This is a genomic window from Colwellia sp. MB3u-55, from assembly GCF_014076785.1.
Lineage (GTDB): Bacteria > Pseudomonadota > Gammaproteobacteria > Enterobacterales > Alteromonadaceae > Colwellia_A.
In genome coordinates, this window is sequence record NZ_JACGUS010000122.1 from 288,357 (window position 1) to 346,027 (window position 57,671).

The window sequence follows — 57,671 nt, forward strand, 5'->3', positions numbered from 1 at the left end:
AAATTGGCCTAAAAGCTGGTGACAAACTTTAGAACCTTGTCGTATTTTAGCCAGTACTTTACTGAGTAGTTATGCGCCGTCAATTAACTGGCAGCGCATAAAGGAGAACAAAAATGACGGCTGTAATTAATAAAAAAACATTAGGTATTGTGCCAATGAGTAATAACAAAATAATCGGGTCCTTTATTTCAGAAAAGGCACAAGCGTTGATATTACCTATGGCCGGTATCTTCTGTTTTATGCTGCTATGGTCGTTTACGGCAAGTAGCATTGATACTTCGCTCGGAAAATTCCCTGGACCCAGTGCAGTGGCTACTCAAGTAGTTAATTTAATTGATGAGCATAATGCTGAACGCGACAAAGAAGATGCTTTTTATATTCGCCAGGACTTACGAAATAAAGTGCGTATGGCAAAAGATCCAAGCTATCAAGCTAAAATACGAGTTTATACTGGTAAAGAAACATTTTTAGACCAAATATTCACCAGTTTAGTGACGGTAATTAGTGGCTTTTTAGTGGCTGCTGTTGTTGCTATTCCCTTAGGTATTGCCATTGGTTTAAGTAAAAATTTAAATACGGCAATAAACCCTATTATACAAATTTTTAAACCCGTATCTCCTTTGGCTTGGCTACCGATAGTAACCATGGTAGTCAGTGCACTTTATGTATCCCCTGATCCTATGTTTGCTAAATCATTTATCACCTCTTTAGTCACAGTCACTTTATGTAGTCTTTGGCCTATGGTCATCAACACTTCTTTCGGTGTGGCCTCAATAAATCAAGACTGGGTAAATGTCAGTAAAGTATTAAGCCTGCCTAAACACGTGCATATTCAAAAAATTGTTTTACCTGCTTCCATTCCTGCCATTTTTACTGGCATGAGAATGTCATTAGGTATTGCTTGGATGGTACTTATTGCAGCTGAAATGCTGGCACAAAATCCAGGGTTAGGAAAATTCGTTTGGGATGAATTCCAAAACGGCAGCTCGCAATCTCTTAGTCGCATTATGACCGCAGTATTAACCATAGGTCTTATTGGCTATATGCTTGACAGAACCATGCTGCAACTGCAAAGAATGTTGTCTTGGGACAAATCAAGCTCACAACTTTAGCCAATATAGGATTAAGGAAATCACATGAGTATTATTTTAGACATCAGCAAAGTAGATATGGTATTTCCAACCCCTAAAGGCGACTTTACCGCGTTAAAGGGTGTTGATTTACAAATCAAAAAAGGTGAATTCATTTCACTTATAGGTCATTCAGGTTGTGGTAAATCAACCGTATTGAATATTGTTGCCTGTTTGCACAGAGCAACATTAGGTGGCGTATTATTAAATAACAAAGAAGTAACAGAACCCGGCCCTGAACGTGCTGTTGTTTTTCAAAACCATTCATTATTGCCTTGGTTAACCGCCTATCAAAATATTGAGTTAGCGGTAAAACAAGTTTTCAAAAATAAAATGTCTTCAAGCGAAATGAAAGAATGGATCGAACATAACTTACGTTTAGTTCATATGGATCATGCAAAAGACAAGCGTCCTGACGAAATTTCGGGCGGTATGAAGCAACGTATTGGTATTGCCAGAGCCTTAGCAATGAAACCAGAAGTACTTTTGATGGATGAACCTTTTGGTGCGCTCGACGCTTTAACGCGAGCTCATATGCAAGACTCATTAATGGAAATTCAGCAAAAGCTTAACAACACCGTCATCATGATCACCCATGACGTAGATGAAGCTGTTTTATTATCAGATCGCATTGTCATGATGACCAACGGGCCAGCCGCGACAATAGGCGAAATATTAGACGTCAACTTACCTCATCCAAGAAACCGTTTAGCGCTAGCAGAAGATGTTGAATATAACCGGTTGCGCTCAGCTGTTTTAACTTTTTTGTATGAAAAACAAAGAAAAGTTGAAGTTATTCCTACAGCTAAAACAACTGAAAAAGCTGAAGTAAAACAAAAGACGTCCAGTGTTGCTTAATACATTTCGCTAAATTGAAAAATTATAAAAATAATTTAAAAAACTTTAAGGGATAAACCATGAAAAACGTTGATAAATTCTCAAAAATTACGGCAGTGATTTTGTTAGCAAGTGCCAGTGCTTCAGCAACAGCAAATAGCGAGACTAAAGCTAAGGCCAGTATAGATTTAAACTTGCGATATGAAACAGTTGATCAAGACAATACCAAAAAAGATGCCTCAGCGTTAACGCTAAGAACTCGTCTAAATTACACCAGTGCTAGCTACAATAATTTAACCGCAGTTGTTGAATTTGAAGACTCACGCCAATTGGCGGGTATTAACAAGTATAACGATGCCGTGGGTAATAATACTGAATATTCTGTTATTGCCGATCCAGAAACGACTGAATTAGACCAAGCTTATGTGCAATACAAAAAAGATGGGATCACCGCTAAAGTCGGTCGCCAAGTACTGACCTTAGATAATCATCGTTATGTTGGGCATGTAGGATGGCGTCAAGATAGACAGACATTTGATGCCGCGACCATAACTTATGACGCATTAGACAATGTAAAAATGAGCTATAGCTACATTAATAAACGTAATCGTATTTTTTCCAATGAAAAAGATTTTAATGCAAAAGACCATTTACTTAACCTCGCCTACAAAACCAGTTATGGCAAACTAACTGTTTACAGCTATCTCTTAGAAGTTGATGAAGGAACCGCTAATAGCTTAGATACTTTCGGGGTGAGTTTTAACGGTAAAAAAGACAAGTTTTCATATTCAGCCGAATTTGCTACTCAAGATTCAGAAAGCGGCGCAACTGACTACTCTGCAAGCTATATGGCCATAGAAGGTGGCTATAGCTTTGATGCGCTAACCCTTAAATTAGGTGCAGAAGTTCTGGGCAGTGATGATTCAATGGTTGGGTTTTCAACACCACTGGCGACACTGCATAAATTTAATGGTTGGGCAGATCAGTTTTTAGGCACACCAAAAGAAGGCTTGGTTGATCTTTATGCCTCTGTGTCAGGTAAAGCATTCGGCGGCGGTTGGACAGTGACAATTCATGATTATTCTGCTGATGAATCAACCGATACGGTTGATGATTTAGGCAGCGAAATTAATGCCGTTTACGCGAAAAAATTCGCTAATAATTATAAGGCAGGCTTAAAGTATGCGGCTTATTCAGCAGGCGATTCTACTGCTGGTAAAGTTGATACCGATAAAATCTGGCTTTGGGTAAGTGCAAATTTTTAGCTATCCAAAAACACTTATAATGATAACGCTCTACAGGTTTGTTAAGCGTTATCACAAATTGTAACCCCATGTCACTATTGCAGCAGGTAAATAAAATTAGCTCAAGTAACCAACAAATCATAGAGAAACAAAAAGTTGTCGTGGTCGGTAACGGCATGGTCGGTCACCACTTTGTTGAGCAATTGGCTCAATTGAACACAGCTGTTCAAGCCATTGAGATAACCGTTTTGTCAGCAGAGCCTCGCCTTGCTTATGACCGTGTTCACCTTTCAACATACTTTAGCGGTAAAACAGCGGCAGATCTGGCCATGGCTGACGAAAAAACTTACCAAGATTGGACGGTAAATTTTCAAACTAATGCCAAAGTTGTTGATATCGACCGCAGCAATAAGCATGTTGTCACGCAAAACGGCCAAGTTATCGCTTATGACAAACTCATCTTAGCCACTGGCTCTTATCCTTTTGTACCGCCTATTCCAGGAAAAGACCGCGAGCATTGTTTGGTTTATCGCACCATAGACGACTTAGATAAGATTCAGGCCAGCGCAAAGGTCAGTAAAGTAGGGGTAGTTATCGGCGGTGGTTTACTCGGCCTTGAAGCTGCAAATGCGCTAAGTCACTTAAGCTTAAAAACCCATGTCGTAGAATTTGCGCCACAATTAATGGGGGTGCAAATTGATGCGGGTGGCGGTCGCTTATTAAAAGAAAAAATTGAAGCTTTGGGTGTTGAGGTCCATACATCAAAAGCCACCAGCGTAATTGAAGACGGCGAAAACTGTCGTTACAAGCTTTGTTTTAGTGATAATACCGAGCTAGAAGCTGACCTTATTTTATTCTCCGCAGGTATTCGCCCTTATGACAACCTAGCCAAGTCATTCGCACTTGAAATGGGAGAACGAGGCGGTATTGTGATTAATAACCACTGCCAAACTTCAGATAAAAATATCTATGCTATTGGAGAATGTGCCCTCTGGAACAACTTTATTTTTGGTTTAGTGGCGCCGGGTTATCAGATGGCTAAAGTGGCGGCAAAACATATTATGGGTGAACAAGCCTTGTTTACCGGTGCCGATATGAGTACTAAATTAAAACTCATGGGGGTTGAAGTAGGATCAATAGGTGATGCACATGCAAAAACAACCGGGGCAATAACTTATACCTATCAAAATCAACCGGCGGGCGTTTACAAGAAAATTGTTATCTCTAATGATAAAAGCAAAATGCTTGGTGCGGTATTAATTGGTGATACCCGTGAATACGATACGTTATTGCAATATATGCTTAATGCCATAGATTTACCGGCATCACCCGAAGCGCTGATATTGCCTTGGTCAGGTGAAAAGCCAACATTAGACGTTGGTGCACTACCTGATAGCGCCATTATTTGTTCATGTCATCAGGTTACAAAAAGCCATATTATTAGCTCAATCGATCAAGGAGCTTGTACCCTAGATGATATTAAAATTTGTACTAAAGCCAGTAGCGGATGTGGCGGTTGTAGCGCTTTATTGAAAAATCTGGCTGAGGCAGAATTTGCAAGCCGTGCTGTGAAAGTTAAACAAGATATTTGTCTAAATGTCATCGAATAAAATTCGAACATAAATAAATAAACAAAACATCCCATATAAAGCGGGCTGTATATCATTCTCTGTTTTAAAGGTAAATTTTATGAGTTGTTCTCAATCCTCACATATTGTTCAATCAACTTGTGCATACTGTGGTGTAGGTTGTGGTATTGATATTACCGTTAACAATGGCAAGGCCAGTGCATTAGTCGGCACTATAGAGCACCCAGCCAACTTTGGACAACTGTGCGTTAAAGGTACCAATTTATTAGCCACCACAGATTTAACCAACCGCTTGCTTGAGCCACAAATAAATAATAAAACGGTTGATTGGTCAACGGCGACAAATCATGTTGCGGATAAATTAACACAAATTATTAAAGAGCATGGCCCTGATGCCGTGGCTTTTTATGTCTCAGGACAGCTACTGACTGAAGATTATTATCTGGCGAATAAATTAATGAAAGGCTATATAGGTTCAGCTAATATTGATACCAATTCACGCCTTTGCATGTCTTCAGCGGTTGCCGCTTATAAGCGCAGTTTCGGTGAAGACGTTGTACCATGTAGCTATGACGATTTAGACAGCACAGAGCTGTTATTAATTACCGGCTCAAATGCCGCTTGGACTCACCCGGTATTATTTCAACGTATTGAACGTGCTAAAAAACGTAATCCAGCGATGAAAATTGTGGTTATTGACCCGCGTAAAACCGCAACCTGTCAAATAGCTGATTATTTTTTACCAATAAAGCCTGGCACTGACGCAGCCTTTTTTAACGGTCTATTAAATTATTTAAGCACTAACAATGGCTTAAATAATGACTATATCGAGCAACATACCCAAGGTTTCGAACAAGCTTTATTAGCAGCAAAAAAATGGTCACTCGCTGAAGTATCAGACTATTGCGATCTTGACCAACAAACCCTTGCCAGTGTCTATCAACTATTTGCCAACACTGAAAAAGTACTCAGCTTTTATTCCATGGGCATCAACCAGTCAAACTCAGGCACGGATAAGTGTCAAAGCATTATTAATTGTCATTTAGCCACCGGAAAAATAGCCAAAGACGGTTGTGGACCTTTTTCTATCACAGGTCAACCCAACGCTATGGGCGGTAGGGAAGTGGGAGGTTTATCTAATCAATTAGCCGCTCATATGGATATTGAAAACCCTGAACACCGCTCAACAGTGCAACGTTTTTGGCAATCCCCCACTATCGCTGTTAAAGCAGGTTATAAGGCGGTTGATCTGTTTGACGCTATCGATGAAGGTAAAATAAAAGCGGTCTGGATAATGGCAACTAACCCGATGGTAAGCTTGCCCGACGTTAAAAAAATAGCCCAAGCATTAAATAAATGTGAATATGTTGTGGTCTCAGACTGTGCTGAAAACAATGATACGTTAGACTTTGCTGATGTAAAACTACCGGCAACGCCATGGCTAGAAAAAAACGGTACCGTTACCAACTCAGAGCGCCGAATTTCGCGCCAAACTAATGCTATAGCTCCGAGCGGACAAGCAAAGCACGACTGGCAAATTATTGCGGACGTTGCCACGGCCATGGGTTTTTCAGGCTTTAACTATTCACACGTTAGTGAGGTATTTAGAGAATTCGCTCAATTGTCAGGTTTTGAAAACAATGGCAAACGTGTCTTTGATATTTCTGCATTTTCAGCCATTACTCCACGACAGTATAACCGTTTAAAGCCTCTGCAGTGGCCCGTTAATGATACCTATCCTGAAGGTAAAAAACGTATTTATGAAGAGGGGAAGTTTTCTACCCCTTCAGGTAAAGCTGTCTTTTTTCCTATTACGCCACGCCAGCCAACTCAAAAATTATCCGCTAAATTTCCCTTTAGGTTAAACAGTGGTCGATTAAGAGATCAATGGCATACGATGTCTCGAACCGGTAAATCTCCTCAGCTCACCGCTCATACCGATAAATGTTACCTTTATATTAATCCTGATGACGCGGCGCGATTAAGCATAATAGATGATGAAATAGTCAATATTTCATCAGAAACAGGGCAAGCAAAAGTGCATGCAAAGTTAGATAAAAACCAACGTTCTAATGAATGTTTTATGCCTATTCATTGGAATAAGCAATTTGCGTCTAGCGCAAATGTTAACAACTTGTATGCGAGCATTACCGACCCATTTTCTGGTCAACCTGAAATAAAGCATGGGGCGATAGCATTAAGCAAAACAGACTTTACCCAGTTTGGTCAACTTCATCTTAGCGAAGAATTTATCGTGCAATGCAAAATGAGTAATGACTTTTGGAATAAAGCACGCACCCATTATGGCCTCAGTTATCAATTTGCTAATATTGAATTTGAAAATGACCTTTTAAATTGGTGTCAAACAAGCAGCCATATATCTGGTGAGTGGCACCAATTTAGCCAAGCAGGCACCTCTTACATTATTTGCTTACAAGCCAATAAATTAGTTTTCTTGTGTTATGTGTCAACAACACAGCCCCGTATTGAAAGCGCATGGCTTAATTATGCTTTTGGTCAGTCATCTTTAAGCGAAGCCAATATTAAATCTTTACTCGCAGGGACTTCAAGTGAAGCGTTCGCCAAAGGTAAACAAATTTGCAGCTGCTTTAATATTGGTGAAAAAGACATTGTAGGCGCCATTAAAGGCGGCTGTAGTTCTGTTGAACAATTAGGAGAGGGGTTAAAATGTGGCACAAACTGTGGTTCATGTAAATCAGAATTAGCTGCATTACTTAGTGAACATCACATCGATAAAGCCACATTAATTAACAGCTCCTGGGAAGAATAATGGATAGTGCTTGCCAGTAAATGTAAAGCTTGCGAGCACTAGTAGATTATAATATGACATTTTAGCTATTATTAGATAAAATGTCGGCAGACTTAAATAAACTGGCGATGGTCAGTTGTGCCTAAATATGAAATATAATGCCAATTCAAACACCTGCTAAACGCCCAAATACCTTTTTAGAACTCCTTTATAATATTGCTATTCCATCGATTATTTTAATGAAACTTTCGACAGATGAGTATTTAGGCACTGTACCAGCCTTAATTGTCGCTTTATTGTTTCCACTCGGTTATGGCTTGTATGATTTCATTAAAAACAAGTCGATGAATTTTATTTCCTTATTAGGATTTTTCAGTACTTTGTTAACGGGTGGCATAGGCTTATTTGAACTGGACGTTGAATGGCTCGCTATTAAAGAAGCTGCCATCCCATCTGTTATCGGCATAGTTGTCTTGATATCTGGTTTTTGGGGAAAACCCTTAATTGCTAAAATATTGTTAAATCCACTGTTATTTAATTTAGATTTAATCTATCAAACGCTAGCAAGCAAAAACAAAACGGATCAGTTTAAAGCAAGAATTCAGTGGGCAAATCATCTTTTAGCTTCAACCTTTGTTTTTTCTGCCACGATGAATTACCTATTAGCTAAATGGATTGTTATTAGCCCCGCTGGCACAGTAGAGTTTAATGAGCAACTTGGCGAAATGACATTGTTAAGTTACCCCGTGATTGCGATACCTTCAATGGTGATGCTAATTGCAATTATGTTCTATGTGGTAAAAAGTACGATGAAATTAACAGATTTAACGTTAGAAAAAATATTAAACGGTGAGAAATAACCCCCTAATTACCGATTAATTATAGACGGATGTAAATGGCTAACGCTCGACCTACCCCGTCTATTTTTAATAAAGTCAATTTTTGTGTTGCTCAGTTAATAACCCTATACTATTTTTCTTTAGTCATTAACCATTCAGACAATAACCTCACCCCAAAGCCTGTACCGCCGGTGGGTACTTCATCTTTTGCTTTACTGCTAAGGGCATTACCAGCAATATCAAGATGAGCCCATCGTACATCACCAACAAAGTACTGGAGAAAACTGGCTGCTGTGGTTGCACCTGGTCCACCTGAACCAGTATTCTTTAAATCAGCAATGTCCGTTACAAGCATATCTTTATACCCTAGCGGTAATCGCCATAAATTTTCATTCACTTGTTTACCTGCAAAGGTTAATTCGGTAACTAACGCTTCGTCATCTGAGAATAAACCAGCATAACGATCACCTAATGCTCGAACTTTTGAGCCCGTTAAAGTAGCTAAATCTATCATGATTTCTGGCTTATAGTATTGACGCGCATACCAAAGTGCATCAGATAAAACCAAGCGCCCTTCTGCATCTGTATTAACCACCTCAACCGTTAGCCCTTCTGCTGTTTTAACGACATCACCAGGTGCTATAGAAAATTGAGAGACCATATTAGCCGCCATCCCCATGACAGCAACAACATTCACTTTAGCTTTATTTAAAGCAAGTCCCTTAATAGTCCCTAAGGCTGCCGCTGCACCAGCCATATCCGACTTCATTCGGGCAATAGATGCGCCTGTTTTAATACTATAGCCACCAGAGTCAAAGGTAATACCTTTTCCCACTAAAGCGATCGGTGTCTCATTGTTGCCTTGATAATGAGCAACAACTAAACGTGCCCCTTCTTTACTACCACGACCAACAGCCTCAAGTGCTCCCATACCTAATTTTTTAATCTGTTTAGGTGTTAACACTTTTATTTCAACACCGAGTTTTTTTAACTCTTTTGCCGCATTAGCGAAATCAACAGGTGTCATCTCTGTGGGTACTTCACTGGTTAAATCACGCGCTAAAAATACACCTTGCTCGATATTAGCTAATGGAGCATACGCGGCTTGAGCTTGCTCACCATTTTCAACATCAAACATAAACGTTTTTTCACTACGCTTTTCATTGTGATATTGCTCAAAACGATGAGCGCGTAAACTTACACCATGTGCCAATAAAGATGCTGCAGTATTGCTAGACACTAAATCATCAGTTGATACTTTAATAACCTTAGTTAATTTAGTGTCTAATTTAGCCAATAAATTACCACCCAAAGCGGTCAACTTATCTTTACTCAGTTGTGCTTGTGGCCCTGTTCCAACAATTAAAATACGGTCATAATGTAAACCATAAGGTGCAACGACTTGTAAAAAACTACCGTATTCACTGCTAAAATCTTCTGCTTTCACTGCTTTACTTAAGTGACCTTTACTTTCTTTATCGAATGCAGAGAAGTCACTATTTTTTCCCTCTTTTGTATGAAAGATAACTAAGGTATCTGCAACTGTTGTAACAGAATCTGCAAAAGTTATTGTTTCTGCCAGTACCGTTGTACTAGCAAGCATAGCGCCTAAAACAACTGAACTGGTGGTACGTTTTAACAACATAAAAACCTCTATTTGATGGGTAATAAGAATAATATCAATATATACGACAATAGAAGTCGTATTAGTTCAATGACTATTTCAAAGGAAATATCTTTATAATATATGATCTTATAGTGATCAATTAATTATTATTAAAGATTAATATCATTGATTTTTTATCTGGTATTTAATAAAAAACATTATCAATGTATGTCTTTTTAAAAATGGTGTTAATTACCTATATTTAGGGTGGTATAAACGTTTATACTTTCTTGCTATTAATATAGCACTTGGATTTAACATGATTGATTTTCGCTCTGACACCGTAACAAGACCCTCCTTTAAAATGCGTAATGCAATGTCACAGGCAGAGGTCGGTGATGATGTTTATGGTGACGACCCAACCGTAAACGAATTAGAGCAATGGTCTGCCAAACGTCATGGCTTTGATGCTGCACTCTTTTGTAGCTCAGGGACACAAGCAAATCTACTCGCCTTAATGGCACACTGCCAGCGAGGTGACGAGTATTTGTGTGGCCAACAAGCCCACAACTACAAATTTGAAGGTGGTGGTGCTGCAGTACTAGGGTCAATTCAACCACAACCGATAGAAAATGAGAAAGATGGCACCCTTTGCTTAACTAAGCTTGCCCAAGCAATTAAACCTGATGATTCGCATTTTGCTCACACAAAACTGGTTAGCATTGAAAATACCATTAACGGTAAAGTACTGCCGTTACACTATTTAGCAGAACTGCGCGAGTTTGTTAATAAGCATCAATTAAGCTTACATTTAGATGGTGCACGCGTATACAACGCTGCGACCGCATTAGACGTAGATATTACTGAGATAGCCCAATATTTTGATAGCATGTCAATTTGTTTATCTAAAGGCTTAGGCGCACCAATTGGCTCATTATTGCTAGGTTCAACGCAAATCATAAAGCAGGCAAGAAGATGGCGAAAAGTGCTTGGTGGTGGAATGCGTCAAGCGGGTATTCTCTGCGCAGCCGCTAAAATAGCATTAACCGAAAATGTTGAAAAACTTAAAATTGACCACGAAAATGCTTATTACTTGGCAGAGCAACTTAATAGCATTAGCGGATTTACCGTTAATGTAGAGCAAGTCACCACTAACATGGTCTTTGTAAAGGTTAACAGATCTATCGATATTAATGCCATGGCTAATGCGCTAAAAACAAAGAACATTATAATATCACCCAGTGAAAACATGCGCTTGGTAACCCACTTAGATATTAGTAAAACAGATATCGATAGCTTTATTGCAGCCGTAAAAAATCAATTAACAAGCGTAGGTTAAATTTTTTAACTAAAAAATAAATATAATGCTATTCGCATTCGATTATTTTTTAGTTATTTCTACTCGATATATTAAATAATTGATATACGAAAAATCAAATTGATAAGTTTCTCAGAAGCCTGATTAAGAAAAATGATGATTCATATTAGTTGCAGTAATATCATACTTTTTACCATAGGAACTGAGAAAGTCTGAATTACCCGATTCTTTGCCACCACCAACCTTTTCAAAAACACCATAACTGTCTAATGCGCCATCGGTATCGGTATTAAAACCAAAACACCATCAGCTGTAAGGTGTCATTTAAACCAATAATACTATTATCACTGGTATTCATCCAGAGGTATTACTCTAAAATCGATTAAGCCCGCAAAACTACGCAATGAACAAGCAAGTGCTTACACTACAAAAACATATTGACCCTTTTTAATGAATGGGATGGTTTCATAATACAACACATTGATTTCTGTTTTTTTGATTAAATAAATCTTATTACTAATAGATGTTTCGAAAAAAACTAAGATAGATTTAAACAATAAATAAATTTCATCTCATTTAAAACATCAAACTAAAACAGCAAACTAAAACAGCAAACTAAAACATTAAATTGTCAAAAGTAATTATTCTATGATTTTTATACCACTTATTTCTCTGTAAATTTACATTACATTATAAAATTCATTTGCAAACGGCAAAGAAAATAAGTCTATTTAAGGCAACATCTTAAATTTATTTTGTGCATAATAACGCTTCTGCACTTTTAACATCGAGCCATTATATGAAAAACAATATAGTTGACTTACAAGGTAAGCTAAACGCATTACTGCTTTCTTATCGTGATAGCTTTGTCGAGGGCGCAGTAGCCGATTATATTCCTGCTCTTGCTAGCGTAAAAGCCGACTCTGCCGGCATCGCAGTCGCTACCATTAACGGAAAAACAATTGGCGCCGGTGATTATCAGCACGCTTTTTCTATTCAAAGTATTTCAAAAGTATTTGGTTTAGTGATGGCCATGAATCGCCTAGGTGATTCTTTGTGGCAACGTGTGAGAATGGAGCCTTCAGGTCAACCTTTCAATTCTATTATTCAGTTGGAGTGGGAAAAAGGTATTCCTAGAAATCCGGTAATAAATGCGGGTGCTTTATTAGTGGCTGACGTATTAACCAGTCATTACTCAGCAAGTAAGTTGGCTTTTTTAGGCTTTGTTAGGAAGCTAGCAAACAATGAAGACATTCGTGTTGACCTTGAAGTTTATCAATCTGAATTCACCCATGGTAATCGTAATGCCGCCCTAGCCTACTTAATGAAAAGCTTTGGTAATATTGAAGCCGAAATTCCTGATGTACTCAGCCATTATTTTACTCAGTGTTCAATTAGCATGAGTTGCGAGCAGCTCGCGCAAAGTTTACTATTTTTAGCCAACAAAGGTGTCGACCCATTAACAAAACAGGTTATTTGTAGTCCAAAAGATGCACATCGCGTTAATGCAATATTATCAACCAGTGGTATGTATGATCAATCTGGTGAGTTCGCTTTTTCTGTCGGTTTACCCGCTAAAAGTGGTGTGGGTGGTGGTTTAATTGCTATCGTGCCAAATTATGGCGTGATCTGTACATGGAGCCCACCGTTAAACAGTTTTGGTAATTCTGTTGTTGGTATGAAGTTAGTAGAAGGTATTGCAGAAGAATTAGGCTTATCTATTTACCATTAATCGCTGGCATCAGCTATTTGTGTCTTAAATACCTAGGTTAACTAAAAGCAGCACGTTTCTAGTTAAAAACGGCTGCTCAAAGTCACTTATTGTGCAAGTATATAATTATTGTTGAAAACGATAAACTGCACCTAAAGATAAGATTTGTGAAAGTTCATCTAATGCCGTGCGCGACTCAATAATTAATTGTGGGTCTCGTAAATCATCTATGACTAATTTGTCGCGATAATGACAATTAACCCAAGTCACTAATCGGTTATATAATGCTGGTGTTAGCAAGCAGTCAGGATTAACCCCAAGTAACTCTTGCTCGGTGAGCGCAACTCTTAGTCGTAAACATGCCGGACCACCACCATTTTTCATACTTTCATTGACATCAAAAAACTCAACATGATTTATTGGGTTATCACCGGCAATTAATGTTTGTAGGTAATGATTAACCTGACTATTTTCCCGACAATGCATCGGGGCAATAATAGCCATAGAATTATCAGCTAATGTGACAATTTGAGTATTAAATAAATAGGTATTAACCGCCGCTTCAATCGACACTTGCTCGGTTGAAACTTCAAGAAAGTGCAGCTTTTCGCCGTTATACTTTCGAGTAACTTCGGCTTTGAATTCTGCCGTATTTAAATATGCTTGCTCATGGTAAAGAAAAACATTCTGGTTACCGACGGCAATCACGTCATTATGAAAAACACCTTGATCGATAATATCGGGGTTTTGTTGAACAAAAACAGCTTTATCTTCAGAAAGGCCATGTAATCTTGCGATCGCCTGACTAGCCTCCAACGTTTGACGAGCAGGAAACTTAACGGGTGCTGGTTTATTTCGATTAAAAGCATAACGACCATAAGTAAAGATCTCTATACCGCCATCTCCATAGCCTTCACATAATCGCGTATGGTTAGCAGCCCCTTCATCACCAAAGTGTTCATTATCGTTAAGGTGCTGATGATGCTGAAAATACTTATCATCGTTGAACATAGCTTTAAGGATTTTGCTGGTCGTTTCAGGTTCGAGTGAGCGATGAAACTTATTCGCTAAATTAGCTGAGGTAAAATGGACCTTTTTATCAACCGTATCCGCTGATGGAGAAACGGTTGCCGCATTGGCTGTCCACATCGTTGATGCAGAACAACAGGCGGCGAGTAGTGTTGGCGAAGCTTCATAAGCTGCTGACAATATTTGTGCATCGCTGCCGTGAAAGCCCAACCTTTTAAGTGTATATAGGTCAGGACGTTCTTGAGGGGCAAATACACCTTGTTTTAACCCCATATCGTGCAACGCTTTCATTTTTTTCAGACCTTGCAAGGCTGCTTCTTTAGGGTTTGAGCTGTTATTGGTATTTGATAATGAGGCAACATTCCCTTCAGAAAGACCCGCATAATTATGGGTTGGGCCCACTAAACCATCAAAATTCACTTCAAAACTTTTCATTATTACCTCAACTTTTTAATTTTTTTAACAATATAATAAAATACGCACCAATCAAAATATTGATCATCAATATATAAAACTTTTATATTAACGTTTAATTTATCAATAGTAATAGCGCCATAACTGAACATAACCTGCAACGATATATAATGTAAATAAAGCGTATAAGATATAAATATCATAAGGGCTATAAGCCCGAAAACACTTATTAATTGTATAAAAATTGATAGATGAAAAAAGTTAACCTATCAGATGAATTTATCTCGTTTGCTGTGACTGACGAATCAATTTACGATGCATTTGTATTTTGAATCTTCCCCGATTCTTTAATAGTACTGCTTATATTGTTAAATTGTTTCATTTTAAGGACATCATTTGATGTCCTTTTTTTTAGCTTTTTTTTAGCTAGGCAATTAAATAAGCTAACTTTTATAAAATGGATCTTACTTACTGTGCCTAGCGAATAAATTTCTAACGAATGAGTATTATTGATCTCAATTATACTGAATACTGACACTTGCTAATAATTTTACAACGCCCTTGATTACACTATGTTGATTGGTAAAAAATACCTTTTTAATAGCATGATTTATTCCCATTTAATTTTATAGGTGAAAAATATTGATCCATCGAATGAATTTATCTCGTTTGCTGTGCCTAATAAATCAATTTACGATGCAGTTGTTTGTTGAGTCGCTCTAATAATAATTTATAGATTCTTTAAAACACCTGTTTGTATTGCTAAACTGCTACATTTAAGGACATCATTGATGTCCTTTTTTTCTGCTTATAATTCTATAAACAGATTGTTCTTATAGTGCAAATGAACCAACATGGTGCAAACCAAAAAAAACGGCCGCTTTACAAAAAAAGTATTAACAATAATATCAACTAGTTACACTTTGGTATAACTATTGCTATTACTATCTGTCTTCATCAATTTATTTTACTCACATGCCTATTCAAACACCCATCCGTGGTTTACGGTCATTCTGCGTGGCTTCAAAATGTTTAAGCTTCAAACATGCTGCCGCACAATTGTTTTTAACACCTTCAGCGGTTAGCCATCAAATAAAACAGCTAGAGGAACAATTAGGTTTTGACCTCTTTAAAAGAGGAACACGTTCAATAGAGCTAACCAGTTCAGGGAAACAGTTTTATCAATCTATTCAACCGATAATTCATCAGCTTGAATCAACAATTTCGGAGTTCACTCATAATCAACAAAATAAAACTATTGTCATTAGTTTGCCTGAGTTTTTTGCCAGTGAGTTATTTATTCCCCAGTTAAGTACATGGTCTGAAAAAAATCCAGAAATAAACTTACAATTAGAAACGATAAAATCAGGCAGCGAACCCTCACAAATTGCTGACTTATCAATAGTATTGGCGAATGGCAAGCCAAATGCGAGTATTGTTCATGAATTATTCCCTGTGCGTTATACACCAGCTTGTAATAAAAAACTTTATAAAAAACTTAAAAGCATGGGGACTTCGGCATTAAGAAATACCCCACTGATTTTACATCGCTCTCGTCCTTGGTCATGGCATCAATGGGCCGACAACGTCAATATTAATGATTTTGATCCAAAACAAATTATACAGTTTGACAGTATGTTTGGCGTTGCACGAGCGGCTCAACAAGGAATGGGCATAGCATTAGTGCCTCTTCCAATCAGTAAAACATGGTTTACTGAACAGTTATTAGTAAAACTCTTCGATGAAGAACTCAATACCAATGACAAATACTATTTGATCCAACATGAAAATATGGAAAATAAAACTGAGCTAACTTTATTTGCTGACTGGGTTAAAGAAACATTCGCCAATAACAACGGATAACGATGCCAATGATGGATGAAATTTATTCACTCAATACGTCGATTTTAATCGTTTGTCTCGCGAGATGAAAATTTCTATAGTAGACCTGCATCAACTGGATGCGCTTTTAAATAGAGAGAAAAAAAATGAAAACTACATTAGCTTTATTAACCCCATTATTGATAACTTTACTAGTAAGTAACCCTGTATCAGCTTTTGAAAGTGACATCGCATTAAAAGTTGCGGTAGTTAAAGATACCAGAGGTACTCAAGATATTGTTAAAGGTAACTTTAATAAAAGCATTAAGAAACTCACTAAACGCCATCAAGATGAAAGTTCATATAACAGTCATATGAGTTTATGTGTTGCCTATTTGCAAGCAGATAATGCAGTACAGTCAGAGTCAGCATGTACTGCCGCAATCGACAGTATTGAAGCCATGAAGTTAAATAACACCAATGCACTTTACCTTAAGTCATTAAGTTACAGTAATCGTGGTATTTCAAGGTACAAAAACAATGATCTTAACGGTGCTTTAGCTGATTTAAACCAAGCGATATTAATTGATGAAAACACGATTACGTTAGGTAACTTAAAAATCATCAAGCAAAAAGCATATCGATTGGCATCACTTTCAAAAACGTCACCACTGATTGCAGATTAATCAATAACTTAATATTAGCTTATAGGAGATATAACATGATTAAACGAATGCTAAACAGTATTTTATCTTTTACGACTTTACTCATTAACATCAAGCACTTATCTGTTAGTCAGTGGGATGTTGAAGAAACAGAAAATAGCCAAAATTTTAACGAAATTCGACAACCAAGGTAGATGAATGGCTTATTTAATAAACAGTAGCAACGAAACCAGAAGATGCTAAATATTTAAGGGTATCAATGGCGTTGCTACTTTTCCACTCAGCTTACTCATAATATAAATACCAGTAGGTTAACCCTATTCAACTTACTACTCCCCCTAAGTAATATTTATCATCAAAGTAGAGTTTAATGAATTATATAAGTGTAATAGATAGATATCATGAATATCATAATGCTATTCATGAACTTATGGCGTCAATCGTCGCAGGAGCCTTTGATGAAAACTTTTTTAAAGATGAAACCCTGCTAAAAACTTCAATGAACTGGCTAACTAAACATTACCCTTTTATTGAGTTGATGTTCACTTTAGATAGCGATGGCGTTCAAAGTAGTAAAAATATTTCTAAGAAAAATAATATAAATAAAGGTATTGCCGAAGGCCTTGGGATAGACCGCTCTTATCGCCCCTATTATACAAAGGCAGATAAAAATAATACCATCATTGTTACTGAGCCTTATTTATCAACCTCTAGCCATAATCTATGTATTTCTACATCAATGAAATATGCTAATAAAAGTGGCGATGTTATTGGTGTATTGGTGATTGATATTAACTTAGCTCAAGCCATTGAATTTTTAATGGGTGATGTAAAAAGAAAAAAATTCCATCCTTTTTTCGTCAGTGTCTATTCATGTATTGTCGTTGGACTATTCTTTATTGTTGGTATTCTTTTATATTCTGCCGGTAGCGAAATAGTTAATTTATTACTCTCACCAACCCCTGAAGATCTACAAATAAAACCTTTTGGTATTATTATTTTTCTCACCTTAGCACTGGCCATTTTTGATTTAGGCAAAACAACGATAGAAGAAGAAGTATTAATGCAAAAAGATATATTACGCCATAGTTCAACAAGACGAACAATCACTCGATTTATTGCCACTATCTTAATTGCTGTTTCAATAGAAGCTTTATTGCTAATGTTTAAGTCAGTACTTGGCTCTCCTGAATATTTAGTTAATGCTGTTGCTATGATGGCTACTTCAGTTGGCCTACTTGTTGGGTTAGGCCTATATGTTTACCTTGGCGCAAAAGCAGAAACACTACTCAAAAAATAACGCTTTTCAGTGAAGATAATAAACAAAAAGATTACCTTAGTGTCTATTTCACTTAAATGGATGAAAATATTCACTGTTACTACTGTCAGAAGTTATTTAAGGTTTTACTAAAGTCATATCTATTTATCTTTAGCAATATTTTGCGTCATTAGTTAACCAAGAGTTCAAGCCCCTTAGTTATGATTTAATGACGTTAAAAATAAAAATATCGATGATTAATTCACTACAGGCTAGTCAAAATTGACTTCAGCGGGTAGAATCTAGCCCATCAATCTATTAAGAACGACGAGATGCATTCAGATGGGCAGAGCATACCAAAATCGCAAATTATCAATGGCGAAAACAGCAGGCGCAAAAACTAAAGTTTATTCAAAATACGGTAAAGCAATTTATGTAAGTGCCAAAGAAGGCGGTGTTGACCCAGATGGTAACCTAACACTACGTGGCTTAATCGATAGAGCTAAAAAAGATCAAGTACCTACTCACGTGATTGAAAATGCGATAAAGAAAGCATCGGGTGCTGGAGGCGAAGATTTTGTTGCCGCAAGGTATGAAGGTTTTGGTCCAGGTAACTGTATGGTTATTATTGATTGTTTAACGGATAACGGTAATAGAACGATTAAAGATGTTCGCCAATGTTTTACCAAGACCTATTCTAAAATTGGTTCATCGGGCACCGTTTCTCACATGTTTAATCATCAAGCTGTCTTTGCTTTTCAAGGTGAAGATGATGAAACTGTTTTAGAAACCTTAATGATGGCTGACATTGATATAACAGATGTTGAACTTGAAGACGGTATCATTACTGTTTATGCACCACATACTGAGTTTTTCAAAATAAAAACTGAATTTGCTAATTCAATGCCAGAGTTTGATTTAGAAGTTGAAGAAATCACTTGGGTACCGCAAACCTACACTGAAATTACCGGTGAAGATGACACAGCAAATTTCGAGAAATTCATCGCTATGTTAGATGATTGTGATGATGTACAAAACGTTTATCATAATGCCGATATTGCAGAGTCGTAATCTGTAAGAGTATTAAGTTCAGGATGTCTTTTCTCAGGCATCCTGTTTTTACCATATCAGTACGTATCAACCTTACAGGATAATCGATGTTAAAGGGTACCGCCCCTTTATTTAGCCAGTTTTTCCATCATCACGTTTACCGCGTCTAAATGCTCAGGGTTGTTATGACACATTCCTTGAAATACCGCACAAATGTCAAGAAAGTCTGGTAAGTCAGTACGTTGTGCCATTTTCATTAACCGCTTAGTTAAACGCATTGCCGCCGTTGGTTTACTGGCAATATCATTTGCTAAAGCCATAACGTTATCCATTAAACACTCAGCATCAACAACATTTAACACCACCCCCATTTCTTTCGCTTCATCAGCATTAATTATTCTGCCTGTAAAAGTTAACTCCGCGGCTTTTTGATAACCAATAACACGCTGCATAAACCATGCACCACCGTCACCTGGAATAAGACCTAAGTTAGCAAAGGTTTCGCCAAACTTAGCTTTTGTTGAGGCGATTCTGATATCACACATATTAGCAACATCGAAACCGGCACCGATTGCAGCGCCATTAACAGCAGCAATGATAGGGACTTCACATTTATGTAATGCTAGTGGAATACGCTGTATTCCTTGACGATAACGAGCTTCAAGTTCTTGTACGTCACCAGCAAAATCACCACCACGTTCAGCCATATCTTTAATATTTCCCCCCGATGAAAACGCAGAGCCGGCACCGGTAATAATCAGCACAGCCACAGTAGACGTTTTATTAACCCATTCGACGGTGGTAACAATATCATCAGCAATTGTGGTACTTGTTAGCGCATTACGCACGTCATGGCGATTGAAGGTTAGCGTAGCAATATTATTATCTAGTGCGAGTAGACAGTCAGTTAATTGGGGAAGATTTTCTTTCATCATTGTTTCTCATCAAGTTTGACTTGTTGCCAATATTCTTCAAGTTTTACTAGCGAATGTTGTTCAAATTCTACGCCAGAGCTTGCCACTTGTTTTTCAACACCATGAAACCGTTTTGTAAATTTCTGATTTGCTTGGCGTAATAACTGCTCAGGATCTTGTTTGGCATGGCGACAAAGATTGACAACGGCAAACATTAGGTCACCTAACTCTTCAGCGAGCGCTTGCGGATTATTTTGCTCAATTTCAAGATGAACTTCTTCGACTTCTTCGACAACCTTAGCAAAGACATCTTCAATATTATGCCAGTCAAAACCAGCATGTGCGCAGCGTTTTTGAATTTTAGCGGCTTGAGAAAGTGCGGGTAAGTTTCGCGGGATATCGGCTAAAATACTGATGTGTTCGTTGAGGTTTTTTTGTTGTCTTTCTTGCGCTTTTTCATTTTCCCAATTGGCATTAATTTCTGCATCAGATGTTAGATTTTTATCGCCAAAGACATGAGGGTGTCGACGAATGAGTTTCTCACAAATGGCCGCGACGACACTGTCAAAATCAAATTGTTTTTGTTCTTGCCCGAGCTGACTATAGAAAACAATCTGAAATAACAAATCACCTAATTCTTTTTCTAATTCTGAGAAGTCTTGCTGTTCAACAGCGTCAATGACCGCATCAGCAACTTCATAGGCTTCTTCAATGGTATGCGGTACTATCGAAACAAAGTCTTGTTTGATGTCCCACGGACAACCTGTTTTAGGGTCGCGTAACTCGGTCATGATCCAACGTAGCTTATTCATTGAGGCTTGTTCAGTTAACATATTTATACATTTTCCATAAAGTAGATAAAATACAACTAGAGTCGCTTAACTTCTAATACATCATCAAGTTGAAGTAATTTGCCAATTAAACGTCCTAATATTTCATTATTTGGAATTTCAATATTTAACAACATAGCGACTGTTTGCTTGCTTGGATCAGAACGGCTTTCCATGCCAACAATACTAACGCGTTCATTGGAAACAATCGTAGAAATATCACGCACTAAACCTTGACGGTCACTCGCTATAACTTTCACTGTTGCTAAATAGCTCTGTTGATTCTGTTCACCCCACTGTAATTCTACTTCTCGTTCAGGTTGCTGAGCTAGAGCATTCGCTAATTGGTCACAATCATTACGATGTACCGAGATACCCCGTCCCTGAGTAATAAAGCCAGCAATATCATCGCCTGGCACTGGATGACAACATTTGGCCATATGCGTTAATAAATTACCGACGCCCGAAACCGTAATACCATTAATATCGGCTTGAAATTTTTGTTGTGCCTGTTGAGGTTTGACTAAACTTTGTGGGTCAAGCTCCACCGGTGGTTTGTTTTTCTCGTCGTGATATTGCAAATGATTAATCACTTGCATCAAACGGGCATTACCTGAACCAATAGCTGCATATAAATCATCAATCGATTTTATATTAAAGCGCCTACTCGCTAACATTAAATCAGTATCGGTTAAATCGATTTTAGATAATTCTGTCTCTAACTGTTCTTTACCTATGGCAATATGTTTGTCACGGTCGAGTAATCTAAAAAAATGTTTAATTTTTGACCGTGTTCTTGGTGCATGGGTATAATGCAGATTAGGGTTTAACCAATCACGACTTGGGTTAGGTGTTTTACTGGTTAATACTTCGACTTGATCGCCTGTTTTTAAGCGGTAAGTAAAAGGTACAATGCGTCCAGAGACTTTCGCGCCGATGCAACAATGACCTACATTTGAATGAATATAATAAGCAAAATCTAAAGGTGTAGAGCCGGCAGGTAAATCAATAACATCGCCATTAGGTGTAAATACATAAATACGGTCTTCAAAGACCTGACTACGTAATTCATCGAGTAAATCGCCACTTTCGCTGACGTCATCTTGCCATTGTAAAATTTTTCTTAGCCAGCTAACTTTTTCATCAAAGCCAGTTTTTTTATCTGTGTTTTTACTGCCAGTACTGCCTTCTTTATAACGCCAATGAGCCGCAACCCCCATTTCTGCATCATCGTGCATTTGCTGAGTTCTTATTTGTACTTCTACTGATTTTCCCTCTGGGCCTAATACAACCGTATGAATCGATTGATAACCATTAGGTTTTGGTGTGGCGACATAATCATCAAATTCGTTAGGTAAATGCTGCCAGCTGGTATGAACTATACCTAATGCCCCATAGCAATCTTGAAGTTTATCAACAACAACCCTCACGGCTCTAACATCAAAAAGTTGTTCAAAATCAAGCGACTTTTGCTGCATTTTTTTCCAAATGCTAAAAATATGCTTGGGCCGACCATATACTTCACCGGCAATATTTAAATCATTTAATTGCCCACTAAGATTACTCACAAAATTAGCCATATATTGTTCACGGTCTAAGCGTTTTTCATCTAATTGTTGCGCTATATTTTTATACACCTTGGGATGAAGGTAGCGAAAGGAAATATCTTCAAGCTCCCACTTTAGTTGTCCAATGCCTAATCTATTCGCGAGTGGTGCATAAATATTGGCGGTTTCTTTGGCAGCTAAAACTCGCGTTTCTTCATCGGCATTTTTTACCAGCCTTAAGTAACAGACTCGCTCAGCAAGTTTAATAACGACCGCACGGACATCGTCAACCATGGCAACTAACATCTTACGAATATTATCAACTTGATTGGCAGACACTTGATTAGATTGGCCTTGCTGTAATGTCTTTATCGCTTGCATTTGGCTAACGCCATTACATAAATTAAGAATTTTCTTAGAGAAATTTTCTTCTATATATTCTAATGATATGCATTGGTATTCATATAACGGCAGTAAAAATGCAGCACATAAAGAATCGCGATCTAAATTCAAACTGGCAAGGATCTCAACCATCTCTAAAGACTTAGTCTGGCATTCTTGCTGGTCAACATAAAAATCACTGACTTGTTGCCAAAGCTTTTCAAGTGCTTGATTTTTTTGTTCACTAAGCTCCAATGAACTTAACCATTGCTCAAAATTTATTTCCGATATTTGATGAGATTTACGTACCGAAACCATAAAAATAACCTACTAAATTTTAGAAAAAAAATAAATGTCTACTTCACAAACAATACCATAGTCTCAATATGCTTTGTTTGAGAAAACATATCCATTAAGGATATTTTTTCAATACGATAACCCTGTGCTAGCAATAATTCACTATCTTTGGCTAAGGTTGCCGGATCACAACTGACATATAACACGCTATTAATATTTAAATGTACTAATTGTTGTAACGCTTGATAAGCGCCAGCACGCGCGGGATCTAATAGCAGCTTAGTATATTTTTTATTTGCCCAAGCTTCCTCTTTCCAATGACTATTTAAGTCAGCTTGATAAAACTCACAATTACTTAAACCATTTTGCAAAGCGTTTTTCTGCGCGTTGCTGACCATAAGTTCAACACCTTCAATACCCACAACTTGCGCAACTTTTTTAGCTATTGGTAAGCTAAAATTACCTAAACCACAAAATAAATCTAAAACAATATCTTGCTCGGTCAAGTTTAACCATTGAATAGCTTGATTTATCATGCTTTTATTAACTTGGTGGTTAACCTGAATAAAGTTGTCGCTACTAAAAGAAATAACAATATTGTCAACTAAACTATAGTGCAAACTAGTTAAAGTCGCTTTATCGAGCGTTACTACCTCTTTACCTAAATCAAAGAGAATATCACAAGAAAAATCATCACTGAATGCTTGCCAATGACTTTTATCTTGCTTGGTCAGCGGCTCTAACTGGCGCACGACTACCGTCACTTTTTCTGTGGCAATAACTTCAATATGACCAATAGCATTTTTACCTGATAATTTTTTTAGCAATGCTCTTAAGGGTAAAAAAATATTATTTACCGGCTCGACGAGTACAGGGCAACTTTTAATATTAATCAGCTGATTACTGCCCCGCTGTCTAAAACCAATAATGGCTTGGCCTGCTTTATTATATTGCACACCAATACGTGCCTTGCGGCGATAATGCCAAGGCTGGCTGACGATAGGCGCTTGCCAAGGCAGTGACTGTTCGTGGTTGCTTCGCGAAAATAAATCACTGACCTTCTGCTGCTTAAAATCAAGCTGATTACTAATGGCTAAATGCTGTAAATCACAGCCACCACAACTGAGAAAGTGTTGGCACTTAGCGGCAATACGTTGTTTATTAGCAACAGATACGTCAATTAACTTGCCACGACTATATTTGTTTTTTTGTTCAATAACCTTCACTTTCACAACTTCATCAGGTAAAGCACCATCAATAAATATAGGCTTTTTATTGTGTAAACCTACGCCACAGCCATTAATATCAAGACGAGTTACCTTAATGCTAACTTCTTGACCTAGTTCTTGTTTTTTAGCTGTTGCTTTGAAAAAATTCGCCATAACGAAATATACCTGTTAAGTGCTATAAATTTATATGACGATATGCCATGATAAGGTTATTCAATGTTATGATTTTACACTAAAGTTCAGCAGATAATGCATAAAATAAGTCTGAAAGATTGGGTAATTTTACTTACCATAGTGCCAACCACGTTAATCGCTCTCTCGATAGCTAGCTATTTTTCATATAGCCGTTATGACGAATTAAATACTTTTTTAACGCAGCGCTCTCAAAGTATTATTGAACCCCTAGCAATTGCTAGCTCTTTAGGTATGTTAAACAAAGATCGTGTTCAACTGCGTAATTTGATGAATTTCACCCATCGCAGCCAATCATCAATTATCAAAAGTATTGCTGTTTTTACTAAAGATAACCAAGTTTTTGTCACCAGCTCTTACCACGGTGACGCTAATTTATTACGTCTAAAAGCAGGACAAGTTATTCCCAATAGTACTATTTTCTCTAAAAATGGTGATGACTTTATTTTTCATAGTCCTATTATTAATGAAACCTTGATAAATGAGGCAACTCGCTCAATGTCTCAAGATAATATTGGCTATATTGCTATGCAGATTGACAGCAGTAATATACGTTTAAAACAACAAGACCAGATGCTATTTTCTTTTCTCATTGTTTTGCTTGGTAGTGTTTTTAGTGCCTTTTTCTCTTATCGATTAATTAAAAACTTTACGCGTCCAATAGGCGCAATGGTACTTGCCGTTGATCGTATTAGAGAAGGAAAGCTAGAGAGTCGGGTCACAGGACAGTTGATTGGTGAATTAAACTTTTTGAAAAATGGTGTCAATGCGATGGCACAATCATTAGGTGATTACCAAGAAGAAATGCAAGGCAGCATAGATCAAGCCACGACCGATTTACGAGAAAGTTTAGAGCAATTTGAAATACAAAACGTTGAACTTGATATCGCTAAACGAAAAGCACAAGAAGCGAATAAAGTTAAATCAGAATTTTTAGCCAATATGAGTCACGAACTGCGCACACCACTCAATGGTGTTATTGGTTTTACTCGCCAGGTATTAAAGACACCGCTGACAATTACCCAGCGCGATTATTTACAAACCATAGAGCGTTCCTCGGCTAACTTGTTAGCCATTATTAATGATATTTTAGATTTTTCAAAGTTAGACGCTGGAAAAATGGTTATCGAAAACATTCCTTTTTCGATGCGAGAAACGGTCGAGGAAACATTAACATTACTTGCGCCAACATCTCACAAGAAAAATATTGAGTTATCTTTACGTGTTAATCCGCAATTACCTGATGCTCTCATTGGTGATGCCATGCGAATTAAGCAGGTCTTGATCAACCTGACCAGCAACGCCATGAAATTCACTGACAAAGGTTCTGTTGATATTGATGTCGAAAGCGAGCGTATTGAAAATAATATTGCGATTTTAAAAGTTACCATTAAAGATACCGGTATTGGTATGAGCCATGAGCAACAGAAAACTATTTTTGAGGCTTTTGGTCAAGCGGATAAAAGTGTTACGCGACTTTATGGTGGTACAGGATTGGGCTTGGTTATTTCTCAGCGCTTAGTCACTGAAATGAATGGTAATATGGGTTTTTCTACCGAACAAGGTCAAGGTTCAACATTTTGGTTTACTTTTCGTTGTGAAGTAAATCCTATCTCTATTGATAATATTTTTGATAATCATGAGTTAGCCGGTAAAAGTGTTCTTTATTTTGAACCTCATACGCATAGCCGTATTGCGACCAGCGAAATTCTTACCGATTGGCAATTGGATGTTCATCCGGTCCAAAACTTAGTACAAGTTAACGATTTATTGAATCAAAAGGTACATTTTGATTTTGCCCTAATAAGTCATGATATAACACCCACAGCATTAGTTGAGCTAAAAGAGCTTATCGTCACACTCTCAAAAAACGTGACTCAAATTCATTTAGCAATTAACAGTAACTCCCCTAATTTACAGGAAGCATTGATCGCTTGTGGAGCGAAAAGCTGTTTAAGTAAACCCATTACGCCAGAGCGATTAAATAAGGTACTGTTACCGCGAAATCACCTGCTAGACATCGTAAGTTCAACGTCAGAAGACAATAAAATTCCAGTTAAAATTTTGGCTGTTGACGATAATGAAGCCAATTTAAAGCTTATTAATGAACTTTTACTCGAACAAGTCAATGAGGTTACTACTGTCGTTAATGGCCAAGAAGCGGTAGATATTTGTAAACATGAAAAATTTGCAATGATATTCATGGATATTCAAATGCCGATTATGGATGGTATCTCCGCACTAAAAAGCATTAAAGCAATCACTTTTAATGACAATACTCCCGTTATCGCAGTAACCGCCCATGCCCTTAAAGAAGAAAAAGATAAACTGTTGAAACTTGGCTTTGACTCTTATATGACTAAGCCTATTGACGAAGCTATGTTACGCCACTGTATTTATGAATATTGTGATTTAACACAGCCACAAGATATTAAAACAATGAAAAATAAAAACATCGATAACACAGATTTAAATCAACAAGTTTTTAATGCTAACAACGCAACGATTATGCACCGACGAAACCATCAAGTAATTGACTGGCCTTTAGCATTAAAACGAGCAGGCAATAAAGAAGAACTTGCCAAAGAGATGTTTAAAGGTTTAGTGCAAAGCCTGCCTGAAACAAAACTAAATATTTCTGAAGCATTGACCTCTCAAGATGTAGAACAATTAAAAGTACTTATTCATAAGCTTAATGGCGCTTGTTGTTACTCGGGTGTCCCCAGCCTAGGACGTGTTGTTCATCAGATAGAAACAGAACTGAAAAGTGGTGTCACTATCGATGACTTAGAGCCTGAATTTTTTGAATTCTTTGAACACATTGATAATGTCATCAATCAAGCACCAGAAGTTTTTAATAAAAAGCCTAACACTGAGCACTAATAATTATTTGATAATACTTTAGCTTTAAAAACAAGTGACACCGCTAAGCTTATAGGCTCAATGACTTACTTAAGGTTAAATCTTATGGTAGAGCCTAAAATCGATTAAGATTAAAGGCTAATCAAGTAATAGCTGATTAATATCGGCAACTAAACTAGTCTGGGGTCTTTCAATAATTCGCCCCAGCTCTTCGGTTTTACTTTCATCTCGATAAACAATGATAGTTGGCGTGTATTTAACATCATTATCTTTCGCTAATTGCTGAGGGTCTTCTTTTTGGTAATCAAGTGCAATAAGTGTGGCACTAATTTGCTTATTGCCTTGCAGTAATTTAAGTAGTTTAGGCACTTCACGTTCACTGTCATGACACCAAGTCGCAAAATAAATGTCAACCTTTAACGATTCAGGCCACTGCGCAACAATTTCTTTTTCTTGCTCAGTAATTAAAGACTCATTGAAGTTTTTATTAAAAGCACTAAAGTCACTCAACAAGCTAGCTTCACTGATCACACCTAAGGCAAAGCCATTATTATCCTCCGCGTGAACTGATAATGACAATAGATGGCAAAAAGCTATAGTGAATACTGTGAGTAAGACTTTTATCATTGCGACTCTGCTTATGTTATGTCCGTGACACCGCAAACTGCTGTTTAGCAATATTTTAGTAGCGCGGTAATTGTTTAATGTTTTTTTAATTCGTTAGCTTTTAATAACATGACTTTGCTTTCTTGTAAAAAGATATCGGCATAATCACCAAACCAATCAGAGACTTGGCTAAACATGGTAACAAAAGCATCTTTATCACCCATTTCAACATCTTCTAACAACTCTAGAAACCGATAAGCAAAACGCTTCATCATCGCAACATTATCTTGATTTGAAAAAATGATATCAGTATAAAGTACAGGATCTTGAGCAAATAAACGACCCACCATAATTAACTCTAAACGATAAATAGGCGAACTCATTTCAACAAGTTGAGAAATATCAGCCCCTTCAGTCATTAAGTGGTAACCGTAGGCTATTGTTGAAAAATGTCTCATAACTTGTACCATAGACATTGCTTGATCGTGCGCCGACGCATCGACGGGATAAATCTTTGCTCCCCAGACCTGAAATTGTTTCAGCAACCAATTATATTGCTCGGGTAAACGCCCTTCACAAGTAATAATTGTTTGTTTAATCAAGCCTGACACATCAGGTCCAAACATGGGGTGTAAACCAACAACCGGTCCTTGATGAACTTTCATCATTTCATAAAGTGGCATTTCTTTTACGCTAGTCACATCAGCTAAAATACATGTGTTGGGTAAACGAGAAAGCTTTTGAATGATCATTGATGTTAAGCGAATAGGTACAGCAACAATAACGACACCGGCTTGAGCAAGGATATTATCACTGTTTGGCCAGTCATCTTGTTCAAGAACCACTACCTGATAGCCAGAGCGCTCAAATAAATCAACAAACACTTTACCTAGCTGTCCGTTACCACCGATAACAACTATTTTGCCACTCTCTATATTGACACATTGATAACCGCTCGCATCTTGACTGATGTAAGAGTCACTCATTAACCGTCTTAAAATATCTTCAATTAATTCTGGAGACACGCCTGCCTCCATCGCCTGTTGACGCCGCATCGTCAGTAATTGAGCTTCTCGGTCAGGTGCATAAATTGGCATGCCAACTCGGCTTTTTAGCTCACCTACTTTAGTGGTCACTCTGCGACGCTTGGCTAATAACTCGACTAATTGAGTATCTATCTCATCAATTTCATTTCTCAATGCGGTTAACTGAGGAGCTATACTTTTCTTATCCATTAATTTACTCATTTACGTTTCGCGTACTCGCCTTTATATCGATTTAAGATAAACGCTTCTTTAAAACATCATTAAGTTTATCGGTCGCATTTGCTAATAAAAGTGCCGTATCATTAAAATCAATACATGCATCAGTAACTGAAACACCATACTTTAATGACTCTTTCGGGCCATTAGTACTTTGGTTGCCTGCATTTATATGACTTTCTAACATTATACCAATAATTGATTTATTACCTTCAATAATTTGGTCAAATACATTTTCTGCCACCAATGGCTGGCGACGGTAATCTTTATTTGAATTACCATGCGAACAATCGATCACAATACCAGGCTCTAAACCTTGTACATTCAATTCTTTCTCACATAACGCAACATTAGCAGCATCATAGTTAGGTTTTTTACCACCACGTAAAATAACATGACCATCAGGGTTTCCAGAAGTTTTAATCAATGATACTTGTCCTTGACGGTTTATTCCCATAAAGCGATGTGAAGACGCTGCTGACTGCAAAGCATTAATAGCTACATCTAGGCTACCATTGGTGCCATTTTTAAAACCAATAGGCATAGAAAGACCTGACGCCATTTCTCTATGTGTTTGCGATTCAGTTGTTCTAGCGCCAATCGCCGACCAGCTAAAAAGTTCAGCCAAGTATTGTGGGCTAATGGGATCAAGCGCTTCGGTGGCTAATGGCAAACCTAAATCCGTTAAGTAAATCAATAATTCTCGAGCTTTACGCAAACCCGTTTCAACATCAAAGGTACCATCCATATGAGGATCGTTTATTAAACCTTTCCATCCAACGGTAGTGCGAGGCTTTTCAAAGTAAACACGCATAACAATATAAAGGCTGTCTTGATGCTTATCATGTAAGGCTTTTAACTTTTGCGCATATTCTTTAGCGGCATCGAGATCATGCACAGAACAAGGACCTGAAATAACGAGTAAGCGATGGTCTTTTTTATGAATAATGTCAGCGATCACCTTGCGGGCAGCTTTAACAAAATTACGTCCACTTTCTGATAAGGGGAGTTCATCTCTTAATTGATCAGGCGTTATTAATACATCTTCTGAATTGACATGAATATCGTTAAGGGTTTTTACGTGAGGACCTTTACTAGGTTGAGCGTTCGGTAATGAGTTAGACATTGTATTTTCCATTTATCGCAAGATTGTTTATTAAAGTAAATATAGAACAAAAGAACTAAGTGTGACTTAGTAAAAGAAGGGTTAGTAATAATATCGATGTTGTTGGCTTTTCATAATAGTTCCGCTAATTGCTATTTCGTAAAGAATTATTTACTCTTTTTGTACACAATATCTTACAGGGGTTTTTTTTGAAGGTACAGTAGTTTTAGTGTTTTTATTCTAGGTTATGTTCAGGATAAAAGGTATAACGTGGTGACGTGACTTCATGGATATAGGAAGTAGAGTAACTCAGCAGCATTAGCGAGATGGTAAAGAAGGTATTTATCACGACTGCAGCTATTTAGTATGCAGAGCAAAGGGTCTAAGCATAAGTCGATCATGGCTTTTCGCAGCATGCTCTATTTACGCCATTAGTGTAAGTCTTCGAGCCATTTTCCCGCTAATAAAAACAATAAAAGCGCCCTAAGGCGCTTTTAATTAAGTGCTCGTTAATGACTAACTATCGTGAATAATTCGATTACTTATTAAGTTTTCTACAACGCTAGGATCTGCCAAGGTCGATGTATCCCCTAAGGTATCAATATCGTTTTCAGCAATTTTACGTAAGATGCGACGCATTATTTTACCAGAACGTGTTTTTGGCAAGCCAGGTGCATACTGAATATAATCAGGTTTTGCAAAACGGCCTAACTCCTTAGCAACAAACTCAGTTAGTTCTTTCAGTAACTCTGGTGATTCACTCGCACTAGCCATTAAAGTCACATAAGCATAAACACCTTGGCCTTTAATTTCATGAGGATAACCAACAACAGCAGCTTCGGCTACAGCAGGATGAAGCACTAAAGCACTTTCGATCTCAGCAGTACCTAAACGATGGCCCGAAACATTAAGGACATCATCAACACGTCCGGTGATCCAATAAAATCCGTCCTCATCACGACGTGCGCCATCTCCAGTAAAATAATTACCAGGATATTGGCTTAAATAGGTTTGGTAAAAACGGTCATGATCGCCATAAACTGTCCGTAACTGCCCAGGCCAACTACCCGTTATCATTAACAAACCTTGGTCAGCACCTGCAAGTGTATTACCTTCTTTATCAAACAATGCTGGCTGAACACCAAAAAAGGGTTTACCAGCTGCACCTGGTTTCATATCAACAGCACCAGGTAACGAAGTAATTAAAATACCCCCCGTTTCTGTTTGCCACCAAGTATCAACAATAGGACAGTTAGACTTACCAACCACTTCATAATACCAATGCCAAGCTTCAGGATTAATAGGCTCGCCAACCGTACCGAGTAAACGCAACGATGAAAGATCTGATTGATGGACTAAATCGTCGCCAATACTCATCAAGGCTCTTATCGCTGTAGGTGCCGTATAAAAAATATTAACTTTATGTTTTTCACATATTTGCCAGAAACGTCCAGCATCAGGGTAAGTAGGTACCCCTTCAAAAACTAGTGTAGTTGCCCCATTAGCTAACGGGCCATAGAAAATATAAGAGTGACCGGTGATCCAACCTGCATCTGCAGTACACCAATAAATTTCGCCATCTTTATAGTCAAAAACATATTTATGAGTCATCGCGGCATAGAGTGAATAACCACCACAGGTATGTAAAACACCTTTTGGTGTGCCTGTTGAACCCGATGTATAAAGGATAAACAATGGATCTTCTGCATCCATGACCTCTGGTTCACAAACAGCTGATTGCTTGGTAACTTCTTCTTCGTAACTGATGTCTATTTTGTCGTTCCATGCGACATCACCACCGGTGCGAGCAACGACAATAACTGTATGTACATTGGGGCATTCGGCAACAGCTTCATCAACGTTCACTTTCAATGGAATAACACGACCACCACGTAAGCTTTCATCAGCAGTGATAACAACTTGGCAATCAGCATCAGAAACTCGTGAGCGGATAGCCTCAGTTGAGAAACCACCAAAGACAACAGAATGTACCGCGCCAATTCGAGCACAGGCTAACATGGCATAACCCACTTCAAGGATCATCGGCATATAGATACAAACCCGATCACCTTTTTTAACACCACGTGCTTTTAATAAGTTCGCTAAACGACAAACATGATCATGTAATTCTTGATAAGTAATTTTTTTGTCGTCACTGGGATCATCGCCTTCCCAAATAATAGCCGTATCATTGGCTTTAGTAGCCAAGTGACGATCAATACAGTTATAACTTACATTTAATTTACCACCAGAAAACCATTTAATATCAGCCGTTTTCAAGTCAACATCACTGACACTGTCCCAAGGTTTATACCAATCTAGAAATTTTTCAGCTTGCTCACCCCAAAATACATCAGGTTGTTCAATCGATTGCTTGTACATCGCATCGTATGTTGCACTATCAATATGAGTGTGTGCTTTAGCTTGTTCTAAAACTGGATAACAGCTTTTCAATTCTTTCATGTTGAGTCCTTCATTGCTGACCTGATATTATATCAAGTTGATTATTGCTTAAATGCTATTGATATTCATCTAAGCACTAATAGATTTTGAGGTTATTTTTAAAACAGTGACAACATCATATAGGAAGTTAATTAGTGCGACTACTCAACTAAAGTCGAATACGCCTGATTAAATTTACATTAAAATGAAAAAAAATAATTGCCTGCTAATAAGATAACATTGAAACCCAGCAATGACAACGCTGTCATTGCTGGGTTAAAAAAAAGCAAAATAAATTGCTATTAACGGACTAAGAAGCCTTTAATAGATACGTTAACGAATAGTGATATCGGGGGAACCGTCAATTTCACCATCTTTGGTAATGATAACAGTACCACTATTATTTGATAATACAGCAATGCTGCGCCCATTGTTATTACGTATAAAAAGCAATTCATAACCGAACTTACCTAGACTACCCGCGGAAAACTTTTGAGCAAGTGTCAACTTCTCCCACCAAACTGAATGCTCAGGAGATTCGTGTCTTCTCTCATTAAAAGGTTGCTTTTGTAATTGCATAACTCACTCACCCGTTAAATAGATACTAACGTCATCGTATCAATATAACCCAGATAAACAGCGGTGCCTATTATCAGTATAGAACAGATTTTACCAACGAAGATTTTTTTATTGCTTTAACTAGCGAGAAAGTACCACGAACGCGGTAGCATATAATGCTTCGTCAGAGAGCGAAATGTGCCAGTTTTCAGCCCCTAATTCAGTTGCTAATTCTGCTGCACGACCATTTAGTAGTAGTTGTGGCTGACCAGAAGCTAATGATTTTATTTCAAAATTTTGAAATGAAACTCCATCGGCTATGCCGGTACCAAGCGCTTTGGATGCTGCTTCTTTTCCTGCCCAGCGTTTTGCTAAATATAATGCAGGGGTTTTTAACGATTGGTATTTTTCATACTCTATAGGCGTTAACACACGAAGCGCTAATCGGTCTTGCACCTTAATCGCCATTTTTTCGATACGGCTTATTTCAATAATATCAGTACCGATACCAACTACAGACATAATGAATCACTTTTTTAAGCGCTAGATAAATGTGGTATTAACCTTTATCTAGCTTCACTTCGTTAAATAAGGCAAAACTTTATTAGCTCTGCCAAGTAGGTTCTAGGTGCTGTGCTTTAAAAAGCTAACTACGCGCTTCTCTCATTAGCTGTTTCATATCGCGAATAGCTTTGTCTAATCCGTCAATCACCGCTCGAGCAATAATAGCATGACCAATGTTAAGTTCGATTATCTCTTCAATTGCCGCAATAGGTTTAACATTAAAGTAATTTAACCCGTGCCCAGCATTAACTTTCAAACCATTAGCATGCGCATATTTAATACCTTCAATTAAACGGATCAATTCAATTTTTTGATCTTGTTCATTTTTTGCATCAGCATAATGGCCAGTATGAATTTCAATATAAGGAGCTTTACTTGCAATAGCAGCATCAATTTGGCTTTTATCAGCATCAATAAATAAACTTGTTTCTATACCTGCTGCAGTGAGTTGTGCCACTGCACGGCTAATTTTATCAAAATTACCAACAATGTCCAAGCCACCTTCAGTCGTCAACTCTTCACGTTTTTCAGGGACTAGGCAACAAAATTCTGGTTTAACCTCACATGCTATAGCCAGCATTTCATCAGTGACCGCCATTTCAAAATTCATTCGGGTATGCAATGTTTGCTTTAGTACATAAATATCACGGTCTTGAATATGACGGCGGTCTTCACGTAAATGGACGGTAATGCCATCGGCTCCAGCGTGCTCTGCTACTGATGCAGCATAGACAGGATCAGGATAATTTGTGCCTCTTGCTTGTCTTAAGGTAGCAATATGGTCAACATTAACGCCTAATAATAGTTCGCTCATTTTTTTATCTCTTAAATTTATGAATTTTTTGTAAATAATTTCCGGCTATTAAGTGGTTTACCATCTAGTAAATGATTAATAATTTGCCGCATCAGCACTTTATACGTTTGCATGACGTCTTTAGATGATAAATCTTCTTCGGCTATCGCTTTTAAATGCACAGCATTGTAACCGGTCTGTACCTGATTGCTTATTATTGGGACAAAACCTTGTTCTGGGAAATAATGATAACGATGATTATTTTCTGAAAATATCGTTGAATAATCAATAGTTAACCCTAATTCTTCTAGTAATCTATTTTCAAAATTCCTCAATATAAATTCAATTGAACGTTGTTCCGATAATTGTTCAATACTTTGTTGATATTGACTAAAAAGTTCGTCATAAGGGATATGTTCACCCAGTAGACGCACTTGTAGCTCGTTAAGGTAAAAGCCACTGTAGAGGTAATTACCACTGAGCTGGTAGGATTTTCTTTCGGGTTCGACACGTTGTAAATACTTGAGGCTGCCTTGACCTTTCAAAACAATTTTTAGCGGAGAGAAAGGTTGTAGTAAAGCTTTTTTATTAGATTTTAAGGACTTACCTAAATAAGAAATAGCAGACACTTTTCCTTGTTGAGCGGTTAAGAATTCAAGCAATATTTGATTTTCACGATAAGGTCGTGAATGCAATAAAAAAGCACTTTGCTCAAATTCTTCCATTATTTTTAGTCCAGTAGACGGTTCGAAATCTAACCTGAATATTCATCCCCATAGCCTAAACTACGCAGTGCACGTTCATCATCAGCCCAGCCAGATTTCACTTTCACCCAAGTTTCAAGAAACACTTTCTGTTCAAAAAGCGCTTCCATATCACGACGAGCTTCTTGACCAATTGTTTTAAGTCGCTCCCCACCATTACCTATAACCATACGCTTTTGACTTTTTCGTTCCACTAAAATCAGCGCATTAATATGGATGATACCCTTTTCGTCCATTTTAAATTGTTCAACTTCAACGGTCGTTGAATAGGGTAATTCATCGCCGGTGAAACGAATAAGTTTTTCACGAATAATTTCAGAAGCCATAAAACGACTTGAACGGTCAGTAACATAATCATCTGGGAACCAGAAATCACCTTCGGGCAGTGAACTAAGACAAAGTTGACGAATGGTATCAACGTTATCGCCTTTCGCTGCAGAGATAGGTACGATATCACTAAAGTTGTGCTTCTCGCCTAATTTCTGCAAGTGAGGTAATAATGATTCCTTATCTTGGACATTATCGATTTTATTAATCACTAAGATACAACGAGCGCCAGATTTTTTTATCTTACTAAGCACAAGTTCGTCATCAGTTGTCCAATGTGTACCTTCAACCAAGAAAACCACTAATTCGACTTCTGCTATTGAACTACTTGCAGCACGATTCATTAAGCGATTAATCGCGCGTTTCTCATCAGAATGCAAACCAGGAGTATCAACTAATACCGCTTGTTTATTTTCTTCTGTTAAAATTCCTAAAATACGATGGCGTGTCGTTTGTGGCTTGCGTGAGGTGATACTAATTTTTTGGCCTAACAAGCTGTTAAGCAATGTTGATTTACCAACATTAGGACGACCGACAATAGCAATTAAGCCACAATGTTTATTTTCACTTGTCATGATAATATTTCGCTGAGTTATTTTTTATCAAAAATGAGCGCGAGTACTTGTTGCGCTGCGGCTTGTTCGGCTTTACGACGGCTAGTGCCTTTAGTGATCACTTCGGTGTTTATCACATTGGTTGTACATCGCACAGTAAACTGTTGATTATGAGACTGACCACTGGTGTGAATGACTTCATAAAGTGGTAAAGCAATTTTACGTGCTTGTAAATATTCTTGTAAACGTGTTTTAGGATCTTTTTGTTCGTTACCGGGTCTAATAATATCTAATCGTTCAGCAAACCAGCTAAGCACTAACGCTTTAGTGGTGTCGTTATCTGAATCTAAATAGACAGCGCCGATAATTGCTTCAACGGCATCTTCTAAAATGGAATCTCGACGATGACCACCACTTTTTAATTCACCTGGGCCTAAAATTAAGTATTCGCCTAAATTAAAGCCTCGGCCAATTTCAGCTAAGGTAACACCTCGCACAAGGCTAGAGCGCATACGTGTTAAATCACCTTCGTCATGAGAAGGAAATTGCTGATAAAGTACTTCAGCAATGACAAAACCAAGTATAGAGTCGCCCAGAAATTCTAAACGTTCGTTATGAGTTCCTTTAGCACTTCGGTGTGTTAATGCTTGAAGCAATAAGTCATTATCATTAAAGGTGTATCCTAACTTTTTACTGAGTCTAGTTAGTGCGACTGCTGAGCTTTTCACGATTAGTTTATTCCACCTAAACGTGAAAACCTGACATTAGTCGGTATCCACTTAGGTAAAAAACTATCTTCGTCACGATCAAAATCAAAACTCATCCAAATTGCTACGGCTTCGCCAACAAGATTTTCTTCGGGTACAAAGCCCCAAAAGCGTCCATCAAGGCTATTATCGCGGTTATCCCCCATCACATAATAATGACCTTCAGGTACAAAGAACTCATCACGTTGGGTATTTCTCTGTTGATAAAAGTGCTGCGTGCGTGGCAGTATTTGATTATCCACTAAAATATCATGTGTCTTGTTTGGCATATCAGCCGTGTAACGGCTCAGGCCGTATGAACCGTCAGGTGACTCATTTTCTTTTTTAAAGGTGTTTATTACTTGCTCAAAGTCTGGGCATTTAACGTCACTTTCTTGACAAGCAGGCTTAATATATATGGATTTGTTACGATAAATAATTCTATCGCCAGGTAAACCAATAACACGCTTAATATAATCAATCTTTGGGTCTTGTGGATATTTAAAGACCACCACATCGCCACGCTCTGGTAGCCCGACCTCAATAAATTTATTACGTGCAACAGGATCGCGTAATCCATATACGAATTTATTGACTAAAATAAAATCGCCATCAAGTAATGTTGGCATCATAGAGCCCGAAGGTATTTGAAACGGTTCCCATAAAAAAGAACGTAAAATCAAAACAAAAGCGATAACCGGAAATATTTGTACCGACGTATCAACAATTGCTGAAGGCTCTGCTAATTTAGTGATAACGTCAGCTGGCAACACTTCTTGACATTGGGCTTGAGCGTCAGCTAATTTTAATTTACGTTGTGGCGCTAAATAAAACTTATCAGCTAACCAAACAATGCCAGTGATACTAGTAATAATAACGAGAAATATTGAAAAATAAACAGCCATAACTTCCCTACTAACTTTCTAATTTAAGTACAGCTAAAAACGCTTCTTGCGGTACTTCAACGTTACCAACTTGTTTCATACGTTTTTTACCATCTTTTTGTTTTTGAAGTAGTTTTTTCTTACGAGAAATATCACCACCATAACATTTTGCAGTAACATTTTTTCGTAATTGCTTAACGGTAGTACGAGCAATAACGTTATTACCAATCGCCGCTTGAATAGCAATATCAAACATTTGACGATGAATAAGTTCTTTTAATTTATCGACTAGCATACGGCCACGTGCGACCGAGTTACCTCTGTGGGTGATCATTGCTAAAGCATCAACACGATCGCCATTTATCATCACATCAACGCGCACCATGTCGGCAGCTTCGAAGCGGATAAAATTATAATCAAGTGAAGCATAACCTCGACTGGTTGACTTTAACTTATCAAAAAAGTCCATGACCACTTCAGCCATAGGCAGCTCATATCTTACCGCTACTTGTTTTCCGTGATAAATAATATCTTTTTGCACACCGCGTTTTTCGATACATAAAGTAATAACATTACCTAAGTGTTCTTGGGGTACTAAGATATTGGCTTCAACAATAGGTTCACGAATTTCGTCAATACTGTTGATAGCCGGTAAATCTCCAGGGTTATCAATAGATATTACGTCACCGTTGGTACAAGCAATTTCATAGTTAACCGTAGGGGCTGTTGTAATAAGGTCAAGATCATATTCACGCGCTAAACGCTCTTGAACAATCTCCATATGCAACATACCAAGGAAACCAATACGAAAGCCAAAGCCAAGCGCGGATGAGTTTTCTGGCTCAAAAAACAAAGAAGCATCGTTTAAACTTAACTTGTTCAACGCATCACGGAAATTTTCGTAGTCATCAGAACTTATTGGGAAAATCCCAGCATAAACTTGCGGTTGAACTTTTTTGAAACCGGCAAGCGCTTTTGCAGCTTCTTTTTTATGAATGGTAATAGTATCGCCCACTGGCGCGCCATGTATTTCTTTAATACCAGCAATAATAAAACCAACTTCACCAGTTCTTAAAATACCCGTTTCTTTTTGTTTTGGTGTGAATATTCCGACTTTATCAATTTGGTGAACTTGTCCTGTCGACATGACCACCATTTTATCGCCTTTTTTCACTTCGCCATTCATCACACGCACTAATGAAACAACGCCTTGGTAATTATCAAACCAAGAATCAATGATCAAGGCTTGTAAGTTACCCGCAGGATCGCCTGTTGGCGCAGGGATATTGGCAACGATGGTTTCTAAAACATCTTCGATACCTAAGCCAGTTTTTGCAGAACACTGCACTGCACCTGTCGCATCAATACCAATGATATCTTCAATTTCTTCACTGACGCGATCCGGATCGGCTTGAGGTAAATCAATCTTATTTAAAATTGGAATAACTTCTAGATCCATTTCAAGGGCGGTATAACAGTTGGCAACAGTTTGTGCTTCAACGCCTTGTCCGGCATCGACAACAAGTAAGGCACCTTCACAAGAAGCAAGTGAACGCGAAACCTCATAAGAAAAATCAACATGACCCGGCGTATCGATAAAGTTAAGCTGATACGTTTCACCATTTTTGGCTAGGTAATCAAGCGTAACACTTTGCGCTTTAATCGTGATGCCGCGCTCGCGCTCAATGTCCATAGAGTCTAGGACTTGTGCTTCCATTTCACGTTCTTGTAAGCCACCACAATGTTGGATCAAGCGATCAGAAAGTGTAGATTTACCATGATCGATATGGGCGATAATTGAAAAGTTACGTATATTTTTCATAAATGGAAGTTCAAATAATGCTGTGGTTAATTCAATAGTGATGAGATTTTAGCGAATTTAGCGCGCTGGGGCTATCTTTATGTTGTGTTAACTTGTGTATATAGCCATTCAACTTCGAGATAGAGGTTTAAGCAAGTCGAAAATAGGTACATTGTTAGGCATTAGTCGCAGATAATCGTTATTTAACGGCTAATATTAATACGCAGAAGCGTCTACTTTAAAGGCTTGTACTGAACACAGAATCAGTCGCAAAGATTTTAATCGGTAATTTCGACAATATTGATCATTGACTTATGTATACGGAGAATTTTTGGGATTAACAAATTACAATATTTACCACGTTTTTGTTGGTGCCTCGCAAGCGCAAAACCTATGTACCCACCCAAAACGCCTAACGCTATCGCAAATAACTCGTGGCTAAATATGCTATTTTCAACCAACCATTGGCCAAATACTGACGCGATGACTAGCCCCATCAATGGCCATAGATACACTTGCCAAGCGGTTAATAATAAATGCTTGTCTGATAAACCCAAGACCACAGTATCACCAATTTTTACCGCTAATTCAGTTTCTAATTCTAAGCTAAGTTTAGCTTGTGGGAAAGCTTTAGCCACTTGACCACTGCCACAGTTATCAACCTGTTTACAGCCACTGCAGCTTGATTTAATTTGACTCTCCACAGTCACTTTATGCATAGCGGTTAGACCGGCATTTTCATCCGCCGCTAATTCTATAGCAACAACCGTAGCGTTTTCTTCAATCATGGTTTTTGAGGTGGTTTTATTGTGATTGCGTCGGCAATAGCCTTCGCTGTTTTAAACGGTATTTTTCCAACAATACTCACTTCAATACCATCGCTCACTTGGTTTAATACCAAAGTAGCTCCGTCCATAACAAAGTCAGCATTGCGTTGTTTTTCTTGACTACCATTAACATAAATTGAAATATCGACTAAACCATCGCTCAACAGCATAAATTCAACGGGTTGTTTTGTTAGTGATATTTTATGTCGATTAGCGTTAATTTGCGTAAAGCCCTCTGGCAACCAGTTAACATCCCATTGCAGCTCTTGCTGTTGGTATTCTTCAGGAATATCAACTAGCACAGGAAGTTCAGTCTCATTTAACTGTAAAACACTTTCTGAAGGTTTTTCTGTGATCTCAAGATGCGTAAACTGAATCTGTTCTAATTGTTGGCCTTGTTTCGTCACAATAGACAACTTTAATAGCATACTTGATTGTTGGTCTAACCAAAGCCAATAGGCATAACGATGGGTATTTTTTGCCTCTATTCTGATCAATTGTGCAGGTCGGCCTAAAACACGACTTCGGCCAACAGAAATGAAGTCATAAATATTTTCTAAGCGAGAAATATCGCCCGCTAAAATAGCAGGAATAGGACCACTAATTTGTTGAGAAGTAACTGAATAAGGAGGCAGTTCAGGTTCGATATAGCTAACTACGTTGCCTTTGCGTAAAATATCGCGACGCGGTCCATTAAGTAAAGAAAGTACCTCAAGTTCTTTACCACTTTCATCGACACCGTGAAACCAGTGATATGGCTGAGCTTGATTATTTTTAACAACAACAAAAGACGTGCTAAAATTAAGTTGATTTAATGCGTTAGATAAACGTTCGAGCCAAATTTTTGCCGACTCACTTTCTTCACCAACTGCTGAAAAGCTGATGCTTAACAGCAGTAAAACATAACTTAAGAATTTCATTAATTACTTTTATTTGCCTTTTTGTTGTCAATACTAGTTGTTTCACTTTCATTGTCTGTATTTGTGGTATCAACCGTTAGTGAACCTAATTTAATTTGTTGTTGATGATCAGACAGCAAAGCATGGAAACGACGTTGTTGATCAATAAAAGCTTGCTTTTGTGAAGCTCTGTCTGGTTCTTGAAAGTTCAAGCTTACCGGTTCAGCGAAACCTGCCATAGGAATAGTTTTTACTATTTGGCTAGGTAAAATAGTTTCATTATTTTGTGCAACATTACTTTGTACACCTAAAACCATTAAACCTGCGGCTGAAGCAGCAATCGCCAATTGACCGAAGGGTTTAGCAAACTCAACCACTTTATTTTTTAACTTAAGCATGAAAATATTAGTCGTTTTCGGTGCCAAAACGCTGGGCTCAGCGGCAATAGCTTTTGCTATCTCAGCAGATAAATCAAGTTGTAAAACATCAGGAGTGTCATTACGTAAAACATCTCCAATTAAATGATAACGATCCCAAGTAGTCGACAAATGTTCATCGTTGATAATATCATCAAACGTTTTATCATTATGTTGAAAATTATCAACACAAGATGACACTGTCTCAAACTTACCTTCACTCATATATACACCTTAAAAATTAACACTTACATTCGTGTGAATTAAATTAATTTTATCTTTTATACCAAAAAACTACTCTTAATAACTAGCTTTGTAATAATGGCCTAATTTTTTTATCTACCGCGTCTCGAGCTCTAAATATTCTCGAACGCACAGTCCCAACAGGACAATCCATAATATGTGCTATTTCTTCGTAACTTAACCCTTCTAACTCTCGAAGGTTGATTGCCGTTCGTAAATCATTGGGTAATTGCTCAATGGTATCAAAAATAACTTTTTTGATTTCATTGGTTAACAATAACTTTTCAGGAGAAGCATTTTCTCGTAAAGCTTCACCTGAATCATAAATTTCAGCATCTTCTACTTCGATATCAGAGCCCGGTGGTTTTCGATTACTCGCCACCATATGATTCTTTGCGCAATTAACGGCTATACGATAAAGCCAAGTATAAAAAGCACTATCTCCTCTAAAATTAGGTAAAGCTCTATAGGCCTTAATAAATGCTTCTTGAACTATATCGGGTACATCACTGTGATTTTTTACATAACGCGACACTAAATTTGCTACTTTATGCTGATACTTTGTCACCAAAAGGTTAAAAGCATTTTTATCTCCGCGTTGTACTCGTTCAACCAATTTTTGGTCAACGTTTATTTCGCTCATCTGAGCCAATACTCCTAATTATTACTTACTTCTAAAATCCGGTTCAACATTTGGCTCATGGTAAACACATGAAGTAGGACTACACTAATTTGAAAAAGTTCGAAAAAAATTAAAATAAGTCATAAAACTATCCAAATTTCGTCTTTATTTCTAAATACAGCCCGTTTTATCTGTTACCGCAGGTAAATAACCGTTAAGATTCATGCTATGTGTAGAATACATTAAAATCATAACTTTATGAACAAACAACACAACTGTGACGTATTAATTATTGGTAGCGGTGCCGCGGGTTTAACGCTTGCTTTACATTTAGCAAATAATGCCGATATCGTTGTACTCAGCAAATCCTTGGTTAATGAAGGCTCAACCTTTTACGCTCAAGGAGGTGTCGCTGCTGTTTTTGATGAGAATGATAGTGTTGCTGATCATGTAAATGACACTTTAATTGCTGGTGCAGGCTTGTGTGACCAAGAAATAGTACAATTTACCGCTGAAAATGCACGAACATGTTTGGAATGGCTAATTGGCCAAGGTGTTGACTTTGATCAAGAAGAAGATGAAAAAGGTGAGTTACGTTACCATCTAACCCGTGAAGGTGGTCATAGTCATCGCAGAATTCTTCATTCTGCTGACGCCACAGGCCAAGCCATTCAAACCACGTTAGTTGATCAAGTTAAAAATCACCCCCGTATTCGAATCTTTGAACGTTACAATGCTGTTGATTTAGTCTGTGAACAACCAAACGATACCAATAACCAGCAAAAACGTTGTATTGGTGCCTACATTTGGAACCGAAACAGCGAATGCGTTGAACGTATATTTGCCCGTAAAACAATTTTAGCTACAGGTGGTGCAAGTAAGGTCTATCAATACACTTCAAATCCTGAGGTTGCCAGCGGTGATGGTATAGCGATGGCGTGGCGAGCAGGATGCCGTGTCGCTAATATGGAGTTTAACCAATTTCACCCAACATGTTTATTCCATCCCGATGCAGGAAATTTTTTGTTAACGGAAGCATTACGTGGCGAAGGGGCTCTTTTACGTCGCCCCGATGGCAGTCGATTTATGCCAAGCTTCGATGAACGCGCCGAACTTGCACCCCGAGATATTGTTGCACGCGCCATAGATTTTGAAATGAAGCGCCTCGGCGCTGATTGTATGTATTTAGATATTAGCCACAAACCGGCTGATTTCATTAAACAACACTTCCCTAATATCTATGAAAAAACTCAATCTTTAGGCATTGATATTACCAAACAGCCTATGCCCGTCGTACCTGCTGCCCATTACACTTGTGGTGGTGTCATGATTAACAAACAAGGTAAAACAGATGTCGAGAGCTTGTATGCTATTGGTGAAGTCGCTTATACCGGTTTACATGGCGCTAATCGTATGGCAAGTAATTCGTTATTAGAATGTCTAGTGTTTGCTCGAGCGGCGGCATTAGACATAGAACAAAAAATTGACCGTCAACAGAGTATTATTGCGTTACCCGCTTGGGATGAAAGTCGCGTGACAAATTCTGATGAAGAAGTTGTTATACAACATAACTGGCATGAACTGCGATTATTTATGTGGGATTACGTCGGTATTGTCAGAACAACAAAACGTTTAGAAAGAGCGCTGCACCGTGTTGAATTATTGCAAAGAGAAATAGAGGATTACTATCAAAATTTTCGAGTCAGTAATAATTTACTAGAATTAAGAAACTTAGTACAAGTAGCTGAATTAATTATTAGATGTGCGATGGAACGTAAAGAAAGCCGTGGCTTGCACTACACGCTTGATTATCCTGAATTAAGTCAGGTAGCAACCCCAACCATTCTACGTCCTTAATATTAAGTGTTATGCTGAGTTATCAAAAGTTTAGTCACCCTAATTTGGGTTATTTAACTTAACGATAACACGGCATAGCCTTGAATAATGTTTAGCAGACAAACTCGTTTTGAAAATAAAAAAACTGGGTAAATTCAGTTTTGCAAGACACGTTTTAAAAAAATGATTTTTCAGCAAGGTAACTGGTGCTGGTAAATTATCTTCAAAGACCAACCAACACCCCCAAAAACCAATACGACTAGACGCGCTTAACTGTCTTTTACCTTTAGCCGAAAACTGGCATTCACCCATTATATCAAGAGTGAAACTGTTAGGTTCAACATAGAACATCCGCATAAGATTAAATTTATTATGCGTATGCTCAACAACTATATTAAACTTTAACTCGTTTAAGGATAAGTTGCACCATGGCGTTGAGTTCTTTGTCTTCACAAACTTGATGCCCCATAAACCAAGCAAATAATTCCGGATCTTGCTCTTCCAGTAAACGTTCAAACACTTGCTTCTCTTTTTCTGAGAGCAAATCATAAGCCTCTTCAACAAAAGGCATAAAAAGTATATCTAATTCGAGCATTCCACGACGGCAAGCCCATCTTAAACGCGGTTTATTATCAGTTAAAGACATATAACACCCAGTAAAGTAAAATTTAGGCTTATTCTAACAAAGTCATTTGCCATTACAATATTGTTTATCAGATCTAGAAAAATAAACTAACGAATATCATATACACCTTGAATTTCACAAGAAAGTCCTCATTATTTAACCTATCAATAAAACAAAAATGCCAATTTAATTATGACAATCTCTGTTGAAAATACCTTACCTAGTTACGATAACCTTCCTGATGCTTGTATCATTAGTTTAGCTGAATATGGTGCAATTGCTGTACATGGAGCAGAACAAAGTAAATACCTACAAGGACAAGTGACTTGTGATGTAAATACACTGACAGATAATAATTTATTATTGGGGGGTCATTGCGACGCTAAAGGTAAAGTCTTTTCAGTGTTTAGATTGATAAATCGTCAAAACATTCATTTACTTTTACAACCTAAAACCAGTATTAGCCAATCACTAGCCGAACTGAAAAAATTTGGCGTATTTGCCAAAGTAACCATTGAACAAGCCACAGAGTTAGTTTTTTATGCGGTTGCAGGAAAAAAGGCAACAGAGATACTCCATCAACAGTTTGTTGAATTACCTAATAGTTTGACACCGGTTTTACAAGTCGGTAGTACCACTATTGTCTACCTTGCAGGAAAATTAAAACGTTATCTTATAATTGATGAGGCGAAGGCTGCTGAAAAAATTATTAATGACTTTGCCTTAGCCACTTATTCTCAAGCGCTGTGGAATTTAATCGAAATTAATGAAGGCTTTCCTTTACTAGCGCCAGAAACAGTTGCTTCTTATGTGCCACAAATGTTGAATTTACAAGCAATTCACGGCATAAGCTTTACTAAAGGCTGTTACTTAGGGCAGGAGACTGTTGCTCGCATGCAGTATTTAGGAAAAAACAAACGCGCTTTATTTTCGTTAAAGAGTAAATCAGCAAATAATGAGTTAATAACCTTGCAAGCAGGGGATATTATTGAACAACAGTTAGGTGCGAACTGGCGTAAAGCTGGTGACATCTTAGCGAGCTATATTAGTGATGATGGCATTTATTATCTACAGGCTGTTTTAGCCAGTGATATCGATAGCACCACAAACTTACGGATTAAAAACCACGAAAACTCAGCATTAAGCTTAGTAGAATTGCCTTATAACTTAGCGGAATAGTCGCGAGTTACATTTATTTAAAATTTAGGACATATCATGAAAATTTCAGAAAACAAAGTTGTCGTTTTACACTATGCCGTATCAGACAGCGAAGACACACTCATCGACAGCTCTTATGACCACAGCCCTTTATCTATCATTCACGGTACAGGTTATCTCATTCCGGGCTTAGAAGATGCTTTAACAGATCATGTTGTTGATGATAAATTCGAAGTCGCAGTTAGCGCTGAAAATGCTTATGGCGATCGCCACGATGAGTTTGTACAAACCGTACCAAAAAGTATGTTTGAAAGTGTTGAAGATCTTGCGGTTGGTTCACAATTACGTGCAACGACTGATGATGGTGAGCAAACAGTTATTGTTATTGATGTCACCGATGATGAAATAACTGTTGACGGAAATCACCCTTTGGCAGGCATTGATTTAAAATTTGATGTAGAAATTTTAGAAGTCCGTGATGCTACAGAAGATGAATTGAAACATGGACATGTCCATGATGAAGGGGATTGTGGTCACAACCACGACTAATCCTCATAAATACTGAGTTGTAAAAATAAAAAGCGAAATATAAGTACTTATATTTCGCTTTTTTATTAATTAGTTGCCGTTAAATATTCATCACATTCATCACTTTTTCACGCACTTCTTGATAGCGAATATTTTCACAACAGCCAAAACCAGATAACTGTTTTATTTTATTACGACTAAAAAGCGGCACGGTTAATCCAGTTAAAAATCGACACATCGTTTCTAAAGATAAAACACCTTTGTGCTTGGTCGACATATGCTGAATAAGTGCCGTTAGCATGTCAACTATCGCAGTGTCATCTGGCAGAATACTTTCTTGTGAGTAACTTAGCTTAGCAACGTTTCCACGGCATACTGAACAATGCCCACAATTTTCAGGGGTATTTTTATCATTAAAGTACAAGGATAAATTTCGGCTTAGGCAAGAGGATAATTCAAAGAAGCGCACCAGTGTCGCTATACGTTTTATTTCTTTTTCTTCTTTTTCGACAAAATAATCATGTAGTGGCTTAGCAATTATATCAGCTGACAATAAGGCCTTGTTAACACTGAATACTTCAGTGATTTTTTTTGTTTCCAAGGTGATCAATTGCTTTTCTTGTAGGTATTCCAAAGCGACAATCACTCGGCCACGGTCACAGCCATAATGCTGAAATAGTGCCTCAAAGTCTGGCTCTCCCCATACTTTTTTAAAACCGCTGTATTTAAAAATAGTCGCAAGAAAATCTTTGCGCTCACCTTCAAATAAATTTAACACCTCGTCTTTATTGGTGGTAAATTTATATTTAAAATCGGCAAAATATGAAAATAGCGGTTTAATAACACCTTGCAGCTCTAACTGAACAAGTAAGGTTCTCATGGGTAATTGACGGATATTACTGGCATTTGACAGCGATAAACCTTGTAATTCCCAGCGATCATTTTGGGATTCTTGTTGAACGTTTTTTATAACACATTCAATACCACTCAGTTCGGGTGTATCACCAAAAACAAAATTTTCAACGGTATTTAGTCCATCTAAATTTGCCAAGGTAATACAATTTGACGGTAAGCCATCACGCCCTGCTCGGCCAATTTCCTGGCTGTAATTTTCAATTGACTTGGGTAAATCATAATGAATAACAAAGCGGATATCTGCTTTATCTATGCCCATGCCAAAAGCAATAGTAGCCACGATAATCTTTACTTTTCCCGACATAAAATCTTCTTGAATTTTCTGTCGTTTTTCACTTATAAATCCGGCGTGATAAGGTTGCGCATTCAAACCTTGTTGCGTCAAAAAGTTTGCCACATACTCAGCACTTTGCTGTAAAGTTACATAAACAATGCCACAACCGGTTTGATCAGCGATACTTGTTAGCAATTTTTGATTTTTATCTTTTGTTGAAACCGCTAACACCGACAAATCTAAATTTTGACGATAAAAGCCTGTTTGTACGATGTGCTCTGGCAAGATCGCAAATTTAGTAGCCATATCTTGCTTGACTTTTTTGGTCGCTGTTGCGGTCAACAAAAGCACCAGCGGGATGTTGAGTTCTTGACGATAGTTAGGGAGTTTTAAATAATCAGGGCGAAAGTTATGCCCCCATTCAGAAATACAATGTGCCTCATCAACAACCAACATAGATACATTCACAGACTCAATAAATTGGCGAAAACGCTCATTTTTAAAACGCTCAACCGACACCATAAGAATTTTTATTTTACCTGAACGCGTATCCGCCATGACTTGTTGATTTTGCTGTGGAGTTAATGTTGAATCGATGCTTGCCGCTGCTATATTTTTCGTCGCTAAAAAAGCTAATTGATCTTTCATTAGCGCCAGCAAGGGTGAAACAACAATCGTTAAGTGAGGTAGTTCTATAGCCGCTAACTGATAGCATAATGATTTACCTGAGCCAGTTGGAAATATAGCGAGAGAAGATTGGCTATTGAGGAGCTGCTCAATCGTTTGCTGCTGTCCATCACGAAATGCATCAAAACCAAAGATTTGCTTGAGTGAGTTAACAAGAGATAACACAAAAAATACCTATTAAATAAATGAGTTAAACAAAAACGAATATCAACAGCCAATTTAAAATCACTGTTGATACTCGTTTTATAATAACAGAGTTACTTAAAAGGTTTTAATCACTTTAACTTTATCACTGACATTAGCAGCATCGATATAGCCAATAGCATCAGGGTTATCAGCAACAAAACTTAAAACATCTGCGTCATTGTCAAATTTGGCTAAAGGTTTCGCCTTACCAGAGAAAATTAGCTTAGCCCAATAAGCTTTAACTTGGTAGCTAGTCTTTTGCAACACTTTGCTTTCAAACTCTTCTCGAGCAGGACTTTCATCTTTTAAATTGGCTGCCATAACAGCAGCACCGTTAGTAAACTTCTTATTTTTACCTAAAAAGATCCGAGATATGTCTCTGTCGCTAAGCGCACTAGAATTAGCCGGATTAACAATAACAGCAATATCAGCAGAAGCCGTTATACTAAAGCCTATTGAAAGTAAGATCGCAGTGACTTTTATATATTTCATCATCAATCCCCTAAAAAACAGTAACAAGTGAAGTGCGGAATAAACCAGCATCATTAGCACCGTTAAGGTCATCATTAAAACCGGTATATTCAAATTTTAATGATGCAGAGCTATGAAAATCCCAACGTAAACCAATAGTAACATAACTAGAGTCATTTTTTTGATCAGTTATAGTCTTTTGTGTTGGTAATTTTAAAGCGTCAAGAGGAGTTCCTGACGGTATAACGCTAGTAAAATCGTTCACCGCAGTGTCTTCATCAACACCGTAAGTAATGTGTACTAAATAATTATCAAAGCGCTTACCTAGCATCACATAATAAGACTCTTCTTCTCCTAATATCGTATTATCTATTTTAAGCGTTGTATATTCGCCAACAACTAAGATGCCTTCATAGTCAATTTGAAAGCCAAGTTCAGTGAACGTTGCTTTGTCTTCAAAAATACTAGTATTGTCTGCAAATGCAGGGTAACCAAAGGCATTCCAATTACTAGCAAGTCCATCTAATCCTGTTGAAGGTATTGATACATCAGCATTAAAATAAGCAGCTCGCAAGGTTAGCCAATCTCTGTTAAAGGTAGCAGCGCCACCTAAGATATTATCCATGTTAGGTGATGATTTTTCACCAAATACTTCGATTTCATCAGAGTTATTACCCGCAATAAAGTGGTAAGTCGTATCAAATTCTCCAAGAGTACTGCTGTATATGCCGCTAAGACCGTCAAAAGTATTAAAAATTAAATCGTAAACACCTTTTGGTGGTGTTATCCACGGGTAGGCATAGGAAACATCTAAAAAGTCTGAGTACATAAAGAAAGGTGCTCGTTGACGCCCAGCCAAAACCCTAAATTTATCGTTTACGTTATAGCTAACGTAGGCCCATTCAAATTCAGTATCCCAATCATTCTCACCACGTGAAACAATTTGTGCAGTAATATCAAGGCCTTCACCTATATTACTTGATGCTTGAATAGCCAGTAAAGAACCATTTTTAAAGTCAAATGTATCGTTAAAACCATATAACTTTTCATCACTCGATGTAGTAATACCACCTGTTATTGAAGCAAAGCCACTTAAATTGATATCTGCTTGAGCCGCATAGGAAATAAAGCTACTAGCAAGCGCTAGTACCGCTATTTTACTTTTCATATTATCCACCTTAGTTTGTATTTTTATGTGCTTATTTTTTTACATGTTTATATTTTATTAAAATCGATTAGTTTACAGGTAAACTAATGAAGTATAGATTAATATATTAAAAATGTTAGAGAACAAGTTTAAAAAATAACTATCTTTCAGCCGCTATGACCGATATTTCAATAAGTAATTCATTTCTTGCCATTGAAGCTTTGACACAAGCTCTTGCAGGAGCGAATCCCTGAGGGATCCAATTATCCCAAATTTCATTCATTTTTGAAAAATCATTCATATCTTTAATATAAATAGTTGCTGATAGAATATGCTTATTGTCGCTACCTGCTTGTTCAAGCAATTCATCAACTTTATCTAACATTGAACGTGTTTGCTCTTCAATGCCTTGGCTCGCATCTTTACAAACTTGCCCACATAAATAGATAACACCATTGTGCTTAACGATGCGGCTCATTCGCGTTTTTGTTTCTTGCCTAATTATTGTCATTTTATTTAGTCATAATTAAATATGTTAAAGTATATACTCTATTAACTAATAAATGTAGCTTTGAGACTAGTGCTGTGACGAAACTTTACGCTAGTAGATAATAAATCACGCTTATTAACACAATGTTGCAATTAATCATTCACAAATAGCACAATAAAAGATAAAGTATTTAGTAGATGCAATACTACTTATAAGGATAACTGATGGACATTAATCAGTGGGTTGACGAACTATTTGAATTTTTTGATGAAGATAAAGACGGTGCGATTAGTCGAAGTGAATTTGTTGAATTAATTGACTGTCTTTTGCAAGATAAAGGCATCCGTATGTGTGAGAGTATTTTTAATAAATTTGATGTTAATCATAATAATTCAATTTCCAAAGAAGAACTCAAAGCTATGGTCATTGAGTTAGCTTTGTAGAGTTTTTCATTAAAAATTACCCTTCTCTAATTATTTGTTGAGAAAGTAACTTTACTATTTTTTATCTAATCAAGAGCTTAACTAAGCTCTTTTTTTATACCTTAAATTCATTGGTCTGACCTCTTGTTTCAATTGTTATTTCTGTTATCATCCAAAATCAGCTTACACGCGTACACTGAAATTATATTTAAAGAAATAATGAAAAATAACAGGATAACAAATGACAAGCCAAGCTAGTTACAGTAAAAATGAAGAAATAGCCAACACCTTGACTCATGCTCTTGGTGCTATATTGTCTGTTATGGCTTGTTACATGCTACTCACTGCAGCTTTTGCCGATAACTCATTAGTAAAAATAGTGAGTTATGCCGTATACGGTGCCAGTTTGGTTTTATTATTCACCGCTTCAACTTTTTACCATGCTTTTCAGGATCCTAACAAAAAAAAGCTTTTTAAATTGCTCGACCATTGTGCTATTTATTTGTTAATCGCAGGAACTTACACCCCCTTAATGATGGTTGCCTTAAACGACCAACTCGGTACCATTATGCTTACAGTTATTTGGAGTATGGCTATATTAGGCGTGTTTTTTAAAATGAAATTTGGCCACCGCTATAAAAAAACATCACTGATCACCTACTTAGGTATGGGACTGATATCTATAACCATTATTGAACAGTTAAATGAAAAATTATCAAATCAAGCTTTAACACTACTTGCTCTTGGCGGTATTATTTATTGCTTGGGGGTTATTTTTTATGTTCAAAAGCGTATACATTTCAACCATGCTATCTGGCATTTATTTGTTTTAGGTGGTGCAGCATGTCACTTCTTTATGATCTACATCTACTTATAAACGCCGATACGACTGACAAAAAATAACCAGGAATATAATTGCTGGTGAAGAGGATAAATTAATTGGTACCTAAAACAGCGGTTAAAAGGCTATCGATTTTACAGGCCCTAAGGCTTAATTATCAAGTTATCGTCAACTTTTTTGGTAATGCAGAATGCTGCTAATTAATAGGTTCATAACAAAAACAAATTAATTAAGCTTTCAATCCAATTTTCAATTCACAGTCAACTATAAGCGACTATCAACAAATCCTTGTAATGATTCCAGTATCATTGAAAAGTTTTTAGCACCCAGCCCTAAACGAAAATATGGTCCAGTAAGTCCAAATAAGCATGATGGGTAAGCGAATATTCCCGCTTGTTCGGCGAGTTGCTCTGCCCATTCAAGCATAGGTAAATCTCTGTGACACTTCACTAATGTAAGTAAGCCTGCTTGAGGAGGACACCAACTAAAATGAAACTGATTTTTTTCGATAAACTGCTGAAATAACGCGATATTATCTTTAATAATAAGATTATTTTTACTGATTATTTTAACATGGTTTTCTAAAGCAAGCTCTGCCAGCTTTTCATCAACGATTGAAGTACAAATTGAACCTTGAGCTTTTACCGCTAATAATTTTTTTAACAGTGATTTATCCTTAGACACAGCCCAACCAATACGTAGCCCAGCCAAACCAAAACTTTTCGATAATACCGATACAACAATCGTCCGCTCATAATCTAAATAGCGATGAGCTAATTTCAGATCATTATAGTTACTTGCTTGAGAGACATCATCGGCTAAAAGGTAACAATTGAACTGTTTTGCAATGGCTAATATCTGTTCCGAAAATTGGGTGTCTATTATGCTACCACTGGGATTATGGGGAGAATTTAAGACAATTAGCCGGGTATTTTCGTTTACTAGCGCTAAAAGTGCCGCTTGGTTAATTTGCCAGTTTTGTTGGAAATCAACCGTAAGGCACCTTACTTTAATCCCCATCTGCTCTGCCATCGTCACCAAAGAGGGATAGCAAGGTGTAATAACAACAATTTCAATCGCTGCTTGTTGCTCAACTGAATTATCTTGTGTTCGTTCATTTTCGCCAAGCACTGTTTGGTAAATAGCTAACAACGCCTCTTGAGCGCCACAAAAAGTTAGAACATTGTCAGCAGTTAACTCAACTTGATGATGATTATAGTCTTGATGAAAACCAGCAATAAGTGATCGCAAATAATGGCTACCACTTATCGACGCATAGGATAACGCTTGTTCACCCAGAAGATTATCAAGACTCGTTTCACCTAAAAGACACAATTGTGCTGCGGACAAAGACTGTCCGCAAGAGTTACTCAAATTGTGCTTAATAGTGACCTTTTGATTTTCTGCAAGCTGTTGACCAAAGGCGATATGTGCAGGTAAAATATTTTTCACCCTTGCTATATTTTCCGTTGCCAAACCGACATTTCGGTGGTTGTTACGGTGAAAGTGCATTGATTTTTCTTAATCACACGCGTTAATGGCTGTGCGTCTAAAAAAGTAAACTCTTCTGCTAATTTTTCCTGTAAACCATCAAAGCCAATAACATTTTCACCATTGACTTTAAGCCCACCCAACCAGTTCTCTTTTTCAGTATGTTTCGCTGAGTATTGATGGTCGGTTAATACAAAAAGTAAACCTTGTTTATTAAGTCGCTTAGACAGTGTGGCTAACAACTGTTTGGGTTGATAACTTTTTTCTAGCGCATGCTCAACTAAAATCGCATCATAACCTTTAAAAATAGGTTTTAAATTGCTCGCATCACCCTGACTAAAAACAATATGGTCAGTGTTGTTGTTTAGCGATAAAGCCTTAAGAGACACCTCATGAAAACTCTGTATGTCACCAGAAATAACATTGGTGTGACGGAGTGTTTTCTGTTGTTGAAGTTGCACACCAAATTGAATATAACGCGCAGAAAAATCTACCGCATCAATATGCTGAAAATGCTCTGACAACTCAAAAGCCGTTCGTCCAACACTACAGCCTAAGTTCAATAACTTATCGGTATTAATGCCCAGATCTTTTACTTTACTGAGCAATAATTGGCTAACTTGTTGTGAATAGTTTTCAACACTTAAATGTTGCTCACCATAATGACTGTCGAGTTGCTGACAAACTTCCCGATCAGTTTCATATCGATTAACCGGCGTTAATGGTATTTTGCCATCAATGTTTTCAACATAACGAAAACCAGCATGCTGAGTAAAGTGACGACGAAAAGCATAACGAGACGACGGAATAGTTTCATTACCAGTAGAAATCCATGAACCGCCTTTAATTAAGTTATGTTTACCATCGAAGGTTGGCGTAGAGAAATCATCATAAAGTGGATGAACTTTAAACCCCTCATAACCATCTATTGCTGACTCATTCCATTGCCATACATTACCAATAACATCATAAAAATCTCCCGTTGAAAATTCATCAATCGGACATGAAGAAGCGTAACGCGCCAAGTTTATATTACCTAATACTTGCTCTTCATAATCGCTGGCATTATTCATTAGACAATGCCACTGCGCTTCAGTAGGCATAGCAATATTTGTTTGAGTTTTTTCACTTTTCCAATGGCAGAAAGCTTTCGCTTCTAAGTAGTTCACTTCTGCAGGCCAATTCAAAGGTAACGGCATTTCATTAAGCAAGTTGCGCTGCACGTATTCATCGTTATTTTTTCGCCAAAAACGTGGCATTTCAGCTTTGGTGAAACTTAGCCACTTTTGCCCTTCTTCGCTCCAATAATGTGGCTTTTTGTAACCACCTGCATCGATAAAAGCTAAAAACTCTTGATTAGAGACTAAATATTTAGACGCTGAAAAAGCACTAACATCAACAGATAACTCACCATATTCGTTGTCCCAGCCGTAAGTTTCGTCGGTCAACTTTTTACCTAATACAATAGATTGTTCTGTAACAGGTAATAATTCGTTTTCTGGAGCCATTGAAAAATGAGCACAACTTGTCCATTGCCCAGCTACTTCAGATGGCTGTGTTAAGCAATCTAGCGGTAACATGCGCATAATAACTGATGAAGTCTCAAGATGAATGCGTTCATGCTCACAGCCCATCAATATCACCCAAGCTAACGAGTCTTGTTGGATAGGTAAGCTAATTTCCATCGTATCAATTAAGTTATTAACCACAGTGAACACTTGTTGGCGGTACTCTCTTACTTCATCAACATTAGGCCAGTCGTAATGCTCACTGTTGAGATCGTCCCAGCTCATTTCATCAACACCAACAGCGCAAACAGCTTCTAACTTGGTATTAACACGTTTATTAATGTACTTACCCAAAAGTAATTTATTAATAAAGAAAGTGGCCGTATGGCCAAAATAAAAAATAAGTGGATGGCGTAAAGTCTCAGGCCGTAAATAATAGGCTTCATCTTTGTTGATTAAAGCAAACAACGACTCGTAAGTCGTCCAAGTGTTATGGAAGTAGCTTTTTAGCTCGGCGCGTTTATCATCTATAGATAAACCATTAAGATGTGGGGTAATATTTTGATTATTAATAAGTGTCATATTTTATTTTTAAATTAATTATGATGTATGAGTGAGAATAAGTTTTTGTTGATACGGCGCTAAAATCATTTGCTTTAATTTGTCGCCTAACAGTAACTGTCCTGATATTTGCTCACCATTTATAAATTGACCCGATAGCTTATTTAAACGTTCGCTTAACCAGTGATCATTTGCAAATAGTGATATTGCGCCCAATTTTTCTTGCACTGTATTATCATACAATGAAAAAGGTAAATCTTGATGATGAACTTCTTTACGGAGCAATTTGCGACAGTTATCCATCTTATATACTTCAAGCGCGTCAATTAAGTTCAATAAAGAGTAAATAATATTAAAATAGGCATTGTATTGCATACTTGAAGCACCAATTCTATGCTCGATACGAGCGGTTTTTTGCCAATTTTGTCGCTTAACTAGCACTTCATTTTTGTGATTATAAAGTACCGGCTCTTCGCCCATCGCTTGATTATGTTTACCCACTTCTTTATACAAGGCAATACTGCCTTGGTGTCCGCCTGAAATATCAACGGGTGAACATAACTCAGCCGCTAAACCGTATTTAGTTTTTAATGCTAATCGCTCAAAAGCTTCTTCTTCAGGTAAATAAATTAAACAACAATTTAAGCTAGTATCTAGAAAGCATTGCTGTAAATATTCACCAAAGCCGCGTTCAATAATAATGTTTTTACCTTCGCTATCAAGTGCACTAATATTCATTTGAACAGCATTAGGGATATGCACTGCCCGTGTTTCTGTGGTGAAAATATCACCACTACCACTGGCTAACTTGCCTTTATCGCCAGACCAGACAACTGGTTTGATTAATGTTTTACTGATGCCTTGTTCGGCAAAAAAACGAGGTAAAAGGTGTAACGCTTGGCTTAAATTATTAGCTTCTTTTAACGGCGACTGGCCATTAAATAAAGAAACATACTCCCACTGACTATACCAATATTCTGGCACTAATTCTCCGTCAATTCCAGCATGCGCTAACTGACGGTTAATTCTTTGATAATCTAATGAAAATCTTTTTATTTTACTATCGAGCTGATAACAACCTTCTAATTCAAAGTGAATGACAGGAGTAAAGCCAAGCTGTTTTATATAGTTCTGTAATAATGTAATAGCTTGGACGGCTAACAGTGTTGTATTATTCATATGAGATAATGGCTTTCTATTGATATATAACCACATTATTTTTACCGTTACGCTTTGCCTGGTAAAGGGCAGTATCGGCATGTAGGTATAACATTTCACTCGTTGGGCTAAGTTGAGACAAGGTTGCTATACCGATACTTACGGTTAACTGTAAACTTGGGTCGACTAGGAAATCTTGCTGACTTATTTTTTTTAAAAAACGTTCAGCAATTACTTTACATTGCTTTTCGTCGGTACGAGGTAAAATACATAAGAATTCTTCTCCACCAACACGGCCAATGACATCCTCATTACGAAAGACATCATGACAAAGATCAGCTATTTTTTTAATAACTGTATCACCAACAGGATGACCAAACTTATCATTGACCATTTTAAAATCATCAATATCAAATAAAATGACCGA

At 37.4% G+C, this 57,671-nt stretch carries 50 protein-coding genes and 1 pseudogene (2 of these 51 cut by a window edge); 20 read left to right on the top strand and 31 right to left on the bottom strand.

The genetic code is table 11. The annotated features are described in order from the left end of the window. From H4J66_RS17475 to H4J66_RS17505, 7 genes and pseudogenes are all read left to right on the top strand, one after another. A protein-coding gene (locus H4J66_RS17475) for a CmpA/NrtA family ABC transporter substrate-binding protein (RefSeq protein WP_220463341.1) crosses the window boundary here: on the top strand, positions 1-32 show its 3' portion. It extends 1,366 nt beyond the left edge of the window; 32 of the gene's 1,398 nt are visible here — the last part of the coding sequence; its start codon lies beyond the left edge, outside the window; it ends in the stop codon at positions 30-32. Between the two features lie 123 nt (positions 33-155). Continuing rightward, the gene (locus H4J66_RS17480) at positions 156-1,112 is read left to right on the top strand and encodes an ABC transporter permease (RefSeq protein WP_259369185.1); all 957 of its coding nucleotides are present in this window, start codon (positions 156-158) and stop codon (positions 1,110-1,112) included. 24 nt (positions 1,113-1,136) lie between these two features. Then, positions 1,137-1,988 carry an ABC transporter ATP-binding protein gene (locus H4J66_RS17485; RefSeq protein WP_182176214.1) on the top strand — a complete coding sequence of 284 codons (852 nt, stop codon included), beginning with the start codon at positions 1,137-1,139 and terminating at the stop codon, positions 1,986-1,988. 59 nt (positions 1,989-2,047) lie between these two features. Further along, positions 2,048-3,232, top strand: coding sequence for an alginate export family protein (locus H4J66_RS17490; RefSeq protein WP_182176215.1), 1,185 nt, complete (start codon positions 2,048-2,050; stop codon positions 3,230-3,232). Positions 3,233-3,300: 68 nt separating this feature from the next. Further along, positions 3,301-4,803: pseudogene (gene nirB, locus H4J66_RS17495) on the top strand (nitrite reductase large subunit NirB); the annotation flags it as partial. A 97-nt stretch (positions 4,804-4,900) separates the two neighbouring features. Beyond that, complete coding sequence (locus H4J66_RS17500) at positions 4,901-7,591, top strand: nitrate reductase (RefSeq protein WP_182176217.1); 2,691 nt, start codon at positions 4,901-4,903, stop codon at positions 7,589-7,591. A gap of 137 nt (positions 7,592-7,728) precedes the next feature. After that, positions 7,729-8,430, top strand: coding sequence for a VC0807 family protein (locus H4J66_RS17505; RefSeq protein ID WP_182176218.1), 702 nt, complete (start codon positions 7,729-7,731; stop codon positions 8,428-8,430). Between the two features lie 109 nt (positions 8,431-8,539). Here the strand turns inward: H4J66_RS17505 and H4J66_RS17510 are convergent, their stop codons facing one another. After that, the gene (locus tag H4J66_RS17510; RefSeq protein WP_182176219.1) at positions 8,540-10,054 is read right to left on the bottom strand and encodes a leucyl aminopeptidase; all 1,515 of its coding nucleotides are present in this window, start codon (positions 10,052-10,054) and stop codon (positions 8,540-8,542) included. Positions 10,055-10,316: 262 nt separating this feature from the next. Here H4J66_RS17510 and ltaE point away from each other — a divergent pair, with 262 nt between their 5' ends. Then, a complete protein-coding gene (gene ltaE / locus H4J66_RS17515; RefSeq protein WP_310650679.1) occupies positions 10,317-11,354 on the top strand; it encodes a low-specificity L-threonine aldolase in 1,038 nt (345 codons plus the stop codon). Positions 11,355-12,132: 778 nt separating this feature from the next. Beyond that, the gene (gene glsB / locus H4J66_RS17520) at positions 12,133-13,065 is read left to right on the top strand and encodes a glutaminase B (protein WP_182176221.1); all 933 of its coding nucleotides are present in this window, start codon (positions 12,133-12,135) and stop codon (positions 13,063-13,065) included. Positions 13,066-13,170: 105 nt separating this feature from the next. On the opposite strand, the gene astB is transcribed toward glsB, so the two are convergent. Then, a complete protein-coding gene (astB, locus tag H4J66_RS17525) occupies positions 13,171-14,508 on the bottom strand; it encodes an N-succinylarginine dihydrolase (RefSeq protein ID WP_182176222.1) in 1,338 nt (445 codons plus the stop codon). Between the two features lie 960 nt (positions 14,509-15,468). On the opposite strand from astB, the gene H4J66_RS17530 reads away from it, so the two are divergent. From H4J66_RS17530 to H4J66_RS17550, 5 genes are all read left to right on the top strand, one after another. Then, positions 15,469-16,350 (top strand): LysR family transcriptional regulator, encoded by an 882-nt coding sequence (locus tag H4J66_RS17530; protein WP_310650680.1) that lies wholly within the window; start codon positions 15,469-15,471, stop codon positions 16,348-16,350. Between the two features lie 125 nt (positions 16,351-16,475). Continuing rightward, positions 16,476-16,994 carry a hypothetical protein gene (locus H4J66_RS17535; RefSeq protein ID WP_182176224.1) on the top strand — a complete coding sequence of 173 codons (519 nt, stop codon included), beginning with the start codon at positions 16,476-16,478 and terminating at the stop codon, positions 16,992-16,994. A gap of 35 nt (positions 16,995-17,029) precedes the next feature. Next, positions 17,030-17,167 carry a hypothetical protein gene (locus H4J66_RS17540; RefSeq protein WP_182176225.1) on the top strand — a complete coding sequence of 46 codons (138 nt, stop codon included), beginning with the start codon at positions 17,030-17,032 and terminating at the stop codon, positions 17,165-17,167. A gap of 176 nt (positions 17,168-17,343) precedes the next feature. Continuing rightward, positions 17,344-18,273, top strand: coding sequence for a PDC sensor domain-containing protein (locus H4J66_RS17545; RefSeq protein WP_182176226.1), 930 nt, complete (start codon positions 17,344-17,346; stop codon positions 18,271-18,273). 300 nt (positions 18,274-18,573) lie between these two features. After that, positions 18,574-19,302, top strand: coding sequence for a YebC/PmpR family DNA-binding transcriptional regulator (locus H4J66_RS17550; protein ID WP_182176227.1), 729 nt, complete (start codon positions 18,574-18,576; stop codon positions 19,300-19,302). 107 nt (positions 19,303-19,409) lie between these two features. Here the strand turns inward: H4J66_RS17550 and H4J66_RS17555 are convergent, their stop codons facing one another. The 4 genes from H4J66_RS17555 to rlmD are packed head-to-tail and all read right to left on the bottom strand — an operon-like array spanning position 19,410 to position 24,632. Further along, positions 19,410-20,216, bottom strand: coding sequence for an enoyl-CoA hydratase-related protein (locus H4J66_RS17555; RefSeq protein WP_259368445.1), 807 nt, complete (start codon positions 20,214-20,216; stop codon positions 19,410-19,412). Continuing rightward, positions 20,213-21,028: a nucleoside triphosphate pyrophosphohydrolase gene (mazG, locus tag H4J66_RS17560; protein ID WP_182176228.1), complete on the bottom strand. Its 816-nt coding sequence runs from the start codon at positions 21,026-21,028 to the stop codon at positions 20,213-20,215. Before mazG ends, H4J66_RS17555 begins: the two co-directional genes overlap by 4 nt. 35 nt (positions 21,029-21,063) lie before the next feature. After that, on the bottom strand, positions 21,064-23,271 hold the full coding sequence (gene relA / locus H4J66_RS17565) for a GTP diphosphokinase (RefSeq protein WP_182176229.1): 2,208 nt from the start codon (positions 23,269-23,271) through the stop codon (positions 21,064-21,066). 38 nt (positions 23,272-23,309) lie between these two features. Then, positions 23,310-24,632: a 23S rRNA (uracil(1939)-C(5))-methyltransferase RlmD gene (gene rlmD, locus H4J66_RS17570; RefSeq protein WP_182176230.1), complete on the bottom strand. Its 1,323-nt coding sequence runs from the start codon at positions 24,630-24,632 to the stop codon at positions 23,310-23,312. A gap of 96 nt (positions 24,633-24,728) precedes the next feature. On the opposite strand from rlmD, the gene barA reads away from it, so the two are divergent. Then, entirely contained in the window at positions 24,729-27,554 is a 2,826-nt protein-coding gene (gene barA / locus H4J66_RS17575; protein ID WP_182176231.1) for a two-component sensor histidine kinase BarA, read from the top strand. 117 nt (positions 27,555-27,671) lie between these two features. Here barA and H4J66_RS17580 read toward each other — a convergent pair whose 3' ends face one another. The 16 genes from H4J66_RS17580 to rpoE form a co-directional block, all read right to left on the bottom strand. After that, positions 27,672-28,160: a thioredoxin family protein gene (locus H4J66_RS17580; RefSeq protein ID WP_182176232.1), complete on the bottom strand. Its 489-nt coding sequence runs from the start codon at positions 28,158-28,160 to the stop codon at positions 27,672-27,674. A gap of 74 nt (positions 28,161-28,234) precedes the next feature. Beyond that, positions 28,235-29,374 carry a bifunctional chorismate mutase/prephenate dehydrogenase gene (gene tyrA / locus H4J66_RS17585; RefSeq protein WP_182176233.1) on the bottom strand — a complete coding sequence of 380 codons (1,140 nt, stop codon included), beginning with the start codon at positions 29,372-29,374 and terminating at the stop codon, positions 28,235-28,237. 43 nt (positions 29,375-29,417) lie between these two features. After that, positions 29,418-30,527, bottom strand: a complete 1,110-nt coding sequence (locus H4J66_RS17590) for a 3-deoxy-7-phosphoheptulonate synthase (RefSeq protein ID WP_182176234.1) — start codon at positions 30,525-30,527, stop codon at positions 29,418-29,420. Between the two features lie 495 nt (positions 30,528-31,022). Then, complete coding sequence (gene acs, locus H4J66_RS17595) at positions 31,023-32,969, bottom strand: acetate--CoA ligase (protein ID WP_182176235.1); 1,947 nt, start codon at positions 32,967-32,969, stop codon at positions 31,023-31,025. A 312-nt stretch (positions 32,970-33,281) separates the two neighbouring features. After that, the gene (locus H4J66_RS17600) at positions 33,282-33,527 is read right to left on the bottom strand and encodes a hypothetical protein (RefSeq protein WP_182176236.1); all 246 of its coding nucleotides are present in this window, start codon (positions 33,525-33,527) and stop codon (positions 33,282-33,284) included. A 120-nt stretch (positions 33,528-33,647) separates the two neighbouring features. After that, a complete protein-coding gene (gene acpS / locus H4J66_RS17605; protein ID WP_182176237.1) occupies positions 33,648-34,028 on the bottom strand; it encodes a holo-ACP synthase in 381 nt (126 codons plus the stop codon). A gap of 124 nt (positions 34,029-34,152) precedes the next feature. Then, entirely contained in the window at positions 34,153-34,884 is a 732-nt protein-coding gene (pdxJ, locus tag H4J66_RS17610) for a pyridoxine 5'-phosphate synthase (protein WP_070374733.1), read from the bottom strand. Between the two features lie 17 nt (positions 34,885-34,901). Next, positions 34,902-35,588, bottom strand: a complete 687-nt coding sequence (recO, locus tag H4J66_RS17615) for a DNA repair protein RecO (RefSeq protein WP_182176238.1) — start codon at positions 35,586-35,588, stop codon at positions 34,902-34,904. Positions 35,589-35,617: 29 nt separating this feature from the next. After that, complete coding sequence (era, locus tag H4J66_RS17620; RefSeq protein WP_070374735.1) at positions 35,618-36,529, bottom strand: GTPase Era; 912 nt, start codon at positions 36,527-36,529, stop codon at positions 35,618-35,620. A 17-nt stretch (positions 36,530-36,546) separates the two neighbouring features. Then, positions 36,547-37,236 (bottom strand): ribonuclease III, encoded by a 690-nt coding sequence (rnc, locus tag H4J66_RS17625; protein ID WP_070374736.1) that lies wholly within the window; start codon positions 37,234-37,236, stop codon positions 36,547-36,549. Positions 37,237-37,238: 2 nt separating this feature from the next. After that, positions 37,239-38,159, bottom strand: a complete 921-nt coding sequence (gene lepB / locus H4J66_RS17630; RefSeq protein WP_182176239.1) for a signal peptidase I — start codon at positions 38,157-38,159, stop codon at positions 37,239-37,241. 10 nt (positions 38,160-38,169) lie between these two features. Continuing rightward, positions 38,170-39,960 (bottom strand): translation elongation factor 4, encoded by a 1,791-nt coding sequence (lepA, locus tag H4J66_RS17635; RefSeq protein ID WP_182176240.1) that lies wholly within the window; start codon positions 39,958-39,960, stop codon positions 38,170-38,172. A 257-nt stretch (positions 39,961-40,217) separates the two neighbouring features. Next, positions 40,218-40,727: a SoxR reducing system RseC family protein gene (locus H4J66_RS17640; RefSeq protein WP_182176241.1), complete on the bottom strand. Its 510-nt coding sequence runs from the start codon at positions 40,725-40,727 to the stop codon at positions 40,218-40,220. Then, positions 40,724-41,686, bottom strand: a complete 963-nt coding sequence (locus H4J66_RS17645; RefSeq protein ID WP_182176242.1) for a MucB/RseB C-terminal domain-containing protein — start codon at positions 41,684-41,686, stop codon at positions 40,724-40,726. The genes H4J66_RS17640 and H4J66_RS17645 overlap by 4 nt, the downstream gene beginning before the upstream one ends. Beyond that, positions 41,686-42,306 (bottom strand): sigma-E factor negative regulatory protein, encoded by a 621-nt coding sequence (locus tag H4J66_RS17650; protein WP_182176243.1) that lies wholly within the window; start codon positions 42,304-42,306, stop codon positions 41,686-41,688. Before H4J66_RS17650 ends, H4J66_RS17645 begins: the two co-directional genes overlap by 1 nt. Before the next feature lie 82 nt (positions 42,307-42,388). Next, complete coding sequence (rpoE, locus tag H4J66_RS17655) at positions 42,389-42,967, bottom strand: RNA polymerase sigma factor RpoE (protein ID WP_146797811.1); 579 nt, start codon at positions 42,965-42,967, stop codon at positions 42,389-42,391. A 237-nt stretch (positions 42,968-43,204) separates the two neighbouring features. Between rpoE and nadB the strand changes: the two genes are divergently transcribed. Beyond that, positions 43,205-44,803, top strand: a complete 1,599-nt coding sequence (nadB, locus tag H4J66_RS17660) for an L-aspartate oxidase (RefSeq protein WP_182176244.1) — start codon at positions 43,205-43,207, stop codon at positions 44,801-44,803. Between the two features lie 373 nt (positions 44,804-45,176). Here the strand turns inward: nadB and H4J66_RS17665 are convergent, their stop codons facing one another. Next, on the bottom strand, positions 45,177-45,428 hold the full coding sequence (locus H4J66_RS17665; protein ID WP_146797815.1) for a succinate dehydrogenase assembly factor 2: 252 nt from the start codon (positions 45,426-45,428) through the stop codon (positions 45,177-45,179). A 171-nt stretch (positions 45,429-45,599) separates the two neighbouring features. On the opposite strand from H4J66_RS17665, the gene ygfZ reads away from it, so the two are divergent. Together ygfZ and H4J66_RS17675 are read left to right on the top strand one after the other, a co-directional pair. After that, positions 45,600-46,586 carry a tRNA-modifying protein YgfZ gene (gene ygfZ / locus H4J66_RS17670; protein WP_182176245.1) on the top strand — a complete coding sequence of 329 codons (987 nt, stop codon included), beginning with the start codon at positions 45,600-45,602 and terminating at the stop codon, positions 46,584-46,586. A gap of 36 nt (positions 46,587-46,622) precedes the next feature. Further along, complete coding sequence (locus H4J66_RS17675; RefSeq protein ID WP_182176246.1) at positions 46,623-47,114, top strand: peptidylprolyl isomerase; 492 nt, start codon at positions 46,623-46,625, stop codon at positions 47,112-47,114. A gap of 79 nt (positions 47,115-47,193) precedes the next feature. On the opposite strand, the gene H4J66_RS17680 is transcribed toward H4J66_RS17675, so the two are convergent. The 4 genes from H4J66_RS17680 to H4J66_RS17695 all read right to left on the bottom strand — a co-directional run bounded on the left by H4J66_RS17680 (position 47,194) and on the right by H4J66_RS17695 (position 51,284). Then, the gene (locus H4J66_RS17680; protein WP_182176247.1) at positions 47,194-49,134 is read right to left on the bottom strand and encodes an ATP-dependent DNA helicase RecQ; all 1,941 of its coding nucleotides are present in this window, start codon (positions 49,132-49,134) and stop codon (positions 47,194-47,196) included. 96 nt (positions 49,135-49,230) lie between these two features. Next, positions 49,231-49,650 carry a phosphate ABC transporter substrate-binding protein gene (locus tag H4J66_RS17685; RefSeq protein ID WP_182176248.1) on the bottom strand — a complete coding sequence of 140 codons (420 nt, stop codon included), beginning with the start codon at positions 49,648-49,650 and terminating at the stop codon, positions 49,231-49,233. Between the two features lie 7 nt (positions 49,651-49,657). Then, the gene (locus H4J66_RS17690) at positions 49,658-50,794 is read right to left on the bottom strand and encodes a hypothetical protein (protein WP_182176249.1); all 1,137 of its coding nucleotides are present in this window, start codon (positions 50,792-50,794) and stop codon (positions 49,658-49,660) included. Between the two features lie 139 nt (positions 50,795-50,933). Continuing rightward, complete coding sequence (locus H4J66_RS17695; RefSeq protein WP_182176250.1) at positions 50,934-51,284, bottom strand: RidA family protein; 351 nt, start codon at positions 51,282-51,284, stop codon at positions 50,934-50,936. Between the two features lie 203 nt (positions 51,285-51,487). On the opposite strand from H4J66_RS17695, the gene H4J66_RS17700 reads away from it, so the two are divergent. Both H4J66_RS17700 and trhA read left to right on the top strand, forming a co-directional pair. Continuing rightward, on the top strand, positions 51,488-51,706 hold the full coding sequence (locus tag H4J66_RS17700; RefSeq protein ID WP_070374752.1) for an EF-hand domain-containing protein: 219 nt from the start codon (positions 51,488-51,490) through the stop codon (positions 51,704-51,706). 220 nt (positions 51,707-51,926) lie between these two features. Next, positions 51,927-52,562 (top strand): PAQR family membrane homeostasis protein TrhA, encoded by a 636-nt coding sequence (gene trhA / locus H4J66_RS17705; protein ID WP_182176251.1) that lies wholly within the window; start codon positions 51,927-51,929, stop codon positions 52,560-52,562. Positions 52,563-52,790: 228 nt separating this feature from the next. Here the strand turns inward: trhA and H4J66_RS17710 are convergent, their stop codons facing one another. The 4 genes in view from H4J66_RS17710 to H4J66_RS17725 are tightly spaced (at most 18 nt apart) and all read right to left on the bottom strand, a layout consistent with a single transcriptional unit that may run on beyond the window. Further along, complete coding sequence (locus H4J66_RS17710; protein ID WP_182176252.1) at positions 52,791-54,038, bottom strand: pyridoxal phosphate-dependent aminotransferase; 1,248 nt, start codon at positions 54,036-54,038, stop codon at positions 52,791-52,793. Next, a complete protein-coding gene (gene ovoA, locus H4J66_RS17715) occupies positions 53,984-56,107 on the bottom strand; it encodes a 5-histidylcysteine sulfoxide synthase (RefSeq protein WP_182176253.1) in 2,124 nt (707 codons plus the stop codon). Before ovoA ends, H4J66_RS17710 begins: the two co-directional genes overlap by 55 nt. Before the next feature lie 18 nt (positions 56,108-56,125). Further along, positions 56,126-57,265: a hypothetical protein gene (locus H4J66_RS17720; protein WP_182176254.1), complete on the bottom strand. Its 1,140-nt coding sequence runs from the start codon at positions 57,263-57,265 to the stop codon at positions 56,126-56,128. Between the two features lie 16 nt (positions 57,266-57,281). Continuing rightward, a protein-coding gene (locus H4J66_RS17725) for a tetratricopeptide repeat-containing diguanylate cyclase (RefSeq protein ID WP_182176255.1) crosses the window boundary here: on the bottom strand, positions 57,282-57,671 show its 3' end. It continues 1,506 nt past the right edge of the window; 390 of the gene's 1,896 nt are visible here — the last part of the coding sequence; the start codon falls outside the window, past its right edge; the stop codon is at positions 57,282-57,284.

What these genes read in the sequence shown, in the direction of transcription:
- nadB (WP_182176244.1), top strand. Translation starts at nt 43,205, where the DNA reads ATGAACAAACAACACAACTGTGACGTATTAATTATTGGTAGCGGTGCC.
- rpoE (WP_146797811.1), bottom strand. Translation starts at nt 42,967, where the DNA reads ATGAGCGAAATAAACGTTGACCAAAAATTGGTTGAACGAGTACAACGC.
- H4J66_RS17710 (WP_182176252.1), bottom strand. Translation starts at nt 54,038, where the DNA reads ATGCACTTTCACCGTAACAACCACCGAAATGTCGGTTTGGCAACGGAA.
- H4J66_RS17540 (WP_182176225.1), top strand. Translation starts at nt 17,030, where the DNA reads ATGATTAAACGAATGCTAAACAGTATTTTATCTTTTACGACTTTACTC.
- H4J66_RS17590 (WP_182176234.1), bottom strand. Translation starts at nt 30,527, where the DNA reads ATGTCTAACTCATTACCGAACGCTCAACCTAGTAAAGGTCCTCACGTA.
- H4J66_RS17580 (WP_182176232.1), bottom strand. Translation starts at nt 28,160, where the DNA reads ATGATAAAAGTCTTACTCACAGTATTCACTATAGCTTTTTGCCATCTA.
- H4J66_RS17645 (WP_182176242.1), bottom strand. Translation starts at nt 41,686, where the DNA reads ATGAAATTCTTAAGTTATGTTTTACTGCTGTTAAGCATCAGCTTTTCA.
- lepA (WP_182176240.1), bottom strand. Translation starts at nt 39,960, where the DNA reads ATGAAAAATATACGTAACTTTTCAATTATCGCCCATATCGATCATGGT.
- H4J66_RS17510 (WP_182176219.1), bottom strand. Translation starts at nt 10,054, where the DNA reads ATGTTGTTAAAACGTACCACCAGTTCAGTTGTTTTAGGCGCTATGCTT.
- H4J66_RS17690 (WP_182176249.1), bottom strand. Translation starts at nt 50,794, where the DNA reads ATGAAAAGTAAAATAGCGGTACTAGCGCTTGCTAGTAGCTTTATTTCC.
- H4J66_RS17535 (WP_182176224.1), top strand. Translation starts at nt 16,476, where the DNA reads ATGAAAACTACATTAGCTTTATTAACCCCATTATTGATAACTTTACTA.
- H4J66_RS17550 (WP_182176227.1), top strand. Translation starts at nt 18,574, where the DNA reads ATGGGCAGAGCATACCAAAATCGCAAATTATCAATGGCGAAAACAGCA.
- H4J66_RS17600 (WP_182176236.1), bottom strand. Translation starts at nt 33,527, where the DNA reads ATGCAATTACAAAAGCAACCTTTTAATGAGAGAAGACACGAATCTCCT.
- H4J66_RS17545 (WP_182176226.1), top strand. Translation starts at nt 17,344, where the DNA reads ATGAATTATATAAGTGTAATAGATAGATATCATGAATATCATAATGCT.
- H4J66_RS17485 (WP_182176214.1), top strand. Translation starts at nt 1,137, where the DNA reads ATGAGTATTATTTTAGACATCAGCAAAGTAGATATGGTATTTCCAACC.
- rlmD (WP_182176230.1), bottom strand. Translation starts at nt 24,632, where the DNA reads ATGGCGAATTTTTTCAAAGCAACAGCTAAAAAACAAGAACTAGGTCAA.
- H4J66_RS17720 (WP_182176254.1), bottom strand. Translation starts at nt 57,265, where the DNA reads ATGAATAATACAACACTGTTAGCCGTCCAAGCTATTACATTATTACAG.
- H4J66_RS17640 (WP_182176241.1), bottom strand. Translation starts at nt 40,727, where the DNA reads ATGATTGAAGAAAACGCTACGGTTGTTGCTATAGAATTAGCGGCGGAT.
- H4J66_RS17665 (WP_146797815.1), bottom strand. Translation starts at nt 45,428, where the DNA reads ATGTCTTTAACTGATAATAAACCGCGTTTAAGATGGGCTTGCCGTCGT.
- mazG (WP_182176228.1), bottom strand. Translation starts at nt 21,028, where the DNA reads ATGTTAACTGAACAAGCCTCAATGAATAAGCTACGTTGGATCATGACC.
- H4J66_RS17700 (WP_070374752.1), top strand. Translation starts at nt 51,488, where the DNA reads ATGGACATTAATCAGTGGGTTGACGAACTATTTGAATTTTTTGATGAA.
- lepB (WP_182176239.1), bottom strand. Translation starts at nt 38,159, where the DNA reads ATGGCTGTTTATTTTTCAATATTTCTCGTTATTATTACTAGTATCACT.
- H4J66_RS17650 (WP_182176243.1), bottom strand. Translation starts at nt 42,306, where the DNA reads ATGAGTGAAGGTAAGTTTGAGACAGTGTCATCTTGTGTTGATAATTTT.
- barA (WP_182176231.1), top strand. Translation starts at nt 24,729, where the DNA reads ATGCATAAAATAAGTCTGAAAGATTGGGTAATTTTACTTACCATAGTG.
- acpS (WP_182176237.1), bottom strand. Translation starts at nt 34,028, where the DNA reads ATGTCTGTAGTTGGTATCGGTACTGATATTATTGAAATAAGCCGTATC.
- ovoA (WP_182176253.1), bottom strand. Translation starts at nt 56,107, where the DNA reads ATGACACTTATTAATAATCAAAATATTACCCCACATCTTAATGGTTTA.
- glsB (WP_182176221.1), top strand. Translation starts at nt 12,133, where the DNA reads ATGAAAAACAATATAGTTGACTTACAAGGTAAGCTAAACGCATTACTG.
- H4J66_RS17555 (WP_259368445.1), bottom strand. Translation starts at nt 20,216, where the DNA reads ATGATGAAAGAAAATCTTCCCCAATTAACTGACTGTCTACTCGCACTA.
- H4J66_RS17685 (WP_182176248.1), bottom strand. Translation starts at nt 49,650, where the DNA reads ATGATGAAATATATAAAAGTCACTGCGATCTTACTTTCAATAGGCTTT.
- H4J66_RS17505 (WP_182176218.1), top strand. Translation starts at nt 7,729, where the DNA reads ATGCCAATTCAAACACCTGCTAAACGCCCAAATACCTTTTTAGAACTC.
- H4J66_RS17675 (WP_182176246.1), top strand. Translation starts at nt 46,623, where the DNA reads ATGAAAATTTCAGAAAACAAAGTTGTCGTTTTACACTATGCCGTATCA.
- trhA (WP_182176251.1), top strand. Translation starts at nt 51,927, where the DNA reads ATGACAAGCCAAGCTAGTTACAGTAAAAATGAAGAAATAGCCAACACC.
- H4J66_RS17480 (WP_259369185.1), top strand. Translation starts at nt 156, where the DNA reads ATGAGTAATAACAAAATAATCGGGTCCTTTATTTCAGAAAAGGCACAA.
- recO (WP_182176238.1), bottom strand. Translation starts at nt 35,588, where the DNA reads ATGGAAGAATTTGAGCAAAGTGCTTTTTTATTGCATTCACGACCTTAT.
- relA (WP_182176229.1), bottom strand. Translation starts at nt 23,271, where the DNA reads ATGGTTTCGGTACGTAAATCTCATCAAATATCGGAAATAAATTTTGAG.
- tyrA (WP_182176233.1), bottom strand. Translation starts at nt 29,374, where the DNA reads ATGGATAAGAAAAGTATAGCTCCTCAGTTAACCGCATTGAGAAATGAA.
- era (WP_070374735.1), bottom strand. Translation starts at nt 36,529, where the DNA reads ATGACAAGTGAAAATAAACATTGTGGCTTAATTGCTATTGTCGGTCGT.
- astB (WP_182176222.1), bottom strand. Translation starts at nt 14,508, where the DNA reads ATGAAAAGTTTTGAAGTGAATTTTGATGGTTTAGTGGGCCCAACCCAT.
- H4J66_RS17490 (WP_182176215.1), top strand. Translation starts at nt 2,048, where the DNA reads ATGAAAAACGTTGATAAATTCTCAAAAATTACGGCAGTGATTTTGTTA.
- H4J66_RS17695 (WP_182176250.1), bottom strand. Translation starts at nt 51,284, where the DNA reads ATGACAATAATTAGGCAAGAAACAAAAACGCGAATGAGCCGCATCGTT.
- H4J66_RS17500 (WP_182176217.1), top strand. Translation starts at nt 4,901, where the DNA reads ATGAGTTGTTCTCAATCCTCACATATTGTTCAATCAACTTGTGCATAC.
- ygfZ (WP_182176245.1), top strand. Translation starts at nt 45,600, where the DNA reads ATGACAATCTCTGTTGAAAATACCTTACCTAGTTACGATAACCTTCCT.
- pdxJ (WP_070374733.1), bottom strand. Translation starts at nt 34,884, where the DNA reads ATGAGCGAACTATTATTAGGCGTTAATGTTGACCATATTGCTACCTTA.
- acs (WP_182176235.1), bottom strand. Translation starts at nt 32,969, where the DNA reads ATGAAAGAATTGAAAAGCTGTTATCCAGTTTTAGAACAAGCTAAAGCA.